This is a genomic window from Burkholderia sp. Bp8986, assembly GCF_003854225.1.
In the GTDB taxonomy this organism is placed as follows: Bacteria; Pseudomonadota; Gammaproteobacteria; order Burkholderiales; family Burkholderiaceae; genus Burkholderia.
Window position 1 is genome coordinate 1 of the sequence record NZ_QTQM01000010.1, and the last position, 56,978, is coordinate 56,978.

Annotated in this window: 53 protein-coding genes and 2 pseudogenes; 43 read left to right on the forward strand and 12 right to left on the reverse strand. The window is 68.9% G+C overall.

Translation table 11 applies throughout. From position 1 onward, the window contains the following. Together DID99_RS11970 and DID99_RS11975 are read right to left on the reverse strand one after the other, a co-directional pair. A partial coding sequence (locus tag DID99_RS11970) for a transposase family protein (RefSeq protein ID WP_148094673.1) occupies positions 1-374 on the reverse strand: 374 nt, incomplete at its 3' end. Between the two features lie 83 nt (positions 375-457). Then, positions 458-718, reverse strand: a pseudogene (locus tag DID99_RS11975) (transposase); the annotation flags it as partial. A 70-nt stretch (positions 719-788) separates the two neighbouring features. Here DID99_RS11975 and DID99_RS11980 point away from each other — a divergent pair. Together DID99_RS11980 and DID99_RS11985 are read left to right on the forward strand one after the other, a co-directional pair. Continuing rightward, positions 789-1,091: pseudogene (locus tag DID99_RS11980) on the forward strand (LysR family transcriptional regulator substrate-binding protein); the annotation flags it as partial. 136 nt (positions 1,092-1,227) lie between these two features. Beyond that, the gene (locus tag DID99_RS11985) at positions 1,228-1,860 is read left to right on the forward strand and encodes a LysE family translocator (protein WP_124666848.1); all 633 of its coding nucleotides are present in this window, start codon (positions 1,228-1,230) and stop codon (positions 1,858-1,860) included. Between the two features lie 204 nt (positions 1,861-2,064). On the opposite strand, the gene DID99_RS11990 is transcribed toward DID99_RS11985, so the two are convergent. Continuing rightward, the gene (locus tag DID99_RS11990; RefSeq protein ID WP_124666770.1) at positions 2,065-3,750 is read right to left on the reverse strand and encodes a metallophosphoesterase family protein; all 1,686 of its coding nucleotides are present in this window, start codon (positions 3,748-3,750) and stop codon (positions 2,065-2,067) included. A 305-nt stretch (positions 3,751-4,055) separates the two neighbouring features. On the opposite strand from DID99_RS11990, the gene DID99_RS11995 reads away from it, so the two are divergent. The 8 genes from DID99_RS11995 to DID99_RS12030 all read left to right on the forward strand — a co-directional run bounded on the left by DID99_RS11995 (position 4,056) and on the right by DID99_RS12030 (position 10,281). Next, positions 4,056-4,355, forward strand: a complete 300-nt coding sequence (locus DID99_RS11995; RefSeq protein ID WP_044845695.1) for a YXWGXW repeat-containing protein — start codon at positions 4,056-4,058, stop codon at positions 4,353-4,355. 217 nt (positions 4,356-4,572) lie between these two features. Continuing rightward, complete coding sequence (locus tag DID99_RS12000; RefSeq protein ID WP_124666771.1) at positions 4,573-5,337, forward strand: RNA polymerase sigma factor; 765 nt, start codon at positions 4,573-4,575, stop codon at positions 5,335-5,337. Then, positions 5,334-5,753 carry a hypothetical protein gene (locus DID99_RS12005; protein WP_124666772.1) on the forward strand — a complete coding sequence of 140 codons (420 nt, stop codon included), beginning with the start codon at positions 5,334-5,336 and terminating at the stop codon, positions 5,751-5,753. Before DID99_RS12000 ends, DID99_RS12005 begins: the two co-directional genes overlap by 4 nt. Then, positions 5,750-6,253: a periplasmic heavy metal sensor gene (locus DID99_RS12010; RefSeq protein WP_124666773.1), complete on the forward strand. Its 504-nt coding sequence runs from the start codon at positions 5,750-5,752 to the stop codon at positions 6,251-6,253. The genes DID99_RS12005 and DID99_RS12010 overlap by 4 nt, the downstream gene beginning before the upstream one ends. A gap of 75 nt (positions 6,254-6,328) precedes the next feature. Then, positions 6,329-7,174: a GNAT family N-acetyltransferase gene (locus DID99_RS12015; RefSeq protein ID WP_124666774.1), complete on the forward strand. Its 846-nt coding sequence runs from the start codon at positions 6,329-6,331 to the stop codon at positions 7,172-7,174. Positions 7,175-7,403: 229 nt separating this feature from the next. Beyond that, complete coding sequence (locus tag DID99_RS12020) at positions 7,404-8,798, forward strand: DUF1800 family protein (protein WP_124666775.1); 1,395 nt, start codon at positions 7,404-7,406, stop codon at positions 8,796-8,798. A 2-nt stretch (positions 8,799-8,800) separates the two neighbouring features. Then, positions 8,801-9,964, forward strand: a complete 1,164-nt coding sequence (locus tag DID99_RS12025; protein ID WP_124666776.1) for a DUF1501 domain-containing protein — start codon at positions 8,801-8,803, stop codon at positions 9,962-9,964. A 98-nt stretch (positions 9,965-10,062) separates the two neighbouring features. Continuing rightward, positions 10,063-10,281, forward strand: coding sequence for a YXWGXW repeat-containing protein (locus DID99_RS12030; protein WP_044845687.1), 219 nt, complete (start codon positions 10,063-10,065; stop codon positions 10,279-10,281). A gap of 21 nt (positions 10,282-10,302) precedes the next feature. On the opposite strand, the gene DID99_RS12035 is transcribed toward DID99_RS12030, so the two are convergent. Next, complete coding sequence (locus DID99_RS12035) at positions 10,303-11,496, reverse strand: tyrosine-type recombinase/integrase (protein WP_124484666.1); 1,194 nt, start codon at positions 11,494-11,496, stop codon at positions 10,303-10,305. Positions 11,497-11,723: 227 nt separating this feature from the next. After that, positions 11,724-12,899: a helix-turn-helix transcriptional regulator gene (locus DID99_RS12040; RefSeq protein WP_124570893.1), complete on the reverse strand. Its 1,176-nt coding sequence runs from the start codon at positions 12,897-12,899 to the stop codon at positions 11,724-11,726. A 241-nt stretch (positions 12,900-13,140) separates the two neighbouring features. On the opposite strand from DID99_RS12040, the gene DID99_RS12045 reads away from it, so the two are divergent. Further along, positions 13,141-13,521, forward strand: a complete 381-nt coding sequence (locus DID99_RS12045; RefSeq protein WP_124666777.1) for a DUF4377 domain-containing protein — start codon at positions 13,141-13,143, stop codon at positions 13,519-13,521. Positions 13,522-13,546: 25 nt separating this feature from the next. On the opposite strand, the gene DID99_RS12050 is transcribed toward DID99_RS12045, so the two are convergent. Both DID99_RS12050 and DID99_RS12060 read right to left on the reverse strand, forming a co-directional pair. After that, positions 13,547-14,935: a DHA2 family efflux MFS transporter permease subunit gene (locus DID99_RS12050; protein ID WP_124666778.1), complete on the reverse strand. Its 1,389-nt coding sequence runs from the start codon at positions 14,933-14,935 to the stop codon at positions 13,547-13,549. 398 nt (positions 14,936-15,333) lie between these two features. Next, entirely contained in the window at positions 15,334-15,684 is a 351-nt protein-coding gene (locus DID99_RS12060) for a VOC family protein (RefSeq protein ID WP_124484670.1), read from the reverse strand. 260 nt (positions 15,685-15,944) lie between these two features. Here DID99_RS12060 and DID99_RS12065 point away from each other — a divergent pair, with 260 nt between their 5' ends. The 32 genes from DID99_RS12065 (at position 15,945) to DID99_RS12230 (ending at position 50,986) form a co-directional block, all read left to right on the forward strand. After that, entirely contained in the window at positions 15,945-17,084 is a 1,140-nt protein-coding gene (locus tag DID99_RS12065; RefSeq protein WP_124666779.1) for an LLM class flavin-dependent oxidoreductase, read from the forward strand. Between the two features lie 176 nt (positions 17,085-17,260). Beyond that, a complete protein-coding gene (locus tag DID99_RS12075; protein ID WP_124522000.1) occupies positions 17,261-18,454 on the forward strand; it encodes an acyl-CoA dehydrogenase family protein in 1,194 nt (397 codons plus the stop codon). Positions 18,455-18,464: 10 nt separating this feature from the next. Continuing rightward, the gene (locus tag DID99_RS12080) at positions 18,465-20,225 is read left to right on the forward strand and encodes an FAD-dependent oxidoreductase (protein WP_124666780.1); all 1,761 of its coding nucleotides are present in this window, start codon (positions 18,465-18,467) and stop codon (positions 20,223-20,225) included. Beyond that, entirely contained in the window at positions 20,222-20,740 is a 519-nt protein-coding gene (locus DID99_RS12085; RefSeq protein WP_044845681.1) for a flavin reductase family protein, read from the forward strand. Before DID99_RS12080 ends, DID99_RS12085 begins: the two co-directional genes overlap by 4 nt. A 39-nt stretch (positions 20,741-20,779) precedes the next feature. Further along, entirely contained in the window at positions 20,780-21,001 is a 222-nt protein-coding gene (locus DID99_RS12090; protein ID WP_124570887.1) for a hypothetical protein, read from the forward strand. A gap of 10 nt (positions 21,002-21,011) precedes the next feature. Beyond that, positions 21,012-22,079 carry a ferredoxin--NADP reductase gene (locus DID99_RS12095; RefSeq protein WP_124666781.1) on the forward strand — a complete coding sequence of 356 codons (1,068 nt, stop codon included), beginning with the start codon at positions 21,012-21,014 and terminating at the stop codon, positions 22,077-22,079. 46 nt (positions 22,080-22,125) lie between these two features. Beyond that, positions 22,126-23,712, forward strand: a complete 1,587-nt coding sequence (locus DID99_RS12100; protein WP_124666782.1) for a FadD3 family acyl-CoA ligase — start codon at positions 22,126-22,128, stop codon at positions 23,710-23,712. Between the two features lie 37 nt (positions 23,713-23,749). Beyond that, positions 23,750-24,523 (forward strand): SDR family NAD(P)-dependent oxidoreductase, encoded by a 774-nt coding sequence (locus DID99_RS12105; RefSeq protein WP_124521994.1) that lies wholly within the window; start codon positions 23,750-23,752, stop codon positions 24,521-24,523. Positions 24,524-25,344: 821 nt separating this feature from the next. Next, positions 25,345-25,992: a hypothetical protein gene (locus tag DID99_RS12110; protein ID WP_409362213.1), complete on the forward strand. Its 648-nt coding sequence runs from the start codon at positions 25,345-25,347 to the stop codon at positions 25,990-25,992. Between the two features lie 509 nt (positions 25,993-26,501). Next, positions 26,502-26,738 carry a FitA-like ribbon-helix-helix domain-containing protein gene (locus tag DID99_RS12120; protein ID WP_014899176.1) on the forward strand — a complete coding sequence of 79 codons (237 nt, stop codon included), beginning with the start codon at positions 26,502-26,504 and terminating at the stop codon, positions 26,736-26,738. Further along, positions 26,725-27,141 (forward strand): type II toxin-antitoxin system VapC family toxin, encoded by a 417-nt coding sequence (locus DID99_RS12125; RefSeq protein WP_185733764.1) that lies wholly within the window; start codon positions 26,725-26,727, stop codon positions 27,139-27,141. The genes DID99_RS12120 and DID99_RS12125 overlap by 14 nt, the downstream gene beginning before the upstream one ends. A 249-nt stretch (positions 27,142-27,390) precedes the next feature. Continuing rightward, positions 27,391-28,287, forward strand: coding sequence for a VOC family protein (locus DID99_RS12130; RefSeq protein ID WP_044845676.1), 897 nt, complete (start codon positions 27,391-27,393; stop codon positions 28,285-28,287). Positions 28,288-28,296: 9 nt separating this feature from the next. Continuing rightward, on the forward strand, positions 28,297-29,190 hold the full coding sequence (locus tag DID99_RS12135; RefSeq protein WP_124666784.1) for a CoA transferase subunit A: 894 nt from the start codon (positions 28,297-28,299) through the stop codon (positions 29,188-29,190). Positions 29,191-29,200: 10 nt separating this feature from the next. Then, a complete protein-coding gene (locus tag DID99_RS12140) occupies positions 29,201-29,998 on the forward strand; it encodes a CoA-transferase subunit beta (RefSeq protein ID WP_124521986.1) in 798 nt (265 codons plus the stop codon). Between the two features lie 8 nt (positions 29,999-30,006). Next, on the forward strand, positions 30,007-30,933 hold the full coding sequence (locus DID99_RS12145) for an enoyl-CoA hydratase (protein ID WP_044845673.1): 927 nt from the start codon (positions 30,007-30,009) through the stop codon (positions 30,931-30,933). Further along, positions 30,930-32,018: a nitronate monooxygenase family protein gene (locus DID99_RS12150; RefSeq protein WP_124666785.1), complete on the forward strand. Its 1,089-nt coding sequence runs from the start codon at positions 30,930-30,932 to the stop codon at positions 32,016-32,018. The genes DID99_RS12145 and DID99_RS12150 overlap by 4 nt, the downstream gene beginning before the upstream one ends. Before the next feature lie 25 nt (positions 32,019-32,043). Beyond that, a complete protein-coding gene (locus DID99_RS12155; protein WP_124645900.1) occupies positions 32,044-32,853 on the forward strand; it encodes an enoyl-CoA hydratase family protein in 810 nt (269 codons plus the stop codon). After that, positions 32,850-34,019 (forward strand): acyl-CoA dehydrogenase family protein, encoded by a 1,170-nt coding sequence (locus tag DID99_RS12160; protein ID WP_124484684.1) that lies wholly within the window; start codon positions 32,850-32,852, stop codon positions 34,017-34,019. Before DID99_RS12155 ends, DID99_RS12160 begins: the two co-directional genes overlap by 4 nt. A gap of 35 nt (positions 34,020-34,054) precedes the next feature. After that, positions 34,055-35,125 (forward strand): acyl-CoA dehydrogenase family protein, encoded by a 1,071-nt coding sequence (locus DID99_RS12165; protein WP_124666786.1) that lies wholly within the window; start codon positions 34,055-34,057, stop codon positions 35,123-35,125. Further along, on the forward strand, positions 35,122-36,273 hold the full coding sequence (locus tag DID99_RS12170) for an acetyl-CoA C-acetyltransferase (protein ID WP_124666787.1): 1,152 nt from the start codon (positions 35,122-35,124) through the stop codon (positions 36,271-36,273). Before DID99_RS12165 ends, DID99_RS12170 begins: the two co-directional genes overlap by 4 nt. Before the next feature lie 41 nt (positions 36,274-36,314). Continuing rightward, entirely contained in the window at positions 36,315-37,193 is an 879-nt protein-coding gene (locus tag DID99_RS12175; protein WP_044845667.1) for an SDR family oxidoreductase, read from the forward strand. A 2-nt stretch (positions 37,194-37,195) separates the two neighbouring features. After that, positions 37,196-38,437, forward strand: a complete 1,242-nt coding sequence (locus tag DID99_RS12180) for an acyl-CoA dehydrogenase family protein (protein ID WP_124570876.1) — start codon at positions 37,196-37,198, stop codon at positions 38,435-38,437. Then, on the forward strand, positions 38,434-39,633 hold the full coding sequence (locus DID99_RS12185) for an acyl-CoA dehydrogenase family protein (protein WP_124666788.1): 1,200 nt from the start codon (positions 38,434-38,436) through the stop codon (positions 39,631-39,633). The genes DID99_RS12180 and DID99_RS12185 overlap by 4 nt, the downstream gene beginning before the upstream one ends. Further along, entirely contained in the window at positions 39,630-40,430 is an 801-nt protein-coding gene (locus tag DID99_RS12190) for an SDR family oxidoreductase (protein WP_124666789.1), read from the forward strand. The genes DID99_RS12185 and DID99_RS12190 overlap by 4 nt, the downstream gene beginning before the upstream one ends. Beyond that, on the forward strand, positions 40,430-40,915 hold the full coding sequence (locus DID99_RS12195) for a MaoC family dehydratase (protein ID WP_124666849.1): 486 nt from the start codon (positions 40,430-40,432) through the stop codon (positions 40,913-40,915). The genes DID99_RS12190 and DID99_RS12195 overlap by 1 nt, the downstream gene beginning before the upstream one ends. 22 nt (positions 40,916-40,937) lie before the next feature. Next, entirely contained in the window at positions 40,938-42,143 is a 1,206-nt protein-coding gene (locus DID99_RS12200) for an acetyl-CoA C-acyltransferase (RefSeq protein WP_124666790.1), read from the forward strand. A gap of 168 nt (positions 42,144-42,311) precedes the next feature. Further along, positions 42,312-43,271 (forward strand): sialidase, encoded by a 960-nt coding sequence (locus tag DID99_RS12205; protein ID WP_124666791.1) that lies wholly within the window; start codon positions 42,312-42,314, stop codon positions 43,269-43,271. 78 nt (positions 43,272-43,349) lie between these two features. After that, a complete protein-coding gene (locus DID99_RS12210) occupies positions 43,350-45,827 on the forward strand; it encodes an RND family transporter (protein WP_124666792.1) in 2,478 nt (825 codons plus the stop codon). 77 nt (positions 45,828-45,904) lie between these two features. Then, on the forward strand, positions 45,905-46,984 hold the full coding sequence (locus DID99_RS12215; protein WP_124484691.1) for a Rieske 2Fe-2S domain-containing protein: 1,080 nt from the start codon (positions 45,905-45,907) through the stop codon (positions 46,982-46,984). Positions 46,985-47,290: 306 nt separating this feature from the next. Then, positions 47,291-47,494, forward strand: coding sequence for a cold-shock protein (locus DID99_RS12220; RefSeq protein ID WP_006751843.1), 204 nt, complete (start codon positions 47,291-47,293; stop codon positions 47,492-47,494). A 463-nt stretch (positions 47,495-47,957) separates the two neighbouring features. After that, positions 47,958-48,221 (forward strand): translation initiation factor IF-1, encoded by a 264-nt coding sequence (gene infA / locus DID99_RS12225; RefSeq protein WP_011355053.1) that lies wholly within the window; start codon positions 47,958-47,960, stop codon positions 48,219-48,221. 692 nt (positions 48,222-48,913) lie between these two features. Beyond that, the gene (locus tag DID99_RS12230; RefSeq protein ID WP_124666793.1) at positions 48,914-50,986 is read left to right on the forward strand and encodes a Na/Pi cotransporter family protein; all 2,073 of its coding nucleotides are present in this window, start codon (positions 48,914-48,916) and stop codon (positions 50,984-50,986) included. Positions 50,987-51,154: 168 nt separating this feature from the next. On the opposite strand, the gene dmpG is transcribed toward DID99_RS12230, so the two are convergent. From dmpG to DID99_RS12255, 5 genes are all read right to left on the reverse strand, one after another. Next, entirely contained in the window at positions 51,155-52,186 is a 1,032-nt protein-coding gene (gene dmpG / locus DID99_RS12235) for a 4-hydroxy-2-oxovalerate aldolase (RefSeq protein WP_124666794.1), read from the reverse strand. Positions 52,187-52,202: 16 nt separating this feature from the next. Next, positions 52,203-53,102 (reverse strand): acetaldehyde dehydrogenase (acetylating), encoded by a 900-nt coding sequence (locus tag DID99_RS12240; RefSeq protein WP_044845651.1) that lies wholly within the window; start codon positions 53,100-53,102, stop codon positions 52,203-52,205. Between the two features lie 19 nt (positions 53,103-53,121). Further along, positions 53,122-53,904 carry a 2-oxopent-4-enoate hydratase gene (gene dmpE / locus DID99_RS12245; RefSeq protein WP_124570869.1) on the reverse strand — a complete coding sequence of 261 codons (783 nt, stop codon included), beginning with the start codon at positions 53,902-53,904 and terminating at the stop codon, positions 53,122-53,124. Between the two features lie 83 nt (positions 53,905-53,987). Further along, entirely contained in the window at positions 53,988-55,370 is a 1,383-nt protein-coding gene (locus DID99_RS12250; protein WP_124484696.1) for a DUF1329 domain-containing protein, read from the reverse strand. Positions 55,371-55,411: 41 nt separating this feature from the next. Then, positions 55,412-56,977, reverse strand: a complete 1,566-nt coding sequence (locus DID99_RS12255; protein ID WP_124570867.1) for a DUF1302 domain-containing protein — start codon at positions 56,975-56,977, stop codon at positions 55,412-55,414. Between the last annotated feature and the right edge of the window lies 1 nt (position 56,978).

The following is a 56,978-nucleotide window of genomic DNA, read 5'->3' on the forward strand; positions in this document are numbered from 1 at the left end:
GCCGCCACCGCCTGCACGCTGGCCGCTTGCAACAACTTCTCGCAGGCCTTGGCGAAGCGCTCCGTCACTCGCTGGTAACGGCCCAGCCACGCCAGCTTCTCCAGTCGCGGGCCGCCGCAGCGTTCGCACCAGACCCGACGACGGGGGACGTGCAGCACCACCCGGTACTCGAACAGCGGCAGGTCACGCACCCGGCGAACCGTTGTCTCGTGGATCTGCTGGCAGCGTGCCCCGCATTGCTCGCAGTACATGACCTTGCTGACCGGCTTCAAATACAGCGACAGCGTGCGGCCTTCGCCTTCCGGCCATTCCACTCGCTCCAACCGATAGCCGGTCCAGCAGCCCAGCGTCTGAAGTGCCTTACGATCGAGCAATTGCCTCTCCTGACGTCCTTAAAGTCAGGCGTCAGGTTACGCAATCGCTCCCAAACCCTCCACGGTTTCCTGCGATGAACCCATTTTTTTCGGCTGAATTCCTTCAGGCCGTCGATGACCAGCAATTGCTCGGCAATCAGGCGCTTGAGCCGCTCGTTCTCCGATTCCAGATCCTTGAGCCGACGGGCGTCGGCCACATCCATGCCGCCGAACTTGTTGCGCCAACGATAGAACGTCTGTTCCGAGATGTTGTGGCGCTTGCACAGGTCCTTCACCGGCTCGTCCCGGCTCTCGACCTCGCGCAAGATCCGGATGATCTGCTCGTCGGTAAATCGCTTCTTCATCGAGTTCTCCTTGCCTCTAGGATAAAAGAGAACTCACTTGCCAGATGGCTACAAGAAACGTCTCAGGTCAATCGCGGATTACTTCGCGCGCAACGGTGCATCGCTTCGCGCCGCGTTCAACGTGGTCGAGATGCGGACCATTCTGTCGATGGCGGAGGCGGGAATGGGCGTGTCGATCGTCCCGCGCATCACGCTCACCTATACCCGGTTCGGCGGCCGGGTGCTGGCGTTGTCGCCCAGGCTGCATCGTTCCGTGCGACTGGCGTGGAATGCGAGCGGCAACGCGGTCGCCGACGCATTCGTGAAACTGGTCGACGCGCAACGCGCGAAGGCCGGTAAGGCGATGCAGGCACGCGCGAAAAAGGACAAGTAGCGGGCCGGCGGAACGACGCGATGACGGGGTGAAGCGCGCTCATGCATGACTTGCAGTTTATTCATGCCGACAGACGCCGACATGCAATACATTGCTGGACACTCGCCCCGACTTCATCGCGCTGAAGGAGACTGCCGTGCCGGCCTTGCCCACCCTGATTGCTTTCGGACTCGTATCGCTCGGCATGGCCCTGACGCCCGGCCCGAACATGCTTTACCTGATCTCCCGCTCGATCTGCCAAGGCCGCCGTGCGGGGCTGGTGTCGCTCGGCGGCGTCGCGCTGGGGTTCGTCTTCTACATGTTCTGCGCGGCATTCGGCATTACCGCACTGGTGCTGACCGTGCCGTACGCGTATGACGCGCTGCGTTTGTCCGGCGCGCTGTACCTGTCGTATCTCGCGTGGCAGGCGCTCAAGCCGGGCGGCCGCTCCGCGTTCCAGGTGCGGCAACTGCCGCACGACAGCGGCGTGCGGCTCTTCACGATGGGCTTCGTCACCAACCTCGCGAACCCGAAGATCGCGGTGATGTACCTGTCGCTGCTGCCGCAGTTCATTGCGCCCGGGCACGGCAGCGTGCTCGCGCAATCGCTGGCACTGGGCTGCGTGCAGATCGCGGTCAGTGTCTGCGTGAATGCGCTGATCGCGAGCATGGCCGGCTCGATCGCGGGGTTTCTTGCCGGTCGGCCCGTCTGGGCGCGGGTGCAGCGCGGGTTGATGGGGACCGTGCTGGCCGGACTGGCCTTGCGTATCGCGCTGGAATCGCGAAGCTAGGGGCACGGTGGCGGCAATGCGGCTTGCGGTGGAAACCGGCGTGCCGATGCGCATGCAAGGTGCGGCGGTCGAATGGACGCAGCCGCTCCGCATGGCGCAGCCGTCACGTATTCGCCGTATCCATCAGCGCGTCGCGCGCGCCGTCCCGCACGCGCCAGCCCCGGCTGCCCGCCGCGCGATCACGCGCCGCGGGCGGCCGTCGCATCAGCGCTCGCGGCGCTTCTTGCTCAGCTCGATCGTCTCGAACAGCTCGTACTGTGCGCTCGGGTGCTGATCCGCGCCCGGCGCATGGTAGTAGCGCATCGTGATCGTCGTGTGGCCGCCCGGCTTGCCCGGATCGTGGTCGAACACCGCGATCCCGTAGCCGGTGCCCGTATCGCGGCGCGCGGACCAGATCGCATCCTCCAGCGCATCGGCCGGCTTGCGCACGAACGTGTTCGGCGCGGTGCCCGGCACCGGCCGGTTCGGCTTCGTGAAGACCTTGGCCTGCGCGAAGCCGGTCGCCGGGTTCTCGCCGTACACGTCGAGCGGCGCACTGGTGCCGCCGCCGCCGAGGATCAGGTGGATCGTGCCGTGGCTCGTGTCGAAGGTCGTGCGCTCGGGATCGGTCGACCCGACCGGACGCGGCTGCAGCGTCTCGACGACTTCGCCGGTCGATGCATCGACGCCCGCGCGGTGATTACAGCCGCGCACCGGGTAGCTGCGCTCGTAATCGTGATCGTGACCGCACAGCACGAGGTCGACGCCGTAACGGTCGAACAGCGGCAGCCACGCCTCGCGGATGCCCTTGTCCGAGCCGTTGCCCGTCTTCGACGAACTCAGCGCGTCCTGGTGCATCTGCACGACGATCCAGTCGATGTCGTCATCGTGCGACGCTTGACGCAGCGTGTGCTCGAGCCAGCGCGTCTGCACGCCGTCGCTGTAGCCGCGCACGTAGAACGACGTGCCCGGTTCGATCGGCGCGCGGCCGGTGCTCGCGGCCGGCACCAGCGGAGCCGGGCCGCCGACGAACGCGGCAGCGTCCTGGTACACGACGTCGTCGGCGTCGAGCGAGATGAACAGCACCGAGCTTACGCGGAAGCTGTACCAGCGGCCCGGAAAGCGCGTGCCGTTCTCCGGCAGCGTGTAGCGCGCGAGGTACGAGTCGAGCCCCTGCGGGCCGTTGTTGAATTCGATCTCGTGATTGCCCGGGCACGGCATCCACGGGCGGTTCGCGGCCGACGTCTGGTTGTTGTTGCCGAAGTCGCGCCACACCTCCGGCTGATGCGCGGGGTTCAGGTTCGCGTAGCAGAGGTCGCCGTTCAGCAGGTGGAACAGCGGCTGGAACTGCTCGACGGCCTGCACCGCGAAGCGGCTTTGCGGCGACGACAGCACCCATGTGCCGTTCGGCGTCGCGAGGTCGCCGTAGCTCGTGAAGCGGAACGGTGCACGCCCGCGCGGCGCGGTCGTGAAGGTTGCGGCAAACGGCTGCGCGGCGTTGCTGTCGTTGTCGGCCGTCAGTTCGTAGCGGTAGCGCGTGTTCGGCTTCAGGCCGTGCACGCGTGCGTGGTACGTGAACACCGTTTCGCCGTTCAGGCCGTCGGTGTAAAGGCGCTGCACGCCGTGCACGGTGCGTGCCGGTTCGCCGTCGGCGACGATCCGCGCCCGCGGATTGACGGCCGGCGCGAGCGATGCCCACGAGATCGCGACTTCCGACGCCGGGTCGCTGCCCCATGTCAGGTGCACCTGTTCGGGGGTGCCGTCCGGGTTCGACCCGGCGGCACGGGCGGCCGCGAGCCCGCCCGCGGCGGTGGCGAGGCCGGAGACGCCGGCCAGTTTCAGGAAGCCGCGACGCGATACGGAAGCGGCCGGCTCGTTCGACTCGGCGGGGAAGTTGTCCTGGTTCGACATGATCGTATTTTCGTTGAGTGACACGCGAAATGCGGAACCGCCCGGCCGTGCGCGAGCGCGTCCGGGGCGTGGGCCGGAAACGAGCGGGATCCCGGTGACACGCATTGTCGAAGCGCAGTTTTGCCGGGTTGTGACAGACGGTCGTCCACGCCCGGGCCCGATGCGTTGCCGGATGAGCGCGGCGTTGCCGGCGCGGCGGAAATTTATTTGCGCGCGTCGCGACGGATTTTTCCGCATGCGTCGTTTAACGAACGAACGGCCACTTCCGGCCATCACGTTCGCTACACGACGCTTCGGAGTCTTGCATGAAACTTTCCATTTCATTACGGGTTGCCGCGGGATGCGTGGCCGCGCTGGCGACCTCCGCCACATTCGCGCAGGCCGTCATCGTCGCGCCGGTCGCGCCGCCGCCGCCGCGCGTCGAAGTGATGCCGGCGCCACGCGCGGGCTACGTGTGGGATCAGGGCCACTGGCACTGGCGGCAGGGCCGCTACGTGTGGATCCCCGGGCATTGGCAAGCGGTGCGCGTCGGCTATCGCTGGGTGCCCGGGCACTGGGCCGCGCGCGGCCCGAACTGGCGCTGGGTGCCGGGTCACTGGGCGTGACGCGCAGGGTGCCGCGCGGCGCGCAGCGCCGGTGCGGCGGGACTTCCACACAACTTCATCCGTCGAGCCATGCCTTTTCGAACCATCGTGATCCTGACAGCCGCGGCCGTCGTGCTGGCCGGCTGCGTCGTGGTGCCGGCGCGTCCGGTGTATTACCGGCCCGCGCCGGTCGTCGTATATTGATCGCGCCGGCCGGCTGGCGATCGACAGGATCGATATGCCGTTCGAACCGGATGTCGACGAAACCGGCCGGGCGGATGCCGGACACGACGTGCGGCGCGCCGTGGACGCGCCGGCATGGCGCCGTGCGGCGCCGGCCCGACGCATGCAAGGAGAGCACGACGATGAGCTTCAGCCGGACGGCGGGCACGCTCGCCGGCAGCATGCGGCGGGCGCGCCGCGCATGGCGGAGCAGCCCGCGTTGAGCGACGCCGATCCGGACGCGGAACTCGTCGCGCGGGTCGGCGCGCGCGACACGTCGGCCGTGCGCGTGCTCGTCGCACGCAAGCTGCCGCGCCTGCTTGCGCTCGCGACGCGCATGCTCGGCGACCGGACCGAAGCCGAAGACGTTGCGCAGGAAACCTTCCTGCGGATCTGGCATCACGCGCCGCGCTGGCGGGATGGCGAAGCGCGCTTCGACACGTGGCTGCATCGCGTGGTGCTGAACCTGTGCTACGACCGGATGCGCGGGCGGCGCGAGGAGCCGGTCGACACGCTGCCCGACGTGCCCGACCCGCAACCCGAGCCGGCCGCGCACGCGGAGTTGCGCGCGCGCGATGCGCGCGTGCGCGAGGCGCTCGCCGCGTTGCCGCCCAGGCAGCGGGAAGCGCTCGTGCTCCAGTACTATCAGGACATGTCGAACGTTGAAGCGGCCAACCTGATGGGCATCACCGTCGATGCGCTGGAAAGCCTGCTCGCGCGCGCGAGGCGCAACCTGCGCGCGCAACTGGCCGGCGACCCACCTAGCGAGGACAAGCGATGACACCCGAACGATTCCGTACCATCGTCGCCGCGTACGGCTCGGATGCGCGGCGCTGGCCGCGCGACGAACGCGCGGCGGCCGAGGCGTGGGCGCAAGCGCATCCGCGCGACGCGCTCGCGGCGCTCGACGATGCCGCCGAGCTCGACGCCTGGCTCGTGCAGGATACGGTCGAGCCGCCCGCGCCGGCGCTCGTCGAACGCATCGTCGCGTCGGCGCCCGCGCCGCAGCGTGCGCGGCGCCGGGGCACGGTGTGGTGGTCGGGCGCGGCGTTCGCGGGCGTCGGGCTCGCCGGCGCGCTGGCGGGCGCGGTGGCCGTGTCGATGCTGATGCTCGGCAGCCCGCCGATCGCGCAACACGAACCGGGCTACCTGACGACGACGTTCGGCGGCCCGGGCATCGACGGAGGCGACGAATGAGCGAACGCGGCTGGAAATTCATGCTCTTGGGGTCGGTCGTGTTGAACGTGTTCATGCTCGGCGCGATCGGCGGCGGCGCGTATCAGTGGTTTTCGACGCATCGTGGCCTGGATGGGGCCGGGATCCCCGGACAGCGCACGGCGTTGCGGTTCGCCGCGGACGAATTGTCCGACGCGCGTCAGCAAGCGTTTGCGGCGGCGCTGAAGGCGGCGCGCAAGGAAGGTCGGGATTTCGCGCGGGAAGGGCGTGACGGGCGGATCACGGTGCTGGATCTGCTGGCAGCGCCGCAGCTCGATCGTACGGCGATCGACGCGGCGCTCGATCGGACGCGGGCGGCCGATAGTGCGTTGCGGGGGCAGGTCGAGCGCAGCGTCGTCGATTTCGCGGCGACGCTGACGCCCGACGAGCGCGTGAAATTCGTCGACGGGTTGCGACGCAGCGGGAACTGGCGGCTGCCGGCGAGGTTTCAGAGGAAGCACGACGCGGCGGGGAGCCAGTAACTGGCGTGGCGTGACGACGCGTCACGCTCGCGAATCGGTTGGCGGCGATCTCGAGTGCCGCGACGGAGGCGAATCATGGATCGAAGCGAAGACTTGATCGTGCGCACCATGTCGGCCGACGAGGTGGCCATGTCGGTCGAATGGGCGGCAGCCGAAGGGTGGAACCCCGGCCTGCATGATCCGCCGTGTTTCAGGGAAGCGGACCCGGCCGGTTTTTTCGTCGGCGTGTGGCGTGGCGAGCCGGTCGCGTGCCTTGCTGCCGTCGCGTATGACGAACGCTTCGGCTTCATCGGTCTGTACATCGTGAAACCCGGGTTTCGCGGCAAAGGCTTCGGCATGCGAATCTGGCAGCACGGCATGCGTTACCTGGGAAACCGCAATGTCGGTCTCGACGGTGTCGTGGCACAACAGGCGAACTACCGGAAGTCGGGGTTCCGGCTCGCGTATCGCAACATCCGTTATCAGGGGCGCGTCGACGGCATCGGATGCGCGCACGCGGCCGCGGCGGCCGATGTCCCGTTCGAGCAGTTGCTGGCGTACGACCGCCAGTGTTTTCCTGCGCCGCGCGCGCGTTTCGTCTCCGCGTGGCTCGCGCAGCCGGATGCCGTTGCGCTCGCAACGGTCGACGCGGGTCGCATCACCGGATACGGCGTCGTGCGCCGCTGCAACGCCGGCTGCAAGATCGGCCCGCTGTTCGCCGATGACGCCGGCGTCGCCACGGGGCTGTTTCGCGCGCTGGCGGCGCGCATGCCCGGCGAGGTTATCGTGCTCGACGTGCCGGAAACGAATCCCGCGGCCGTCGCGCTGGCGGAACGGCACGGCATGTCGAGCGTGTTCGAAACCGCGCGGATGTATACGAAGGAAGCGCCGGCGATCGCGATCGACCGCGTGTTCGGCGTGACGTCGTTCGAGCTGGGGTGACGGTCACGAATAGGCTCGGACGATTGCCGTCCGGCAGCTCGTGATGGAGGGAACACCAGTGCTGTGGAAATCTGACGATCGGGCGCGGCACGCGCGCAGCTCGCCGCTGCTTGAAAGCCGACCGCAAGCTATACATCCCCGCGCCGAACCCGAAATATTTCGCTCATCCCGCGACGGATTTCCCGCCACCCTCCGTTAAACACGGGTACGCATCGCGAGAGCCCCCGTCATGGACCACCCGAACGACATCTCACCGGCCGCCATCGCGCTGAACCGCTTCGGTCTCGGCGCGCGGGCCGACGAAGCGCCGCCTGCCGATCCGAAGGGCGCGCTGGTCGCCCAACTCGACCGCTACGACCCGAGGCCGGCCGCATGGGCCGGCGAACCGGACGCGGTCACGCTCGCCACGCGCTTCGCGACGACCCGCAACGCGATGACGGGCGACGACGCGGCGGCCAGGCGCGCGAGTGCGCAGTCGATCCGTCGCGACGGCCATGACGCCTATCGCAGCGCCGTCACCGCGCGGTTGAACAGCGCGCTCGCCACGTCCACGCCGTTCGTCGAGCGGCTCGTGCATTTCTGGTCGAACCATTTCGCGGTGTCGGTCGACAAGGGGCCGGTTGCCGCGTATGCGGGCGCATTCGAGCGCGATGCGATCCGCCCGCACGTGCTCGGCCGCTTCGAGGACATGCTCGTCGCCGTCGAGCAGCATCCCGCGATGCAGCTGTTCCTCGACCAGGCGCGCTCGGTCGGCCCCGACAGCCCGGCCGCGCTGCGCGCCGAAGCCCGCCAGCCGGCGGCACGGCGCGGCCTCAACGAGAACCTCGCGCGCGAAATCATGGAACTGCACACGCTCGGGGTACGCACCGGTTACACGCAAACGGACGTGACGGAATTCGCGCGTGCGCTGACCGGCTGGAGCATCGCCGGCGGACGCGGGCCGCAGCCCGGCGATGTGGCGCCCGGCGCGTTCGTGTTCCGCCCGAAACTGCACGAACCGGGCGCGCGCACGGTGATGAGCCGCACCTACGATCAGCCGGGCGACGCGCAAGCGCGCGCGATCCTGGGCGATCTGGCGCGTTCGCCGGCGACGGGCCGGCATGTCGCGTTCCAGCTCGCCCGTCATTTCGTCGCCGACGATCCGCCGCCCGCGCTCACCGACCGGCTCGCCCGCGCATTCGATACGAGCGGCGGTGATTTGCCGACCGTTTATCGCGCGCTGGTCGATGCGCCGGACGCATGGTCGCCGGTCAATCGCAAGTTCAAGACGCCGTGGGAGTGGGCCGTGTCGTCGCTGCGCGGGCTCGGCTGGCGCGATACCGGCGACCTGAAGGCCGCGCCGCTGCTCGCGCAGCTCGGCCAGCCGGTATGGCGGCCCGGGTCGCCGGCCGGCTACGACGACGTTGCCGCGAGCTGGGCCGCGCCCGACGCGCTGGTGCGTCGCGTCGAGATCGCGCAGCGGTTTGCCGCACGCACGGGCGACCGGCTCGACCCGCGCACGCTCGGCAAGACGCTGCTGGCCGGCTCGCTGAGCGCACCGACGGCGACGGCACTCTCGCGAGCCGAGAGCGCGACCACGTCGCTTGCACTGCTGCTCGTGTCGCCCGATTTTCAACGGAGATGAACATGGCCCGATCCCTTACCCGTCGACATTTCCTGAGCATCGCCGCCGCCGGTGCGGGCGCGATCCTCGTCGCGCCGCGCATCGTGTTCGCGAACGTCGAAACCGACCGGCGCTTCGTGTTCGTGATCCAGCGCGGCGCGGCCGACGGGCTGAACATCGTCGTCCCGTATGCGGAACCCGCGTATGCGTCGTTGCGCGGCCCGCTGGCGATCGACGCGTCGACGGCGACCCGCATCGACGGCACGTTCGCGCTGCATCCGTCGCTCGTGCAGACCGCGCAGATGGTTCGCGACAGAGAGGCGCTGTTCGTCCACGCGATCGCGTCGCCGTATCGCGACCGCTCGCATTTCGACGGCCAGAACGTGCTCGAGACGGGCGGGCGCGCGCCGTACCAGGTGAAGGACGGCTGGCTGAACCGGCTCGCCGCGATGTTGCCGGCGACGCGGGACAACGCGATCGCGTTCGCGCCGACGGTGCCGCTCGCGTTGCGCGGCAGCGTGCAGGCCGCGTCGTATGCGGCGTCCGGGTTGCCGGCCGCACCGGACGACCTGCTCGCGCGCGTGTCGGCGCTGTACGAGGCCGACGCGCAGCTCGGGCCGCTGTGGCAATCGGCGATGGCCGCGCGCGGTCTCGCCGGCGACGCGCATGCGCGCCAGGATCCGGCGGGCGTCGGCAAGCTCGCGGCGACGTTTCTCGCGCGCGACGACGGCCCGCGGATCGCGATGATCGAGACGGCCGGCTGGGACACGCACAGCGCGCAGAACGCGCGGCTCGCGAATCAGTTGAAGGCGCTCGACACGATGCTCGCCGCGTTGCGCGACGATCTCGGGCCCGTGTGGCAGCGGACCACGGTGCTCGTCGCGACCGAGTTCGGCCGCACGGCCGCCGCGAACGGCACGGGCGGCACCGATCACGGGCAGGCGTCGGTCGCGATGCTGGCGGGCGGGGCGGTCGCGGGCGGACGCGTGATCGCCGACTGGCCGGGCCTGCGGCCGGGCGACCTGTACGAAGGGCGCGACCTGAAGCCGACCGCGTCGCTCGACGCGCTGATCGCGGGCGCCGCCGCCGAAAGCCTGCGGCTCGATCCCGCTCATACCGCGTCGACGCTGTTCGCGGAAAGCGGCGCGACGCGGCCGATGACGGGCCTCGTTCGCGGAACCGCGTGACGCGCGGAGTGATGCGCAGCGCGATGCACGACTCGATGCACGGCGTACGCGGGTTCGCCTCCGCTGACCGATCGATTACACAACAGGGAGAATCGACGATGAAGATCCGATCCGTATCGCTTGCCGTATGGGTGACGACGAGCGCGGCGCTGTTGTCCGCGTGCGTGGTCGAACCCGCGCGGCCGCCGCAGCCTGCGCCGGTCGCCGAAGTGATGCCGCCGCCGCCCGCGCCCGGTTATCGCTGGGCGAAAGGTCATTACCGCTGGGCCGGCAACCACTGGGCGTGGGTGCCCGGGCACTGGGCCGCCGTGTATTGAAGCAGGGGACCGGCGCGCCGTTCACCAGCCGATCCGGTGCTTCTCCTCGGTTTCGCTGTGTCGCCAGTCGTCGTCCGCGTGCAGATACTGGCTCGTCGTCGTCAGCGATACGTGACCGAGGTTGTCGCGCACGAGCCGCAGGTCGACGCGGCCGTCCGCCATGTGCGAACCCGCGCTGTGGCGCAGCCAGTGGGCCGATGCCTGTTCGAGCACGCGCGCCTGTTGTTCGCCTGCATCCCCTTGCGCACGCAACCGCTCGGCCGCGAACCTGAACACCTGCTTTACGATCCGGTGCAGCGCCGCGCGCGTGAGCGGCTTGCGCGTGCGACCGGCGGGCAGCACGAGCGGCGTGGTTTCGCCGTCGGCCGGCAGCGCGGGCAGGCCATGCGCGCGCCGGTAGCGCGCGAGCTCGGCCATCATCTCGGCGGTGGCCGGCACGAGGCGCTGGCGGCCGCCTTTGCCGGTCACGTCGAGCCACCAGCGATCGCGCCCGTTCGCATCGCGCCGTGCAAAGAATTGCCCCATCGTCGTGTCGGCCGCCTCGGTGATGCGCAGCCCGCCGAGATACATCAGCGTGAACACCCAGCGCGCGCGATCCGCATGGAAGGCGGCACGCGCATCGTCGCGCGGCATCGCGGCGATCGCATCCTTGACCGCCTGCCACAGCGGCGGCCCGAGATGGCGCGTGACGCGCGGCGCGGGCCGCCGTTGCCGCTGCCGCGACAGCGCGAGCGGATTGCCTGCCAGATAGCCGGCCTGCACGAGCCACGAGAACATCACGTTCAGGATCACCATCGCCTGCCGCTGGCTGGCCGCCGACAGCGGCCCGTAGAACGGCCGCCAGCGCGGGTCGCCGCGCGGATGCTTGCGGCCGCCGTTCGCGCACCACACGTCGGCGGGCGCGGGCGCGAGCAGGAACTGCCGGTACACGACGAGATCCTCGTGCGTGAGCGACGACAGCGGCTTGCCGCACGCGATCACGGCCCACAGCAGCAGGCGCTCGGCCTCCTTGCGGTAGTTCTGGAACGTAGTGGGCGTATCGACGAAGCGTGCGAGCCATGCGCGCACGGCGTCGAGATCATGGGTCGCGGCGATCTGCGGATGCGCGCTCGTCGAGCGATTGGTGCCAGCGCGTCCGTCGAGCGCGGCCGGCACGGTCAGCGCGTCGATCGGCTGCGGCCGCAGCGCGGTGTCGGACGGAACGGGTGAGGTCATGCGAACAGGGGGCGCGGCTCGCCCGTGGCCGGGCGGGCGCACGCGCCGCGACGAAGCGTACGAGGAAACGCCGATGGTAATACACGATCACGACTTGGCGAAGCGCAACGGGTTTACGGCTGGCGCTCATACCGTCCGCATCGGCCGTTTCGGTGCAGGCCGCTTCCTGCTTTCCGGCGTCGGGAGCAACCCGTCCACGAATCCGGCTTCCCGGCCTGTCGAACACCTCACCCCAGCGACAACACGCTGTTCAGCAACGTCCGCACGAGCGTCGCCTGTCGCGTGACACCCGTCTTGGAAAAGATCGCCCGCAGGTGCGAGCGCGCGGTGTTCTTGCTGATGTCGAGTTCGTCGGCCGCTTCCTCGAGCGTCGATCCGTTGACGAGCGCGAGCGCCAGCGCGGTCTCGGCCGGCGTGAGATCGAACAGCTTGCGCACGATGTCGTGAGACGCCTGCGACTTGCGCTCCGCATCGCGGATGAAGATCGCGCACGCGGGCCGGCGCGGATTGTCCTCCGACCATTCGCTGAGCGGGACCGTGCGGATCAGCACGCCGAGCGGCGGCTTGCCGGACGGGCGCGGCACGGCAATCGCCTGCGCGACCGACGGCGCGCCGCCCGCGCGCTCCGCGAGCACGTGGCGGATGAGCTTTTGCAGCTTGCGGTCCTCCAGCGGATACGATGCCTCGAGCGCACCGGCGCGCACGCGCAGGCCGTCGCATTCGGCGAAGATCTCGTCCGCGACGGAATTGGTCTTCATGATCGTGCCGCGCTCGTCGAGGATCGCGGTCGCGACGAGCATGCGGTCGATCGCGCTCGCATACAGCGTGCGCTCCGATTCGACCATCCCGAACTTCGCATGCAGCCGCACCGCGCGTTTCAGGTGCGGCAGCAGCGCATTGCAGACGGCCTTGTCGGTCGCCGAGAACGCGCGGCCGTGATGCGAGCGGCACACGCGGAAGCGGCATTCGATCCCGTCGGGCGTGCGCAGGTCGGCGCCCATCAGGTAGCCGACGTCGAACGGCTCGAGGAACTCGCGATACATCGCGCTGCGGCGCCACACGCCGACGCCGAGCAGCTCGTCGACGGTGACGACGCGATCGCTCGGCAGGTTCACGAACGGATCGAGCGCGTAATAGTAGTTGTTGTACGACGCGACGCCGGTCAGCGGCGCGCTCGCCGCGGACGCATTGATCATCAGCCCCGCGTGGCCGCTGGCGGGCCAGCGCAGGATCATCGTCACGTAGTTCGCGTCCAGGTGCACGCGGATCTGTTCGAGCGCGCCGCCCCACGGCACGTCTTCCAGCGGGCCTTCGTAGATTGTCGCGAGCAGCGCGTCGTACTGCTCGAGCGTCAGTTTCGATTGGGCAAGGCACGGGGGAAGGGCCGGGGGCGCCGTGGTCATCGGGTTGTCTCCTGTTGCCGCCGCCGGGTCGCGGTGCGCCGGGCGTGCGGGTGCGTGCATGCGCGAATGCGGACCGCCGGCGGCGGCGCGCGGTTGCCTGCACCGGAATACGGTAACGTGCCCGTGCAGACGTGACATCCCACGAATGAGGGGGGCGGCGCGCGCGCTGTAAGCCATTTGTGAACTTTGCCGGCGCAGCATTCGTCTAATCGGCCCGCCAACGCTTCCTGAGGACCATCAGATGATTCGCAAGATCAGAACGCTGCTCGGCGCGGCCGTGATCGCCGGCAGCACGTTACTCGCCGGATGCCAGACTGGCGCGGCCGCGCCGGATGCACGCGCGGACCGCCCGGCCGACGGCCGGCCCGTGACCCGGACCGTTTATGTCGCGCCGCAGGCGGCGCGCTGCACGGGCGTCGCGCCGATGGACTGCCTGCAGGTGCGCAGCGGCCCGGCCGAGCCGTGGAGCCTGTGGTACGCGGGCATCGAGGGCTTTGCGTACCAGCCCGGCTATCAATATGTGCTGGAAGTCGATGAATACCGCGTCGCGCAGCCGCCGGCCGACGGTTCGTCGATCCGCTGGGTGCTCAAGCGGGTCGTCGAGCGCCGCCCGGTGAACTGACGGCCGCGCCTGCCCGCGGCGGCGCTTACGCGGACGGCCGCGGCGCGACCGGCCGCGGCGGCGCGGCGGTATCGATCCGCCGGAACACGACGGACGACAGCAGCGTGACCGCGCCCATGCAGACGAACGACAGCATGAAGCCGTTCGCCATCGAGCCCCAATGCGCGGCGAACAGGTTCACGAGCCCGCCGCCGATCGATACGCCGAGCCCCATCGCCAGCATCTGCATCATCGTGAACAGGCTGTTGCCGCTGCCGGCGTCGGCGTGCGACAGGCCCTTGAGCGTCACGGCGTTCATCGCGGCGAACTGCATCGAGTTCGCGGCGCCGAACACGACCAGCAACGCCATCTCCAGCACCGGCGCGGGCCGGGCCGACACCAGCGCGAACCCGGCGATCGCGCCACCGACGATCCCCGTGTTCACGACCAGGAACGTCGCATAACCGAAGCGTTTCGCGAGGGGCGCGATCCAGCGTTTCGCGATCACGCCGGCGATCGCGGCCGGCAGCAGCATCATCCCCGACTGCAGCGGCGTATAGCCGAGCTGCACCTGCATCAGCAGCGGCAGCATGAATGGCACCGCGCTCGTGCCGATCCGGCACAGCAGGTTGCCGAGCAGCCCCGCGCCGAAGTTCGGCTCGCGGAACAGCCCGAGCCGGAACAGCGGCTGCGCGCGCCGCCGCGCATGGGGCAGGTACGCGAGCGCGCTTGCCACGCCGAGCACGGCCAGCCCGATCGCCCAGCCGGTGCGGTGCGCGCGCATCGGCGGATCGATCGCGAGCGACAGCGCGATCATCGCGACCGACAGCAGCGCGCAGCCGATAAAGTCGAACGGCGGCGGCTGCATCGCCTGGTCGTGCGGCAGGAAGCGCTGCACCGCGATGAAGCCGACCATGCCGACCGGCACGTTGACGATGAACACCCAGTGCCAGGAAATCGCCTGCGTGAGCCAGCCGCCGAGCGTCGGCCCGACGATCGGGCCGAGCTGCGCGGCGATCGACACGAACGCGATCGCCGCGACGTACCGCTCGCCCGGCACGCGGCGCAGCACGGCGAGCCGCCCGATCGGCAGCAGCATCGAGCCGCCGATGCCCTGCACGGCGCGCGCGACGACGAGCTGGCCGAGCGTGTGCGACGCCGCGCAGCCGATCGATGCGAGCGAGAACACCAGGATGGCGAGCGAGAACACGCGGCGCGTGCCGAAGCGGTCGGCGAGCCAGCCGGACGCCGGCGTGAGCATCGCCATCGTCAGCGTATAGACGACCACGACCGGCTGCATCGCGAGCGGCGACGCATGCAGGCTTTGTGCGATCGACGGCAGCGCGGTGTTGACGATCGTGGTGTCGAGCGACTGCATGAAGAACGCGGCGGCGACGATCCACAGCAGCGCGGAGTGTGAGGGTTCGCGGGACATGACGAAACGGGAAGTGCGGCGACCGGCGCGGCGGCGGCGCGACGGGGGCGCGGCCCGGCAGCGGCAGGCGCGCGCCGGCGCACGGCCGGTCTACGAGCACTCGATGGTACCGATTCCGGTGGTCATCGGGAAGATGCCTCGATGCGCTGAACGGCGACCGGCCGCCCGCGCCGCCCGACGTCGAATGCATCGCGCGCGCCGCGAAGCGGCTCGGCCAGCCGGCCGGCACGCTGCTCGAGCTACCGGAAACCAGCGACCTGCGCGCGCCCGGCGCGGTCGATCAAAGCGGGTAGCGCAGGTCGTTACCGGACGGCGACGCGTCGCGCGGCATCCGGCCGGGTCCCCGCCGGCCGGTCCGCGCGCCACGCACCGCGCACCACGCACCACGCACCGCCGTGTCATGCCGCGCGTTTCTGCGAAAGCACCAGCAGCGCGCCGTTCCTGTCCTCCAGCACCGCGCGGTATTCGTGCGGGCCGGCCTGCACCGGCACGCGCACCGACGCACCGGCTTTCACGACCCGCGCCATCGCCGCGTAAAGGTCGTCATCCTCATCGACCCGCAGCGTGAGCGCCGCGCGCTCGACGATCTGCTCGTCGCCGGCGACCAGCGCGATCGTCAGCGGGCCGCCGTCGAGCGCGCAATAGCGGTCGCCGTCGCGGAACTTCACGTTCAGGCCCAGTCCGTCGACGAACAGCGGCAGCGCCGTGTCGATGTCGTCGACCGGGTACAGCAGCATCGATACCTTCATTCCCTCTCTCCCTTGTCGTGATGTGACCGGCGCGCACCGCACCGTCGTTCGATGCTAGCGCGCGGTGCCGGCCGCGACGCAGTCCGATCGGACGACGGTGAAACCCCTCTGTCCCCGCATGCGTGCCGTTACTCCAAACAGACGATGCCCGGGCGGGCCCGCGCGCCGACACTCCCATCCGTGGACCGTCGCTATTCGTCCGTATCGTGCGGGCGGGCTGCGCGACCCCGACTCGTCCAACATACATGGAGACGCACGCAATGAAGTTTTCCCTCATCTACGAAGCCCAGACCACCGACGCATCGCGCGAGGGCGACCACCGGGTGTTCAAGGAGACGGTCGAACAGGCGCTGCTGGCCGAGCAGGTCGGTTTCGACACGATCTGGTGCGTGGAGCACACGTCGCTGACCAACTATGCGCACATGAGCGCGCCGGAAACCTTCCTTGCGTACCTGGCCGGCCGCACGACGCGCATCGGCCTCGGTCACGGCGTCGTGTGCCTGCCGCCGGCGATGAACCATCCGATCAAGGTCGCCGAGCGCGTCGCGCTGCTCGACATCCTGTCGGGCGGCCGCGTGCATTTCGGCGTCGGCAAGGGCGGCAGCCAGCAGGAAGCGGGCGCGTTCGGCTACGACCTCAACGAACTGCAGCCGATGATCGACGAGTCGATGTACCTGGTGCCGAAGATGTTCGTGCAGGACGAGATCGAGCACGACGGCAAGTACATCAAGATTCCGAAGCGTCCGATCCACCCGAAGCCGTTCCAGGATCCGCATCCGCCGATGTACCTCGCCTGCACGAACACCGACGCGCTGCTGCGCGCCGGCCAGCGCGGGATGGGCGCGCTGGTGCTCGGCTTCGGCGGCCCCGATGAGGTCGCGAAGAAGAACACGATCTATCGCGAAGCGTGGGCGAACCGCAAGCCGGAAGACCAGGTCGGCTTCCGCCCGACCCAGCACCTCGCGGCGCTGTGCCCGACGGTCGTGATGGCCGACGGCCAGAAGGCCCGCAAGATCGGCATCCGTGGCCAGCGCTACTTCATGGAATCGCTCGCGTACTGGTACACGGGCGGCGAGCGTCCGGACCCGGCAAAGTGGGGCGACGACCTCGTGCAGGCCGATACCGGCGAGATGGTGATCCGCTCGCGCTTCGCGTCGGAGGAAGTCGTCGTGAACTTCGCCGATCCGGCGCTCGCGATGATGAACCCGAACCATGCGTACGGCACGGTGGACGACTGCATCGGCTACGTGGGCCGCCTGCAGGAAGCGGGCGTCGACGAAGTGCTGTTCCTGTGCCAGATGGGCACGGTGCCGCACGACGCGCAGATGGAGACGATCCGCAACATCGGCGAGCACGTGATCCCGTTCTTCAACAAGGAACAGGAGCGCGCCTGCGCATAAGGCGAGGCGTGTCGCGCCACGCCGCGCCCGTCGTCCCTTCGGACGATGCGGCGCGGCCGCGCGAAGCCGACCATCGTCGGCAGGGACTCTCGCTCGCGGCGCCGCCCGCGACGAATCACTTAAAGAGAGACCGGGGTGGGCGCCGCCGCGCGCGCTCCGTATCACAGGAGACATTCGTGCATCGCGACAACGATTCGAACGCATTGGCCGCCACGCTGATCGCCCGGGCCGAGGCGCTCGCGCCGACGCTGGCCGGCCGCGCCGCGCAGGCGGAAGCGCAGGGCCGCATCCCGGCCGAGACGATCGCCGACATGCAGGCCGCCGGCTTCTTCAAGGTGCTGCAACCGAAACGCTACGGCGGCTACGAGCTCGATCCGCAAACCTTCTTCGACATCCAGATGGCGCTCGCGCGCGGCTGCATGTCGACGGCATGGGTGTACGGCGTCGTCGGCGTGCACAACTGGCAGCTCGCGCTGTTCGACGAGCGCGCGCAGCAGGACGTGTGGGGCAAGGATTCCGCGACGCTGATCGCATCGACCTACATGCCGGTCGGCCGCGTGACGCCGGTCGAAGGCGGCTTCCGGCTGTCCGGCCACTGGAAGTTCTCGAGCGGCAGCGAGCTGTGCGAATGGGTGTTCCTCGGCGCGCTGGTGCCGCCGGCCGAGGCCGGCCAGCCGCCGGAATACCGCACCTTCCTGCTGCCGAAATCCGACTACCGGATCCAGCAGGACTGGGACGTGCTCGGCCTGCGCGCGACCGGCAGCCACGACATCGTCGTCGACGACGTGTTCGTGCCCGCGTACCGCACGCACAAGGCGATCGACGGGATGATGGGCACGAGCCCGGGCCTGGCCGTCAACGACGCGCCGCTGTTCAGGCTGCCGTTCGCGCAGATCTTCGTGCGCGCGGTGTGCACCTCGTGCATCGGCGCGCTGCAGGGCGCGCTTGACGATTTCACCGGCTATGCGGCCACGCGCGTGTCGGCCAACAGCGGCACGAAGACGACCGACGATCCGGGCGCGCAGAACGCGTGCGCGAACGCGGCCGTCGCGATCGACGAGATGAAGGTGCTGCTCAAGCGCAATTTCGCGGAACTGATGGCGTCGGTGACGGGTGGCCCGGCCGTGTCGATCGAGCGTCGCGTGCATTTTCGCTACCAGTCCGCGCAGGTCGCCGAGCGTTGCGCGCAGGCCGCGAACGCGCTGCTGCGCTATGCGGGCGGCAACGGCATCTACCACCGCAATCCGCTGGTGCGCCGCTTCCTCGACCTGCACGCGGCCCGCGCGCACTACGCGAACAACGTGGACCGCTTCGGCCAGAACCTCGGCGCCGTGATGCTCGGCCGCGAGAACACGGACTACTTCATCTGACGAGGCGGCGATGAACGACACGCAAGCGCAGCAATACGTGTTCGACGTCGTGGTCGTCGGCTCGGGCGCAGGCGCGCTGCTCGCGGCGTGCCGCGCGGCCGACCGCGGGCTGTCCGTCGTCGTGATCGAGAAGACGGCGCTGTACGGCGGCACGTCGGCGGTCTCGGGCGGCGGCATCTGGGTGCCGTGCAATCACCATATCGCGGAACTCGGCGCGACCGACACGCGCGAGGCTGCGAGCCGCTATCTCGACGCGTGCACGGCCGGCGCATCGTCGCGCGAGCGGCTTGACGCGTATCTCGACCAGGCGCCCGAGATGCTGCGCTACCTCGAAACGAAGACGCCGGTGCGCTACCAGGCGCTGCCGAAGTACGCGGACTATTTCCAGAAGCTGCCGGGCGCGATGCCGGGCTATCGCGCGCTCGATCCGCTGCCGTTCGACGGCGGGCTGCTCGGCGACGAACTCGACCGGCTGCGTCCGCCGTCGCCCGGCACGCTGATCGGCGGCCGCGTCGCCGTGACGTCGAAGGAGGCGCACACGCTGTTCTCGCGCGGGCCGGGCTTCATGAGGCTCGCGATCGCGCAGTTCGGCCGCTACTGGCTCGATTTCGGCGTGCGCCGCCGCACGCGGCGCGACCGGCGCCTGACGCTCGGCAACGCGTTGATCGGCGGGCTGCGCCGCGCGCTGCTCGAGCGCAACGTGCCCGTGTGGCTCGACACGCCGATGCGCGACCTGCTCGACGTCGACGGCCGCGTGACGGGCGTGCGTGCGCAGCGCTTCGGGCAGCCCGTGACGATCGCCGCGCGGCGCGGCGTGATCCTCGGCGCGGGCGGCTTCGAGCGCAACCAGCCGATGCGCGAACGCTACCTGCCGCAACCGACGCAGATGCAATGGAGCGCGACGCCGCCGGCCAACACCGGCGACGCGATCGCCGAAGGCCACCGGCTCGGCGGCGCGCTCGCGCTGATGGAACACGTATGGGGCGCGCCTACGGTCGGCGTCGCGGGCGAGGAGAAGCAACGCGCGCTGTTCGTCGAGCGCAACCTGCCCGGCTGCGTGATCGTCAACGGTCTCGGCAAGCGCTTCGTCAACGAAGCCGCGCCGTATTCGGAATTCGTGCCGGCGATGTATCGCGACCATGCGCGCACCGGCGCGTGCGTGCCGGCGTGGATGGTGTTCGACGCGCGCTTTCGCCGCAAGTATCCGTGCGGGCCGATCATGCCGGCGTCGATGATGCCCGATTCCCGCATTCCGGACGCATTTCGCGGCGTGCTCGTGAAAGCCGACACGATCGATGCGCTCGCCGTGCGGATCGGCGTCGATGCGGCCGGGCTGCATGACACGCTGCGCGACATGGCGCGTTACGCGGCAACCGGTATCGACGAAGCGTTCGGCAAGGGCGACAACCTGTTCGACACGTACTACGGCGATCCGAAGAACCGGCCGAATCCGTGCCTGGGGCCGGTCGACGAGGCGCCGTTCTACGCGGTGCGGATCGACGCGGGCGACATCGGCACGAAGGGCGGGCTCGTCACCGACGCGCAGGCGCGCGTGCTGCGCGCCGACGGCACGCCGATCGACGGCCTCTATGCAATCGGCAACACCAGTGCATCGGTGATGGGCGCGAGCTACCCCGGCGCGGGCTCGACGCTCGGTCCGGCGATGACCTTCGGGTTCATCGCCGCCGACCACCTGGCCGCGCAAGCGGCCGACGCCGGCGGCCGGTCAGCCCGGCCGTCCACGACAGAACTTGACGGAGTCCAATCATGAGCGATCTCACCACCCATCCGCTGCGCACCGACATGCTGCTCGCGATGCGCCGCCTCGCGCGCTCCGTCACGGTCATCAGCAGCGCGCACGACGGCCGGCGCTACTCGATGTCCGCGACGGCGGTCGATTCGCTGTCGACCGATCCGCCGTCGCTGCTGATCTGCATCAACCGCAATGCGTCGCTGTATCCGCCGCTCGATGCGGGGGCACCGTTCTGCGTGAACGTGCTGTCGGCACGGCATGAAGGCATCGCGATCGATTGCAGCGGCCGCCTGAAGGGCGAGGCGCGCTTCACGACCGGCGAGTGGCACACGTCGCCGCTGGGTGTGCCGTATCTGCACGATTCGCAGGCGAGCCTCGTGTGCGAGCAGGACGGCCGCTTCGAATACGGCACGCATACGGTGTTCATCGGGCGCATTCGCGAGGTGCTGATGAGCGGTGACGTCGATCCGCTCGTCTATCTCGACGGTGCGTACACGACGCCCGGCGCGCCCGCGGCCCGCGCGGCCGCGTGACGGCGGTGCGCGTTTTTCCGCATCGGAACGAGACGATCAATGACACGCAGATTGAACCGCAATATCGAGAATGGTGCGGACACAACGATCGTGCACGAGTTCGTGCAGCTGATCGGCGCGGCGGCAACGCAGGTACTGAACGCGTTCGCCGGTGTTGCGCCAGCGCTGGCGCTGGCGTCGAACGACGCGCGGTGCCGCGCGGGAGAAGCCGGCTGGCATACGGCTTCGGCGGGTGCGGCCGGCGCGGCTCGCACTGCATGAGGAGCCGGCGATGAGCGATCCCCGTTTTCACCGGCTGACCGTGGCCGACGTCATCGCCGAAAGCGACGACGCGTGCTCGTTCGTGTTCGACGTGCCCGCCGCGTTGCGCGATGCGTTCGCGTATCGGCCCGGCCAGTTCCTGACGCTGAACGTGCCATGCACGGACGCGACCGTCGCGCGCTGCTACTCGCTGTCGAGCGCGCCGGGCATCGACGCGGCGCCGAAGATCACCGTCAAGCGCGTGCGCGACGGCCGTGCGTCGAACTGGCTGTGCGACCGCATTCGCGCGGGCGATGCGCTCGACGTGCTGCCGCCGGCCGGCGTCTTCACGCCGCGTACGCTCGACGGCGACCTGCTGCTGTTCGCGGGCGGCAGCGGCATCACGCCGGTGCTGTCGATCCTGAAATCGGCGCTCGTGCACGGCCGCGGGATGCTGACGCTGATCTATGCGAACCGCGACGAGCGCGCGGTGATTTTCCGCGACGAACTGCGGCAGCTCGCGCACCGTCATCCGGGCCGCCTGCGCGTGATCCACTGGCTCGACAGCGTGCAGGGCGTGCCGCAGCAGCGGCATCTCGAGGAACTCGCGCGGCCGTTCAGCCAGCAGGAGACGTTCATCTGCGGGCCGGCGCTGTTCATGGAGAACGCGCTCGCCGCGATGCTCGGCCTCGGGCTGCCGCGTGCGCGCGTGCATGTCGAGCGCTTCGCGTCGCTGCCCGATGCGCCGGCGCAGGGCGATCCGGCGGCACCGGCCGCAACGGCGGCGACGTCCGGCGATGACGATCGCGACGGCGACGGTGAAGGCGCGGCGATCGAGACGGTGCTCGACGGCGAGGCGTTCGCGTTCGACAGCGCGCCCGGCGAAACGCTGCTCGACGCGATGCTGCGCGCCGGCCTGCCTGCGCCGAATTCCTGCCGGATGGGGCAGTGCGGCGCGTGCATGTGCCGCGTCGAACGCGGCGCGGTGACGCTCGACAGCAACCACGTGCTCGACGACGACGAGATCGCGGCGGGCTGGACGCTCGCCTGCTGCGCGCGGCCCGCGAGCGACGCGCTGCGCGTGGTGTTCCCCGATTGAGCCGCGACGTGTCGATGGCACCGACGGCAACCCTGTTTCGACGCATATGACGATGGACAACGAAATCCTCACCACGCCCGCGCTGATCGCGCGGGCTGCCGCGCGCCACGGCGCGCATCCGGCGATCGAGTCGGAGCACGGCCGGCTGACCTACGCGGAACTCGACGCGGCGCGTCTCGAGGCGGCGCGCGCGCTCCTCGCGAGCGGCATCGACGCCGGCGACCGGGTCGCCGTATGGGCGCCGAACCTGCCGCAATGGATCGTCGCGGCGCTGGCGATCCACACCGTCGGCGCGATCCTCGTGCCGGTCAACACGCGGATGAAGGGCATGGAGGTGGGCGGCATCCTGCACGACGGCGGTGCGCGGCTGCTGTTCTGCTGCGGCACCTTCCTCGGCGAATCCTATCCGGCGCTGCTCGCGCCGCACCGGCCCGCGACGCTCGAACGCGTCGTCGTGTTCGACGGCGAGCCGCCGTCCGGCGCGCACGATGAAAGCTGGAATGCATTCCTCGCGCGCGGCGCGGCGGTGCCGCTCGCCGCCGTGCGCGAGCGGGAGGCGCAGGTGACGCCGGATACCGTGATGGACCTGATGTTCACGTCCGGCACGACGGGCCGCCCGAAGGGCGTGATGACCGCGCACGGACAGAACCTGCGCGCCGCGCAGGCGTGGGCGACGATCGCCGGCGTGCGCCGGGACGACCGCTACCTGATCGTCAATCCGTTCTTCCATACGTTCGGCTACAAGGCCGGCTGGCTCGCCGCGCTGTCGAGCGGCGCGACCGTGCTGCCGCATCTCGTGTTCCAGCCGGCCGACGTCTTGCGCCGCATCGCCGACGAACGCGTGTCGGTGCTGCCCGGGCCGCCGACGCTGTACTACGCGCTGCTCGATGCGCCCGATCGCGCGACGCGCGACCTGTCGTCGCTGCGGATCGCGGTGACGGGCGCGGCCGCGATCGCGCCGAGCCTGATCGAGCGGATGCGCGCGGAGCTCGGCTTCGAGACCGTGCTGACCGGCTACGGACTGACCGAATCGTGCGGGTTCGCGACGCTGTGCCGCCACGGCGACGACGCGGAGACGGTCGCCTCTACGTCGGGCCGCCCGATGCCGGGTGTCGAGCTGCGCATCGCGGGGCCGGACGGCGCGGCGCTCGGGCCGGACGAGACCGGCGAGATCTGGGTGCGCGGCTACAACGTGATGCGCGGCTACTTCGACCAGCCGGATGCGACGCGCGAAGCCGTCGACGCCGACGGCTGGCTGCATACCGGCGACCTCGGCTGTGTCGACGCGAACGGCAACCTGAAGATCACCGACCGGATCAAGGACATGTTCATCGTCGGCGGCTTCAACTGCTATCCGGCCGAGATCGAGCGGCTGCTGGCCGCGCATCCGGCGATCGCGCAGGTCGCGCTGGTCGGCGTGCCCGATACGCGGCTCGGCGAGGTCGGACATGCGTATGTCGTGTTGCGTCCCGGCGCGCACATCGATGCCGACGCACTGAACGACTGGGCGCGCAGCAACATGGCGAACTACAAGGTGCCGCGGCATTTCACGTTCGTCGAGCAACTGCCGACGAGCGCGGCCGGCAAGGTGCTGAAGTACCGGCTGCGCGCGGGCACCGAAGCGGCGGCCTGAACGCCGGCGCACGGCACGAAATCAACGGGACGAACGGATGAACGACAACGGATTTCCGCAGGGCGCGGTACTCGTGTTCGGCGGCAGCGGCGGAATCGGGCAGGGCGTCGCGCTCGAATTCGCGCGCGCCGGCGTGCCGGTCGCGCTCGGTTACCGCAGCAAGGCCGAGGTGGCCGAGCGCGTCGCGCGCGAGGTGTGCGCCGCAGGCGTCGCGGCCACCACGCATTGCGCGGACGTGACCGCTCCCGCGCAGATCGATGCCGCGCTCGCGGCCGCGATCGGCGCGCACGGCCGCGTGCACACGATCGTGTGGGCGGCCGGCCCGTTCGTGAACCAGCGTCGCATCGGCGACATGACGCACGACGACTGGCGCCGTGCGATCGAGGTCGAGACGGTCGGCTTCTTCAATGCGGCGAAGGCCGCGTTGCCGCATTTCCGTGCGTCGGGCGGCGGGTCGTTCGTCACGCTCGGCTCCGCCGGACATCTGCGCTGGCCGGATCGCGACGGCTTGTCGGTCGCGCCGAAGGCGGCGAACGAGGCGCTGGTGAAGGGGCTCGCGCGCGAGGAGGGCCGTCACGAGATTCGCGCCAACTCGATCCTGGTCGGCGTGATCGAGGCCGGGATGTTTCCGGTGCTGCTCGAACAGGGGCAGTTCGACCAGGCGTGGATCGACGACACGCAGAAGATGCTCGCGCTCAAGCGCTGGGGGAAGGCGCACGATATCGGGCGTGCGGCGGTGTTCCTCGCGTCGGATCGCGCGAACTACATCACGGGGCAGCAGTTGAACGTCTCGGGCGGGTACGGGTTGTAGCGGATGCGCGGAGCCCGCTCGGGAGAGCGGGCCCGGCAGACGAACGTTCGGTTGCTTTCGGCGCCGAATCCGCTGTATCGATCCCGGATCTTCGCGCCGCAGGCGCCCGGGAGCGACTGCCCGCATGCATGCGTCGAAGCGCATGAACGGCCGTCTCGGCGGCAACTGGTTGCGCGCGCACCGTCCTCGGTATTCACCCTGATCCGCGCTGCGCGCTTCTCGCATCCTGACCACGCGCGACTCGCGCGAGGTCACGTCGATGAAACATTTCCTGCCATGCGTGACGTCACACGTGCTTGCACGCCGTTGCGATGTCGCGCGTGCCGACAGCCGCGCGTGCTTGCCCGGCGCGCGTCGCGGCACCCGATGCATCGCTCCGCTGCATCGGGCACGGTGCTGACGTGCCGAAAACAGATGCGTTCCTGAAACATTTCCATCGATTCTCCCCCGCATCACCGCGGACGTTTGGCCGCGACGCTTGTCCCGTGCCGGTTCGCGCCGCATGGCACATGCCTTGCGGTTAGGTCGGGGCCGCTCGACACAATCGCGACTGATGGCAACGACAAATCGCGGGAGCGGCACGTAACGACATCGAAATCGAAATATCGGGGATCGGATCGAGCCGCGGGATAGCGGCCCGTCGTGCCGGACACGCTGCGTCGTATCGGCGGCACGCACGGGCATCGTACGCTCGATCCGTCAAACAGCAAGCTTGCTTGCAAGATGTCGTGCCGGGGGACCCGCCGCGCGTGGCGACATGCGCTGCACGTGGCGGGTCGGCGCGCCCGGCACATGTCGGGGGGACGCCCGTGAAAATGACAATGAACCAATGGGCAGCGCTGGCGATGGTAGTCACGGCCGGCGCGCACGCACAGGAAATCTACCTGCAGGGCGGCACGCAGGGCGTCGGCATCGGCGCGGCCGTCAGCTTCAATTCGGTGCTGGGCGCGCACGCGGATTTCAACGCGATCAATCTGACGCATGACTTCACGGTGGCCGGCAACCGCTACCAGGACGACATCAAGTTGCGGCAAGGCGGCCTGTATGCGGACATCTTTCCGTGGCGCGGCAGCGGCTTTCGCGCGACGATCGGATTGCGCTTCAACGACGACGATATCCGCGGCGTGTCGGTGCCCACCGACGGGACCTACGTGTTCGCCGGCAAGCGTTATCCGGCGCTCCCCGGGATGTACGCGGTCGCGGAGGCACGCTATCCGACCGTGATGCCGTATGTCGGGATCGGCTACGGGCACCGGCCGGCGTCGAAGGGCCTCGGTTTCGTCGCCGACCTGGGCGTCGCGTACGGCATCCCGCGCTGCTCGTACACGCTGTCGCCGCAACTCGCCGCGGCGGCCGGACCGCAGAAGAGCCAGATTCTGACCGCCAGCGGCCTCGACGAACTGAACCGGGTGATGTCGCGGTATCGGTGGTACCCGGTGCTGCAGATCGGGATCTCGTACCGGTTCTGAGCGGGACGCGCGTTATGGCACGGCCGCGCTCCGGCCGTTCGACGCTTTCGTGCCGTGGCCGTATCCGCAGACCTTCCCGTTGCCCGTTGCTCGACTGCCGGAACGTCCGGCCGAACCGGCTCGAATCGATTGTCCTGGCACTCACCTGGACCGTGCCGGCCCAGGCGTTCGTCGCAGTCGTTACCGGCACGATGTCGCCGATCGCGTCCGTGATTCTGGTCGCGGTGCTGGTGATGGTCGTGCGGCGCGCGTCGGACATCCCCCACCGGCGCAGACTATCCGTCGGTGAATGGCCATTCGGCCGTCTTTTTTCGTCGCCGCGGCTGGATTACCTTGGTCAAAAGCAGTTCGACGCGTCGGGCCGACGGCGGAACGTGGGTGGCTTCATGCCGTCTGCTGCCGCTGGCCAACGCCGACCACCGGCTCCCGTCCGATCACGACGATGATAGCAATGCTTGCAAATCACCGCGTTGGCGCTATCATTGATAGCAATCTGGATGGAGGGACTCATGGCAAATCTTCTGGTGCGTAACGTGGATGACAGTATCGTTCAGAGCCTTCGAGAGCAGGCTGCGGCGAACGGCAGGAGTGCCGAGGCCGAACATCGGGCCATTCTGGCCGATGCGCTCGGCCGGCCGAAGCGAAGGACATTCGCGCAAGTGCTGATGAGCATGCCGGACGTCGGCGAAGACGCGGATTTCCAACGTGTTCAGGATTCCGGCGAGGTCAGGCGTGTTTTTGATTGATACGAACGTCATCAGCGAGATCAGGAAGGGCAAGCGAACCAACCGCGGCGTGCGCGCGTTCTTCAGGCAGGCCGAGGCCGACGCGAGCCCGCTTTACCTGTCGATCGTCACGGTGGCCGAACTTCGGCGCGGCGTCGATCTGATCCGCCATCGCGGCGATCATCCGCAGGCGTCGGCGCTCGAGGCATGGATGGCGACGATTCTGTCCGGCTATGCGTCGAACATCCTACCGGTCGATCTCGAGACCAGCCAGATGTGGGGCCATTTGCGTGTGCCCGACCCGGCCCACGCACTCGACAAGCTGATCGCGGCTACCGCGCTGATCAACGATCTCACGGTCGTCACGCGCAATGTCGACTATTTCGCCCGCACCGGCGTCCGGCTGCTGAACCCGTTCGAGTGAGCCGGGTTGCCGCGTCGCGGCAATCCGCCATCGCTTCCCGCCTTCTTCCCTTGCGCGTTCTCCGTCGCGCATCGCCCGCTTGCAACCCGTATCGCCGGGCTTTAGCGCGCGTCCGATTCCCGGTCCTCTCCCGGCCGGCGTCGTCCTGAAAGACCCGCCCGCTCTCGTCCCAACAGACGATGTGACGCCATCCCCGACCGGCCAGAATCCTTTCACGAACAACGGATTCTGAACCTGGAGGAGGCCGACATGATCGATGTCCGTGCGCTCGGCTACGTCGTCGTCGAGGCGACCCGCGTCGATGCGTGGCGCCGCTACGCGGAAGACGTGCTGGGCATGCAGGTGCTCGACGCGCCCGACGGCGCGCTGTACCTGAAGATGGACGAGCGCGATTTCCGCTACGTGATCGTCCCCGGCGCGACCGACCGCTATTTCGCGTCGGGCTGGGAATTGCCCGACGGCGCCGCGTTCGACGCCGCGCTGACGGCACTGCGGCAGGCGGGTGTCGAGGCCGTGCGCGCCACGCGCGACGAAGCCGCGCTGCGCCGCGTGCAGGCGATGGCGTGGTGCACCGACCCGTCCGGCAACCGCCACGAGTTGTACTGGGGCGCGCGCTGCGACTTCCGCCGTTTCGTGTCGCCGCTGGGCGTCGCGCGCTTCGTCACCGGCGACATGGGGCTCGGCCACGCGGTGCTGCCCGCGCCGCAGTTCGACGCGACCGACGCGTTCGTGCGCGGCGTGCTCGGCTTCGAGCTGTCCGACATCTACCGCGTGAAGTTCACGCCGGACCCCGCCGAACCCGAGAAGCGCATTCACTTCATGCACTGCCGCAACGCGCGCCATCACAGCCTCGCGCTGTTCGAGATGGCGGTGCCGTCGGGCTGTGTGCACGTGATGGCCGAAGTCGACTCGATGGACGAAGTCGGCCGCGCGCTCGATCGGGTCGCCGCGCACGACGTGAAGATGTCGGCGACGCTCGGCCGCCACTGCAACGACCAGATGATCTCGTTCTACATGAAGACCCCCGGCGGCTTCGATCTCGAATACGGCTTCGGCGGCCTCACGGTCGACTGGTCGAAGCATGCGGTGTTCGAGGCCACGAAGGTGAGCCAGTGGGGCCACGATTTCAGCATCGGATACCGGTAAGCCAGCACGATGACGATGAAACCTCTCGACAAGACGATGTCCGCGCGCGACGTGGTCGCGCAACTCGCCGACGGCATGACGATCGGCATCGGCGGATGGGGGCCGCGGCGCAAGCCGATGGCACTGGTGCGCGAGATCGCGCGCTCGAACCTGAAGGACCTGACGATCGTCGCGTACGGCGGCGCCGACATCGGCCTGCTGTGCGCGGCCGGCAAGGTGCGCAAGGCGGTGTTCGGCTTCGTGTCGCTCGACGTGATTCCGCTCGAGCCGCATTTCCGCCGGGCCCGCGAACAGGGCCGCGTCGACGTGCTGGAACTCGACGAAGGGATGCTGCAGCTCGGCCTGCGCGCGGCCGCCGCGCGCCTGCCGTTCCTGCCGACGCGCGCCGGGCTCGGCACCGCGCTGCTCGATCACGCGCCGCAGCTGCGCACGGTGCAATCGCCGTACGACGACGGCGAAACGCTGCTCGCGATGCCGGCGATCGAACTCGACGTCGCGCTGCTGCACGTGAACGCGGCCGACCGGATGGGCAACACGCGCATCGACGGTCCCGATCCGTTCTTCGATGCGTGGATGGCGCGCGCCGCGCGGCGCTGCTACGTGTCGGCGGAAACGGTCGACGTGTCGCTCGCGAGCGACGACCTCGACGCCGCGCGCCGCAATCCGTTCGAGCGCTCGCTCGTCACCGGCGTCGTGCATGCGCCGGGCGGCGCGCACCCGACGTCGTGCGGGCCGGACTACGGCTGGGACCTGCCGCACCTGCGCGCGTACTGCGCCAGCGCGGAAGACGACGCGAAAACGGCGGCTTACCTGCGCGACGTGGTCGGCCAGGACGAGCGCCAGTATCTCGAAGGCGTCGGCGGGCTGTCGCACGTGACGACGCTGCCGTTGCCGATTCTGTAAAGGAGCGCCTGTGAGCGAATCTCTCGACCATTCCCTCGCGGAACTGATGATCGTCGCGTCCGCGCGACTCTGGCGCGACGACGGCGAAGTGCTGGCGACCGGCATCGGCACGGGCCCGCGGCTCGCGGCCGGCCTCGCGCGGCTCGCGTACAACAGCGGGCTGATGCTGACCGACGGCGAAGCGTATCTCGTCGAGGCGCCGATCCCTCTCGGGCCGCGTCCCGACGGCTATCGCGTGCAGGCGAGCGGCTGGATGACCTACGAGCGCGTGTTCGACTGCCTGTGGCACGGCCGCCGTCATGCGCTGGTGATGCCGACGCAGATCGACCGCTTCGGCCAGGCGAACATCTCGTGGCTCGGCGACGACTACACGCGTCCGAAGACGCAGCTGCTCGGCGCGCGCGGCTTCCCCGGCAACTCGACGAACCACGCGAACTCGTTTTTCGTGAGCGGCCACGGCAAGCGCACGTTCGTCGCAGGCGAAGTCGACATGGTGTGCACGGTCGGCTACAACCCGGCGCGCCGGCTGCCCGGCATGAAGACCTTCGTCGACCTGCGCAGCATCGTCACCGACCTGTGCGTGATGGATTTCGGCGGGCCCGACCACGCGATCCGCGTGCGTTCGCTGCATCCGGGCGTGAGCTTCGACGAAGTGCAGGACGCGACCGGCTTCCCGCTGATCGCGGCGCCCGACCTCGGCACGACGGCCGCGCCGAATGCGGAAGACCTGCGCATCGTGCGTGCGCTCGACCCTCACAACCTGCGCGCGACGATCGTGCGCAACAATCCGGCGCCGCGCCGCGGATGAGGTCCGACATGGAAGCGACCCAGATGACGTTCGGCGACGGTGTCGTCGACTACGCGGTCGAGGACGGCATCGCGACGATCACGATGAACCGTCCCGAGTATCACAACGCGCAGAACTCGAAGATGACGTATGCGCTCGACGCGGCGTTCCGGCGCGCGGCGCACGACGACGCGGTGAAGGCGATCGTGCTCGCGGGCGCCGGCAAGCATTTCTCGGCGGGCCACGACATCGGCACGCCGGGCCGCGACATCCACGAGTCGTTCGACCGCGCGTCGCTGTGGTACGACCACGTCGACAAGGAAGGCGGCGAATTCCTCTATGCGCGCGAACAGGAGGTGTACCTCGGGATGTGCCGGCGCTGGCGCGACCTGCCGAAGCCGACCATCGCGATGGTGCAGGGCGCGTGCATCGCGGGCGGGCTGATGCTCGCATGGGTGTGCGACCTGATCGTCGCGTCGGAGGATGCGTTCTTCGCGGATCCGGTCGTGCGGATGGGGATTCCGGGCGTCGAGTATTTCGCGCATGCGTACGAGCTGAACCCGCGCATCGCGAAGGAGTTCCTGTTCCTCGGCGAGCGGATGCCGGCCGAGCGCGCGTATCAGATGGGCATGGTCAATCGCGTGGTGCCGCGCGAGCGGCTGCGCGATGCAACCTACGCGATCGCCGCGAAGATCGCGACGATGCCGCGCCTCGGCCTCACGCTGACCAAGCAGGCGCTGAACCACGTCGAGGAACTCCAGGGCAAGCGCGCGGCGATGGATGCGGCATTCGCATGGCATCACTTCGCGCATGCGCACAACGAGCTCGTCAGTGGCGACCGCCTCGGCGGCTACGACGCCCGCAAGATGGCCAGCTCGCAGCGCAAGCCGGAACCGGCGGACGACGAAGCGCAGGCCGATGCGGCACCGGCCGCCGTCAACGGAGCCGCCGCATGAGCACGACGTTGCATACGCCGCTGTGCGACCTGCTCGGCTGCCGCTACCCGATCGTGCAGACCGCGATGGGCTGGGTGGCCGACGCGCGGCTTGTCGCGGCGACCGCCAACGCGGGCGGCTTCGGCTTCCTCGCCGGCGCGACGCTCGAACCCGGGCAGGTCGAGGCCGAGATCCTGAAGGTGAAGTCGCTGACCGACAAGCCGTTCGGCATCAATTTCCACATGTTCCAGAAGAACGCCGCACAGGTGGTCGATCTCGCGATCAAGCACCAGCTGCGTGCGGTCAGTTACGGCCGCGGGCCGGACGCGAAGACGATTCGCCGCTTCAAGGACGCCGGCATCGTCTGCATGCCGACCGTCGGCGCGCCGAAGCACGCGTCGAAGGCGGTCGAGCTCGGCGCGGACATCGTGACGGTGCAGGGCGCGGAAGGCGGCGGCCACACGGGCTCGGTGCCGACCACGCTGCTGCTGCCGAAGGTGCTCGACGCGGTGCGGGTGCCGGTCGTCGCGGCCGGCGGATTCTTCGACGGCCGCGGGCTGGCGGCCGCGCTCGCGTATGGCGCAGCCGGCATCGCGATGGGCACGCGTTTCCTGATGAGCGCCGAATCGCCGGTGCCGCGCGAAACGCTCGACCGCTACGTCGCGGTCGGCGACCCGGCGCGGATCCGCGTGTCGGACGCGCTCGACGGGCTGCCGCAACGGATGATCGACAACCCGTATCTGCTGAAGCTCGAACGCTTCGGCTCGCTGCGCCGCACGTGGTTCGCGCTGAAGACGGCCGAAGCGTGGCGGCGCCAGAACGGGCTGAGCACGGGCGACATGCTCCGCCTCGCGATCAAGGCGCTGCGCTCGCACGACTACACGGCGAGCCAGACGCTGATGGCCGCGAACGCGCCGTTCCTGATCCAGCGCGCGATCGTCGAGGGGCGGCCGGACGAAGGCGTGCTGCCTAGCGGCCAGGCGGCCGCGATGATCGGCGCGATCGAATCGTGCGATGCGCTGATCGCGCGGATCGTCGCGGAAGCCGGCGAGCGGCTCGACGCGCTGGCCGCATTGCGCGGCGCGACCGCGGCACAGGCTGCGTAAAAAACATCACAGGGAGGCTTTGGAGATGACTGCATCCAATCAACCGGGCGGCGCGACGCCGTTCCGGATCGAGCGCGCCGACGGCATCGCCGAACTGGTGATCGCCCATCCGCCCGTGAACGCGCTCGATGCGCAGGGCTGGCATGCGCTCGCGCGCGCGCTCGACGCGCTCGGCGAGGACGACGACGTGCGCGTGATCGTCGTGCGCGGCGAAGGCCGCGGCTTCTGCGCGGGCGTCGACATCAAGGAACTCGCCGCGCATCCGGAGCGGATCGTGTCGGTCAACGCCGGCAACTACGAGACGTTCCGCGCGGTGCACCGCAACCCGAAGCCGGTGATCGCGGCCGTGCACGGTTTCGTGCTCGGCGGCGGGATCGGCATCTGCGGCGCGGCGGACATCGTCGTCGCGGCCGACTGCGCGCGCTTCGGCGTGCCGGAGATCGACCGTGGCGCGATGGGCGGCGGCGCGCATCTGCAACGACTGTTCGGCGTGCAGAAGGTGCGCGCGATGTACTTCACCGGTGACATGATCGACGCAGCCGAAGCGTATCGGCTCGGCGCGCTCGAGCAGGTGGTGACGCGCGATGCGTTGCGCGACGCGGCGCTCGCGATTGCGCGCAAGATCGCGGAGAAAAGCCCGGCGATGGTGCGGCTCGCGAAGGAGGCGCTGAACGGCGTCGAGGACGGCGATCTCGAGGACAAATACCGCTGGGAGCAGGGCTTCACGCTGCAGGCGTACATGACGAACGACTCGACGGAGGCGCGCGCCGCATTCGTCGAGAAGCGCGACGCGCGGTTCGACGCGCAGGCAGGCGTCGAGGAGGCACGCGCATGAACCTGACCTATACGCCGCAACAGCAGGCGTTCCGCGCGGAAATCCGCGCATGGCTCGCCGCGCACGTGCCGCGCGAGCGGCTGCCGAGCTTCGATACCGAGGAAGGCTTCGCCGCGCACCGCGAATGGGAGCGCACGCTGCACTCGGGCCGCTGGAGCATGGTCACGTGGCCGCGCGAACTCGGCGGGCGCGGCTGCGACCTGATCGAGTGGCTGATTTTCGAGGAAGAGTACTGGCGCGCCGACGCACCGATGCGCGTGAACCAGAACGGCATCTTCCTGCTCGGCCCGACGCTGATGGATTTCGGCACGGACGCGCAGAAGGCGCGCTTCCTGCCCGCGATGGCGGCCGGCGAGCACGTGTGGGCGCAGGGCTGGTCGGAGCCGAACGCGGGTTCGGACATGGCCGCGATCCGCACGACGGCGATCCGCATCGGCGACGAATACGTGCTCAACGGCCAGAAGATCTGGTCGACCCGCGCGGTGTGGGCCGACTGGCTGTTCGGGCTGTTCCGCAGCGATCCCGAATCGTCGCGTCACCACGGGCTCACGTTCCTGATGGTGCCGCTGTCCGCGCCGGGCATCACGGTGCGTCCGATCCGCCAGCTCAACGGGCAGACGGGCTTCGCGGAAATCTTCTTCGACGACGTGCGCGTGCCGGTCGAGAACCGCCTCGCGGCCGAAGGCGCGGGCTGGCAGGTCGCGATGGCGACGGCCGGCTTCGAGCGCGGGCTGATGCTGCGTTCGCCCGCGCGGTTCCAGCGCACCGCGCAGGCGTTGCGCGACCTGTATCTCGCGCACCGCGACAGCGCGGATCGCGACCCGACGCTGCGCGAACGCGTGGTGTCCGCGTGGATGGACGCGCAGGCGTACGCGCTGTCGACCTATGCGACCGCAAGCCGGCTGCTGAAGGGCGGCCATATCGGCGCGGAATCGAGCACCAACAAGGTGTTCTGGTCGGAGCTGGACCTGCGGATGCACCAGACCGCGCTCGACATTCTCGGCGCGCACGGCGAGGTCGTCCCGCAGACGGCCGCGCAGCACGCGACGCTCGGCCACTGGCTCGACGGCTTCCTGTTCGCGCAGGCCGGCCCGATCTACGCGGGCACCAACGAGATCCAGCGCAACATCGTCGCCGAACGGATGCTCGGCATGCCGCGCGCGTGAGCGCGCCGGCGATTCCCTCACTGAACGGACATCGTATGGATTTCGTATTCGATGAAGACCAGGAAGCGCTCGCGGACAGCGTGAAGCGCCTGCTGATGACCGAGATGACCCCGGAGCTGATCCGCGAGCTGTGGGCCACGCCGACCGGCCGCTCCGACGCGCTGTGGTCGCTGTTCGCGTCGCAGGGGCTGACCGCCGTGTCGGTGCCCGAAGCGCACGGCGGCCTCGGCCTGACCGAAGCGGAATGGGCGCTGCTCGCGCAGACCTACGGCTATTTCGGCAGCCCGGAGCCGCTGCTCGACACGGCGCTGGTATCGGCCGGCGTGCTCGCGCGGCTGCCCGCCAGCGGCTGGCGCGACGTGCTGCTGCGCGACATCGCCGAAGGGCGCGCGCGTGTCGCGTTCGTGCATCCGGTGAACCCGTATGCGGCCGACGTGCACGTCGCGCAGGCGCTGCTCTGCGAGCACCGCGGCGAGCTGCACCGCGTCGATCCCGCGCAGTGCGCGTGGCGCGCGGTCGACAGCGTCGACCCGTCGCGGCGCCTGTTCACGCTCGACTGGGAACCGTCGGCGGCCACGCGCATCGCGGGCGCCGACGAAGCCGCGCCGCTGCTCGATCGCGCGCTCGATCACGGCGCGTTCGCGGTGGCCGCGCAGTTGCTCGGCCTCACGCAGCGCGTGCTCGACGTCGCGATCGACTACAGCGCGCAGCGCAAGCAGTTCGGCAAGGCGATCGGTTCGTACCAGGCGCTCAAGCACCTGCTCGCCGACGTCGCGATCCGCTACGAGTTCGCGCGGCCGGTGGTCGCGCGCGCGGCTCAAGCGATCGCCGACGATCACCCGCAGCGCGCGGTGCTGGTGTCGCACGCGAAGCTCGCGGCGAGCGCCGCCGCGCAGCTGGCCGCGCGCCACACGATGCAGGTTCACGGTGCGATCGGCTACACGTGGGAGCTCGACCTGCAGATCTTCATGAAGCGGATCTGGGCGCTCTCCGGCAGCTGGGGCGACACCGCGTTCCACAAGGCCCGCGTGGCCGACGCGATCCTCGGCGACGCATTGCCGATCGGCCCCGCGCAGACCTTCGACTTCGAGGAAACCAATCAATGAAACAAGCCTATATCGTCGACGCGCTGCGCACGCCGACCGGCCGCCGCAAGGGCGGGCTCGCGCACGTGCACGCGGCGGACCTCGGCGGCTTCGTGCTGAAGACGCTCGTCGAACGCAACGCGATTCCGGCCGACGAATACGACGACGTGGTGTTCGGCTGCGTCGACACGATCGGCCCGCTCGCGGGCAACATCGCGCGCACCTGCTGGCTCGCGGCCGGGTTGCCGCTGCAGGTGCCGGGCGTGACGGTCGACCGCCAGTGCGGCTCGTCGCAGCAGGCCGTGCACTTCGCCGCGCAGGCCGTGATGAGCGGTGTGCAGGACGTGGTGGTTGCGGGCGGCGTGCAGACGATGACGCAGATCCCGATCTCGTCCGCGATGACGAGCGCGGTGTCGCTGGGTTTCAACGACCCGTTCTCGGGCAGCACCGGCTGGCGCGCGCGTTTCGGCGACGCGCCGGTATCGCAGTTCGTCGCCGCGCAACGGATCGCCGATCACTGGAACCTGTCGCGCGACGCGATGGAACGCTATGCGCTGGAGAGCCATCGCCGTGCGGTGGCGGCGATCGAGGCCGGCCATTTCAAGCGGGAAATCGTGCCGCTCGAAGGCGTGCAACACGATGAAACGCCGCGCCCCGACACGTCGCTCGACAAGATGGCGACGCTCGAACCGCTGATGCCGGGCGGCTCGCTGACGGCCGCGGTCGCGAGCCAGACCTGCGATGCGGCCGCGGCGCTCTTGATCGTGTCGGAAGATGCCTTGAAGCGCTACGGCCTCACACCGCGCGCGCGCATTCATCACTTGAGCGTGCTCGGCGACGATCCGCTGTGGATGCTCACCGCGCCGATCCCGGCGACCAAGGCCGCGCTGAAGAAGAGCGGGCTCGACTCGGCGCAGATCGACGTCGTCGAGATGAACGAGGCGTTCGCGTCGGTCGCGCAGGCCTGGCTTGCCGACACGCGCTTCCCGCACGAAAAGACCAACCCGAACGGCGGCGGCATCGCGCTCGGCCATCCGCTCGGCGCGACCGGCGCGCGGCTGATGACGACGCTGCTGCACGAACTGGAACGCACCGGCGGACGTTACGGGATGCAGACGATGTGTGAAGGCGGTGGTCTCGCGAACGTCACGATCATCGAGCGCCTGTGAGCGCGTCACTTTCACGATTTCTCGATCCAGGAGGCATCAGCATGGGAATCTGTAACGGACGCACCGTCATCATCACCGGCGCCGGCGGCGGGCTCGGGCGCGAATACGCGCTCGCGTTCGCGGCCGAGGGCGCGGCGGTCGTCGTCAACGACATCCGGCACGAGGCAGCGCAGGCCGTGTGCGACGAGATCGCACGACGCGGCGGCCGCGCGCTCGCGAATTCGGACGACATCACCAGGATCGACACCGCGCAGCGGATCGTCGACGCCGCACGTGAAGCATTCGGCGACGTGCACGTGCTGGTCAACAACGCAGGCATCTGCCGCGACAAGATGTTCACCAGCATGACCGAAACCGACTGGGACGACGTGATGCGCGTACACCTGCGCGGCCACTTCTGCCTGTCGAGCGTGCTGGCGCGTGTATGGCGCGACGCCGCGAAGGCCGGCCATCCGGTCGACGCGCGCATCGTCAACACGAGCTCCGGCGCCGGGTTGCAAGGCTCGATCGGCCAGTCGAACTACGGCGCGGCGAAGGCCGGCATCGCGGCGCTCACGCTGATGCAGGCGGTCGAACTGCAGCGCTACGGCGTGCGCGTGAACGCGCTCGCGCCGGCCGCGCGCACGTCGATGACCGAAGGCGTGTTCGCCGACATGATGAAGAAGCCCGAGGACGGCGGCTTCGACTATTTCGATCCGGCCAACGTCGCGCCGCTCGTCGTGTGGCTCGGCAGCGCGCTGTCGGCCGACGTGACGGGCCAGGTGTTCGAGGTCGCGGGCGGGATGATCGCGGTGGCCGAAGGCTGGCGCACCGGCCCGAGCGTCGACCGCGGCGCGCGCTGGGCGCCGGCCGAGGTCGGCCCGGCGGTCGCGCGACTGCTGGCCGATGCGCGGCCCGCGCAGCGCGTGTACGGGAGCTGACGATGGATCTGGCGCTCACCGACGAACAGGCGATGATCCGCGACGCGGCAGCCGACGTGCTCGCCGAGCGCAGCGCGTCGGCCGACGTGCGTCGCGCGATCGAGCAAGCGGCCGGCCGCGACGACGCGCTGTGGGCCGCGCTCGCGGGCGAACTCGGCTGGAACGCGCTGGCGCTGCCGGAGGCGGCGGGCGGGATGGGGCTCGGCGCGGTCGAACAGACGCTGTTGATGGAGCAGCTTGGGCGGCGCGTCGCGTGCGTGCCGTATTTTTCGACCGCGTGCGTGGCGGGCACCGCGCTGGCCGGCTGCGATACGCCGGGCGCGACCGGCTGGCTCGCGAAGCTGGCCGAAGGCGCGTGCAGCGCGACGCTGGCATTGCCGCTCGAGCTTCCGGCCGGCGCGGGTCAACTGCCGGTCGTCGCGGAAGAAGCGGCGGGCGGTTACGCGCTGTCCGGAACGATCGAGCAGGTGATCGACGGTGCGCGCGCCGACCTGCTGATGATCCCGGCACGGATCGCGAACGAAGGGCAGGCGATCGGGGTGTTCGCGATCGACGTCGCGACGGTGTCGGGCCTGAGCGTCACGCCGCTCGACACGCTCGACGCGACGCGGCCGATCGCGCGCGTCGTGCTCGACGAGGCCCGCGTGAGCCGCGACGCGTTGTTCGCGAGCGGCGGCGCTGCCGCGAAGTTGCTCGAACGCACCGCATGGTTCGCAGCGCTCGCGCTGGCCGCCGAACAACTCGGTGGCGCACAGCAATGCCTCGATCTCACGCTCGACTACACCGGCCAGCGCGTGCAGTTCGGCCGCGCGATCGCATCGTTCCAGGCGGTCAAGCACCGCTGCGCGCAGATGATGGTGCTGATCGAATCCGCGCGCTCGGCCGTGCTCGGCGCCGCCCACGCGTGGGACGCGGAAGCCGGCAGCGGCACGCCCGGCGCTGCGCTGCGCGCCGACGTCGCGGCCGCAAAAGCCGCCGCCAACGATGCGTATGCGTTCTGCGCACAGGAGGCGATCCAGCTGCACGGCGGCGTCGGCTTCACGTGGGAATACGACCCGCATCTCTATTTCAAGCGCGCGCAGGCGTCGGGCGCGCAGTTCGGCAGCACGCCGCAACTGCTCGAATGGATCGCCAGCCAGGCGATCGACGGCGGCGCGTCGCGGCACGACGCGGTGCTCGCGTCGTCGCCGTCGGCTTCGATCGCCACGCGTTCGTCCGCCGCGCGCACCGGAGCCCTCCAATGAACAGCGAATCGCGCGAACAGCAATTGCGGCACGAAGTCGCCGACTGGGTGCAGTCGCACCTGACCGGCGAATTCGCGTGCCTGAAGTACCGCGGCGGCCCCGGCGACGAGGAAGCGTTTCCCGAACTGCGCAAGGCGTGGGAACGGGAACTCGCGCAGGGCGGCTGGACCGGCCTCGGCTGGCCGACCGACACGGGCGGCCGCGGCTTTTCGGTCGCCGAGCAGGTGATCTTCCACGAGGAATACGCGCGCGCCGGCGGCCCCGGGCGGATGGGGCACATCGGCGAAGGGCTGCTCGGCCCGACGCTCGTCGCGTGCGGCACCGACGACCAGCGCGCGCGCTTCCTGCCCGGAATTCTCGCCGGCACGCAGTTCTGGTGCCAGGGTTACTCGGAGCCGGGCGCGGGTTCGGACCTCGCGAACGTGCGCACGCGCGCCGAGCAGGACGCCGACGGTACCTGGCGCGTGCACGGCCAGAAGGTGTGGACGTCGCTCGCGCACGACTCCGACTGGATCTTCGTGCTCGCGCGCACCGATCCGGCGTCGAAGGGCAACAAGGGGCTGTCGTTCCTGCTGATGCCGCTCGACCAGCCGGGCATCGAGATTCGCCCGATCAAACAGCTCAACGGCGGCGCCGAATTCAACGAAGTGTTCTTCGACGGTGCGCGCGCGGAAGCTCGCGATCTCGTCGGCGCGCCGGGCGACGGCTGGCGGGTCGCGATGACGCTGCTCGGCTTCGAGCGCGGCATGTCGACGCTCGGCCAGCAGATGCAGTTCGTCCGCGAACTCGACTGGGTGATCGACGCCGCGCGCGAATCGGGCGCCGATCGCGACCCGGTGCTGCGCCAGCGGATCGGCCGCGCGTGGGCCGGCCTGCGCGTGATGCGCTACAACGCGCTGCGGATGCTGTCGGGCGCGGACGACGCGAACGGCGCCACCGCGCCGCTGCGCCGCGAGGCGTTGATCTACAAGTATTTCTGGTCGAACTGGCACCGCGACCTCGGCCAGCTCGCGATGGATGCGCTTGGGTCCCGCGCGAACGTGATCGACCCGGCCGACGAGAAGCTCACCCATCTGCAGCGCGTGTTCCTGTTCTCCCGTGCGGACACGATCTACGCCGGCACCAACGAAATCCAGCTGAACATCATGGCCGAGCGCGGGCTCGGCATGCCCAGGGAACCGCGAGGAAACGCATGACCGAACCCCAGATCCAGAAAGCGCCGGCGTACGTGCCGGGCCACCAGCTGCTCGCCGGCAAATCGGTGCTGATCACGGCCGCCGCCGGCGCCGGCATCGGCTTCGCGGCGGCGCGCCGCTGCGCGGAGGAAGGCTGTCGCGCGCTGTTCATCTCCGACATCCACGAGAAACGCCTCGAACAGGCCATGGAGACGCTGCGCGCCGAAACGGGGCTGCAGCAGATCTACGGCCGCCTGTGCAACGTCGCGGTCGAGGACGACGTGCAGGCGCTCGTCGCGGAAGCCCAGGACAAGCTCGACGGCGTCGACGTACTGATCAACAACGCCGGGCTCGGCGGAGCGAAACGCATCGTCGAAATGGACGATGCCGAATGGTCGCGGGTGATCGACATTAGCCTGACCGGGACGTTCCGGATGACGCGCGCGATGCTGCCGCACATGCAGGCCCGCGGCCGCGGCGCGATCGTCAACAACGCATCGGTGCTCGGCTGGCGTGCGCAGGCGGAACAGGCGCACTACGCGGCGGCGAAGGCGGGCGTGATGGCGCTCACGCGCTGCGCGGCGCTCGAGGCGTCGCCTTACGGGGTGCGCATCAACGCGGTCGCGCCGAGCATCGCGATGCACGATTTTCTGAAGAAGTCGGCCCCGGCCGACCTGCTGAATCAACTGGCGTCGCGCGAAGCCTTCGGGCGCGCCGCCGAAGTCTGGGAGGTCGCGAACGTGATGGTGTTCCTTGCAAGCGATTACGCGTCGTACATGACGGGCGAAGTGCTGTCGGTCAGCAGCCAGCACGCATGATGAGCGCGACCCTCGACTCCGTGCGCGCGACGCCCCGCGTGTTCGCGCATCCCGGCGAACTCGCGGCGGCCGTCGGCGACACGCTCGGCGCGAGCGCGTGGCTCGCGATCGACCAGATCCGCATCGACGGCTTCGCCGACGCGACGGGCGACCACCAGTGGGTACACGTCGACCCGGTGCGCGCGAAGGACGGCCCGTTCGGCGCGTGCATCGCGCACGGCTACCTGACGCTGTCGCTCGTCAATTATTTCCTGCCGCAGATCGTGCGCATCGACGGCGCGCAGCTCGGCGTCAACTACGGCTGCGACAAGATCCGCTTCCCGGCGCCGGTGAAGGTCGGCGCGCGCGTGCGCGGCGTCGGCGAGCTGCTGCGCGTCGAGGCGCTCGACGGCGGCGTGCAGGCGTGGGTTCGCGTGACCGTCGAGATCGAAGGCGAGGCCAGGCCCGGCTGCGTCGCCGACACGATCAGCCGCTACTACTTCTAGTTTCGATTCAGAGAGCCAGCTCATGGAAGACGCAGTCATCGTTTCCGTCGCACGCACGCCGATCGGCAAGGCGTTTCGCGGCATGTTCAACGACACCGAGGCGCCCGCGCTGGGCGGCCACGTCGTGCGCGCGGCGCTCGAACGCGCGGGCGTTGCGCCGGCCGACGTCGACGACGTGCTGATCGGCTGCGCCGCGCAGCAGGGCACGCAGGGCTACAACATCGGCCGTCTGTCGGCCGCGGCGGCCGGCTTGCCGGCGTCGGTGCCCGGGATGTCGATCGACCGCATGTGCTCGTCGGGCCTGATGTCGATCGCGAGCGCCGCGCGCAGCATCGGCGCGGGCGACGCGCGGATCGTCGTCGCGGGCGGCGTCGAATCGATCTCGCTCACGCAGAACAAGCACAAGAACGGCTACCGCGCGCGTTCGCAGGCCGTGCTCGACCATCAGCCGGCCGCGTACATGGCGATGATGGAAACGGCCGAGATCGTGTCGCGCCGTTACGGCATCTCGCGTGCCGCGCAGGACGAATTCGCGCTGCAGAGCCACCAGCGCACGGCCGACGCGCAGGCGGCCGGCCGCTTCGACGCGGAAATCGCGCCGCTCGACGTGCGGCGCGCGCTGTTCGACAAGGAAGGCAACCCGACCGGCCACGAAGCCGTCCACGCGGCGCGCGACGAGGGCGTGCGCGCCGACACGACGGCCGAACGGCTCGCGGGGCTCAAGCCGTCGTGGAGCGGCGGCAAGGTCGTCGAGCAGGGCGAGTTCGTGACGGCCGGCAACGCGTCGCAGCTGTCGGACGGCGCGGCGGCGGTCGTCGTGATGTCGCGGGCCGAGGCGGAGCGTCGCGGACTGACGCCGCTCGGCACGTTCCGCGGGCTGGCCGTGGCCGGCTGCGAGCCGGACGAGATGGGCATCGGCCCGGTGTTCGCGATTCCGAAGCTGCTGGAACGTTTCGGGATGACCGCGCGCGACGTCGGGCTGTGGGAGCTGAACGAGGCGTTCGCGTGCCAGGCGCTGTATTGCCGCGACACCCTCGGCATCCCCGACGAGCGGCTGAACGTCGACGGCGGCGCGATCGCGCTCGGCCACCCGTTCGGGATGTCGGGCACGCGGATGACGATGCACGCGCTGCTCGAAGGCGCGCGCCGCGGCGTGCGGCATGCGGTCGTGACGATGTGCATCGGCGGCGGGATGGGTGCCGCCGCGCTGTTCGAGGTCGGCGCGTAACGACGCTCGAGCAAGGCTCAACGGCAGCCGAGCCGGCAGCCCGGTTCGGCTGCCATCCATTCGGGACCATTCGAGGCCGCGGCAACGACCGACGGCCCGGAGACTTGCAGCGGCAGGGCGAGCGCGTCGGCGCGGGCCCGGGCCGCTCGCAGAGAAGGAGACAAACCGATGAAACGTACTTTGCCAGGACTCGCGATGTCGGCGCTCGTGCTCGGCGCCGCGCTGTTCGCGTTCTCGCCGCGCCCGCTGCCGGCGTTCCCGGTCACCGCGATCCATGCGGACCGCCTGCAGATCAACGGGCTCGCCCGCGCCGGCACGCGCATCGTCGCGGTCGGCGAGCGCGGCGTGATCCTGTTGAGCGACGATGCGGGCGGCCGCTGGCGGCCGGCGTCGGTCACGCCGGACCAGGGATCGACGCTCACGCAGGTGAGCTTCGTCACGCCGACGCTCGGCATCGCGGTCGGTCACGACGGCCGGATCCTGCGCAGCGACGACGCGGGCGTGCACTGGCGCGAAGCTCATGGCGACAACGCACATTCCGATCCGCTGCTGTCCGTGTGGGGAACCGCGAACGGCCCGCTGTTCGCGGCCGGCAGTTTCGGCCAGCTGCTGCGCTCGGACGATGCCGGGCTCACGTGGCAGCCGCTCAAGACACCGGCGGGCGACCGCCACCTGAACGCGATCGTCGGCGACGGCCACGGCGACCTGCTGATCGCCGGCGAGAGCGGCACGCTGCTGCGCTCGACCGACAACGGCGCGAGCTGGGACAAGGTGCCGTCGCCGTACCAAGGCTCGCTGTTCGGCGCGCTGATGCTCGCGAACGGCGACTGGGTCGCGTACGGCATGCGCGGCAACGTGCTGCGCAGCACCGATCGCGGCGCGACCTGGACGCACGTCGACAGCCACGTGCCGGTGTCGTATTTCGGCGCGACCCAGCTTGCCGACGGCGAACTCGTGCTGGTCGGGCAGGGCGGCGCGATCGTCGGGTCGCGCGACGGCGGCCTGACCTTCGACGTGCGCAAGCTCGGCGGCGTGCAGAGCCTCGCGGCCGTGCTCGACATGGGCCGCGGCGCGCTGCTGCTCGGGGGCGAGGCCGGCGTCGCGCCGCTCGCTGCGTCGCCGTCCTGATGCGCGGCGGCGGTCGCGTTGCCGCGCCGCCCGCATCGTCCGCATCGCCTGTTTCGTCCGTTCCGACACGAGAAATCCATGAACGACCTGTCACGCTCCACCGAAGCCGTTCCCGCGTCGCGCCTCGCCGCGTTCGTCGAGCGCTGCGCCGATACCATCATCCGGCAGCGCCGGCTGCTGATGTTGCTGTGCGTCGCGCTGACGGTCGCGCTCGGCCTGTCCGCGACGCGCCTGAAGCTCGATCCGGGCTTCAACAAGATGATCCCGATGCAGCACCCGTACATGCAGGTGTTCGAGCGCTACGCGGGCGCGTTCCCCGGCGCGAACACGATCCTCGTCAGCCTGCGCTGGAAGGGCGACGGCGACATCTACAACCAGACGTTCATGGACGCGCTGCGCCACGCGACCGACGACGTGTTCTTCATCCCCGGCGTGAACCGCTCGCGCGTGTTCTCGCTGTTTACGCCGAACGTCCACTACACCGAGGTGACGGAAGCCGGTTTTCGCGGCGACGTGGTCGTGCCCGGCCAGTTCTCGAGCGCGAACCCGGACGACCTCGCGAAGGTGCGCCGCAACGTCGCGCGCTCCGGGCAGATCGGCCGCCTGGTCGGCAACGACCTGAAGTCGGCGCTGATCCGCGCGGAGTTGCGCGAGACCGATCCGGCCACCGGCAAGCGGCTCGACTACAGCGCGGTCGCGCGCCAGCTCGAGGAAATCCGCGCGCGCTACGCGAAGCAGGGCATCGACGTGAACATCATCGGCTTCGCGAAGCTGGTGGGCGACGTCGAGGCCGGGATCGCCGGCGTGATGGCGTTCTTCGCGCTCGCGTTCCTCGTGACGGCCGCGCTGCTGTTCGCCTATACGCGCTCGCTGAAGACGACCGTGCTCGCGCTCGTCGTCGCGCTGCTGCCGGTCGTCTGGCTGCTCGGCGCGCTGCCGCTGCTCGGGCTCGGCATCGATCCGATGTCGATCCTCGTGCCGTTCCTGATCTTCTCGATCGGCGTGTCGCACGCGGTGCAGATGACCAATGCGTGGAAGCAGGCGCTGGTGCGCGGCGCATCGTCGGCGGAGGCCGCGCGCGACGCGTTCCGCAAGCTGTTCGTGCCGGGCACGGTCGCGCTGCTGACCAACGCGCTCGGCTTCATGGTGATCATGCGGATCAGGATCGACATCGTGCGCGAGCTCGGCATCACCGCGTGCCTCGGCGTGCTGCTGATGATCGTCACCAACAAGGTGTTCCTGCCGATCCTGCTGTCGTACACGCGCCTCGAACGCGGCACGCTCGCGCGGGCGCAGCGCACCGCGGCGGCCGGCGGAAGCCCGATGTGGTCGCGCTTCGCGCTGTTCGCGCGCCCGGCGCCCGCGCTCGGCGTGTTCGCCGTCGCGCTCGCGCTGCTCGCGTACGGCACGCTCGAGTCGCGCAGGCTCGAGATCGGCGACATCGGCACCGGCGCGCCGGAGCTGCGCGCGAACTCGCGCTACAACGTCGACAACGCGGCGATCACGCACCAGTACAACATCGGCGTCGACGTGCTGTCGGTGATCGTCGAGACGACCGGTTTCGACGACGCCTGCCTGCATTACCCGGTGATGAGCGCGATCGAGAAGTTCGAGATGAACATGCGCGGCGTGGCGGGCGTGCAGTCGGTGACGAGCGTCGCGTCGCAGGGCAAGGTGTTCATCGCCGCGTTCAACGAAGGCAATCCGCGCTGGGCCGCGTTGCCGCGTTCCAGCGATGGGCTCACGCAGGGTTCCAACGCGTTCGACCCCGACAACGGGATGAACACCGCGAACTGCAAGGCGATCCAGGTGCTGATCTACACGAAGAACCACGAAGGCACGACCATCGCGCACATCGTCGACGAGATCAAGCGCTACGCGGCCGAGAACCCGACGCCGAACGTCGCGTTCCGGCTCGCGGGCGGCAACGTCGGCGTGATGGCCGCGACCAACGAGGCGGTCGGCGACGCGGAGGTCGCGATGCTGCTGTCGATCTTCGGTGCGATCGCGCTGCTGTGCGCGGTCACGTTCCGCTCGTGGCGCGCGGTGCTGTGCATCATCGTGCCGCTCACGCTGGTGTCGATCCTGTGCAACGCGGTGATGGCGCGACTAGGCATCGGGCTGAAGGTCGCGACGCTGCCGGTGATCACGCTCGGTGTCGGCGTAGGCGTCGACTACGGGATCTACCTGTACGAACGCCTGCAGCACGACCTGCGCCACGGCGCGACGCTGCCCGACGCATTCGCCGACGCGATGCGCCAGCGCGGCACCGCGGCGCTGTTCACGGCCGTCACGATGTTCATCGGCGTCGGCACGTGGGCGTTCTCCGCGCTGAAGTTCCAGGTCGACATGGGCGTGCTGCTCGCGTTCATGTTCCTCGTGAACCTGTTCGGCGCGGTGTTCCTGCTCCCCGCGCTGGCCGCGTGGCTCGGCGTCGAGCGTGCCGAGCGCCGCGTGGCGCAACTGCCGCAGCCGTCCGCGTCGTCTGCGTCGTCTGCGCCGGCACCAGCGCGCGAACCGACGCGCGCGCTCGAACCCGGCAATCCGGCGCGCTGAACGACGCAACCCCCGAACCCCCATTACCCCGGTGCGCGGCGGGCCGCCGCGCGTCCCCCAAAGAGGAGTCAACCCACATGTCCGCACGCCCTTACAAGATCGAAGCCCAGCCGCTCGCGCAGCGCTATGCGCGCGGCTGGCACTGCCTCGGCCTCGCCCGCGACTACAAGGACGGCAAGCCGCACACGCTGAACATCTTCGGTCGCAAACTCGCCGCGTTCGCCGATTCGACCGGCAGGATCAACATCGTCGACGCGTACTGCCCGCACATGGGCGCCGACCTGAGCCTCGGCACGGTCGAAGGCGACAACCTCGTCTGCCCGTTCCACGGCTGGGCATGGAACGGCGCAGGGCAGTGCGCGTCGATTCCGTATTGCAAGCGGATTCCGCCGAAGGCGCGCATCGGCGCGTGGCCGACCTGCGAGGAAAACAACCTGCTGTTCGTGTGGAACGACCCGGAAGGCAATGCGCCGCCGCCGGAAGTCGCGATTCCGAGGCTCGACGTGTGCTTCTCCGACGAATGGTCGGACTGGGTCGTCGACAAGATGGTGATCAACGCGAACTGCCGCGAGCTGGTCGACAACATCTCGGACGTCGCGCACTTCGCGACCGTGCACCATGCGCCGATCGACTATTTCGCGAACCTGTTCGAGGATCACAAGGCGACGCAGCTGATGGTCGGCCGCAGCGAGAAGCTCGGCGGCGACAGCCTGACCGCGCTGTCGACGTATTTCGGGCCGGCCGTGCACATCACGCAGATGACGGGGCAGAGCGGCGGGCAGCCGATCCATTCGGTGCTGCTGAACTGCCACGTGCCGATCGACATGAACAGCTTCGAGCTGCGCTACGGCGTGATCGTGAAGAAGGTGGCCGGCCTGAGCGACGCGCAGAACCTGGAGATCGCGAACGCGTACGTGAAGGAAGCGCAGCGCGCGTTCTACGAGGACGTCGACATCTGGCACAGCAAGACGCGCATCGACAACCCGCTGCTGTGCGAAGGCGACGGGCCGCTGTACCAGATGCGCGACTGGTATTCGCAGTTCTATCTGGACGCGGCCGACGTGCGGCCGTCGAGCGTCGCGCGCAAGTCGTTCGAGATGAAGATCCGAGACGGCGAGACGCCGCCGGCGCTGCATCACGTGTTCGAACCGCAGTAACGCAATAGCGCAGTCACGGCGCGGCGTGGCGAGTGGCGGGAAAAATGGGGGGCGTATCGCTGCGCCTCCCGATTGCCGCAAACGCCCGCCGGACAAGGCGGCGCGTGCTGCCGCGCGCACGCGTCGCATCGAAAGGACTTGACGGATCGGCTTGCACCGCGTAGTGTCCGAGACCGAAGTCTTCAAGAAGCTCGATTGCTCATCATTGGCCGCACGACGTGCGGCAGTCGTTGGTCTCTCCCTCTTTGATTCTTTCTGTGCCCGTCACGGGCGCATGTTCATTTCATTCGTATTAAGGAAGTATTTGTGGATACCGGTACCGTCAAGTGGTTCAACGAAACCAAGGGCTTTGGTTTCATCTCCCCGGACAACGGCGGCGACGATCTGTTCGCCCATTTCTCTGAAATCCGCGGCACGGGTTTCAAGACCCTGGCCGAAGGCCAGAAGGTCAGCTACGAAGTGAAGCGCGGCCCGAAGGGTCTGCAAGCGTCGAACATCACGCCGCAGTAAGCCGTATCGGCACCGGTCGCCAAGCGGCGGCCGCTGCCGGACGGATCTCGCGCGGAGGCCGGCCCGAGCCGGCGTCCAGCGCGTTCCGACGCACACGACCGATGCATCGCGGCATTCACGATGCATCGGTCGTGTGCTTCCCTCATCCATCGCACGTCCGTACGACGTGCGATCCAACGCCCTCGCGACGCGTTCGCCGTGTCGCCAGCGGCCCATGCTGCAACCCGAGTAGACCGTCGCCATGCCGCACGCGGCGCGGTCCCGACTTTGCGCGGTGCTGATCGCATCGCCGCCACTGACCGCCCGACCGCCGCAACGCGCCGGGCTCCGATTGCAAGGCGGGCCCGTCGCCCGTCTGAACGAATTGATACCCGGCATCCTGCCGGCCGCCGTCCCGTTGCCGGGCACTGCGCTGGTCAGTTCGCCGCGGCCGCGGTCATTCACCTTGTCTGGAGGAATTGGTTTGGCAAAAGAAGAACTGCTGGAACTGGACGGAATCGTCGACGAAGTGCTGCCGGACAGCAAATACCGTGTCACGCTTGAAAACGGCGTCGTGGTCGGCGCGTATGCGTCGGGCCGCATGCGCAAGAACCACATCCGCATTCTCGCGGGTGACCGTGTGACGCTGGAACTGTCGGTGTACGACCTGACGAAGGGGCGCATCAACTTCCGCCACAAGGACGCGAATTCGCCGCGTCCGCCGCGCACCGGGCAACCGCGTCGCTAAGCAGTAGCGATCGGGCGGCGCAACGCCGTACCGATCGAAACCCGTCCGGCCCGGTCATGCGGCCGGGCACACCGGATGGACGGCGCAGGTCGCGCCGTTCGCCGGTCTGGTTCGCGGATTCGACATCGGCGAGCCATCTCCGACGAGCGCCGGCCCAAAGCGCGCGCTCCGCTCCCATCCAGTTGTACGCATCCACGTATCGCACCGCGCGTTTCAATATCGAAACATGCCGACGTGTCGGCACAGCGGCGTGCTCGGCCCGCTCGTGATGGTGACGCCACCACGTGGTCGCCGGGCGCGCGTGTTGGCGGCAATCAACATGGGCCGATGCATGAGAGACGCAGGCCTGTATCAACGCTGCAACACATCCATTCGCCCAACGGGCCCATTTCCGTATTTTTCGGTTTCAACACGCCTTGCGCACCCGACCCGCATTGGTGGCACGCCACTTGCAGCGGGGATGTGGCTGCGGGCGCGTGATTTCATGGAAACCGCCGTGGGCGACCGTAACGTGGCGCACGGCGTCTTCGGGGGAAGGCTCGTCGCATGATCTACGGTTCGGTCGTGCGTTTCTCCGTCGCGACAAGACGTATTCGAGTTCGCCTTTCCTCGCCGGCCGACGACGGGCGTGATCGAACTTCACGACGGGAAACGGTACAAGAACAACCGGTCGGCGTCTGGGGCCCAGAGTCATGACATTCACGTTCACGCTGGTCGATCTCGCCGGCTCGATTGCGCTGGTGCTGCTCGGGACGCAGATGCTTCAGACCGGCATGCAGCGCGCGTTCGGCGCTGGCCTGCGGTCGCTGCTGGAACGGGCGCTTTTCGGGCGACTCCCTGCCTTCTTCGGCGGCATGGGCGTAACAGCGGTGCTGCAGAGCAGTACGACGACCGCGGTCATGACGAGCGAGCTCGCCGCGCAGGGGCGCGTCGGCCTTGTCCCGGCACTGGCCGTCGTGCTCGGCGCGAACGTGGGTACGACGTTGCTCGTGCAGGTGCTTTCGTTCGAAGTCGGCGCCGTGTCGCCCGCCCTGATCCTCGTTGGCGTACTGATGTTCCGCAAGGTATCGAACACTTGCGCTCATGAACTGGGGCGCACGCTCATTGGCCTGGGCCTGTTGCTGCTCGCACTGCATCATCTGCAGGAGTTGATGACGGACTACGAGGATGCGCCGAATCTTCGGATGCTGCTGAGCGACGCATCCACGATACCGCTGATCGACGTCCTGCTGGCGGCCGGCCTGGCCTGGGCCGCCGATTCGAACGTCGCGATCGTGCTCCTGATCATGTCGCTGTGCGCGCAAAACGTCATTCCCCCCGATACGGCTTTCGCGCTGGTGCTGGGTGCCAACCTGGGCGCGGCCATTCGCCCGGTGCTGGAGGAGACCGCGACACACGATCCTGCCTCCCGATGCGTGCCGGTCGGCATGCTGCTCATTCTGTCGGCCGGCGTGGTGATTGCGCTTGTCGCACTGACGCCGATCGGTTGCGTCATGGTCAGGATCGAACCGGACAATGGGCGGGTGGTGGCCGATTTCCATACGCTGTTCAACCTGTCGCTGGCCGGGCTGTTCCTGCCGCTGCTGGTCCCGTACGCCGACCTGCTGACCCGACTGCTTCCTTCGCTCGTGAAGGTCTCGGCCGCGTCCCGATCGCAGTACGCCGATCCGCTCGCGGAACAGGCGCCCGGGATCACGCTCGGCATGGAGGCCCGTGATGTGCTTCCCGTCGTCGACACGCGATACGGGATACGTTCACGAGCCCGTGCCGCATCGATCGCCCGTGCCGGAGCGTCGGTCACGGAAGTCCGTACCCACGACGACGTTCTCGACAATGTCAGGATTGCACCCCGGACACCGCTGACGCGCCCCGATGCCGGACAACTTGCCGGCTACGATGGTCAGCACCGGAATGCAGGCGAGGACCGGCTACAGGAGGACGCGCGGCATTGCATCGAAATCAGGAAATGCGCCGGCCATACGATCGAGCACCTTGGCGCCGACGGCAACGTGCAGACGTACTACCCGGCGAAGTCGCTGTGGCTCACCCTGCAGGACATCCAGGTCGTCAGGCGACTGGAGCCTGCCGGAGGGACAACGCATTCGACGCTTTCGACCTATGTCCAGGGGACGGCGAGTCTGGACGACTGCTGTCTGTCGATCATGGGTGACGTGCAGAACAGCACGCGCACGATACACATCACCTTCGCGGCTCGCGAGATCGGCCAGCCTGAACGGCACGGCCTTCGCGAATTGCAGGACGAACTGGGCATCACCCATTCGGACGATCCGCTTGGCACGGCACGGCTCGGCTACAACGAGTCCGATGACGAGATGCAGGAACCGGCTCAGTGGTGGGCATGGTGCGACGTGCCGGCGAGCAGCATGCAGGCACTTGCCGACGGCGTCGAGGCGGGGCAGGTCACAGCCGTCAAGGCCGGGCTGTGCCTGCGGGACGTCTATACGTCGATCCCGCCCGGTGCCGTGCTGACGGGGGGATTGCGCGTGTTCCTGAGGCCCGGCGAGGATGGCAACGCATTGAAGGCGGCGCCGATCGCCAGCGGATACGTCGTGTATCTCGCCATCGATCTCCCGAAGGTCAGTCTGCCGGGAGATGGCCGGACAGCGCGGATGCCGCTGCGCACGGACGACGGGAATCCCGTCGTGGCGCTGACGGAGAGGCTCGACAAGGTGTTCACCGGCTTGAAGTGGCTCGCTGCGCTGGTCGCGATCCTGGTTGTCGTGCTTCTGAGCAAGGGGCGGTGACAACCAGGAAGCCGGGGGCTGCCGATCGCGTTGCGGCCGATTCGGCTACCGGCTCCGAATCACTGCATCAAGCGTGCGCAATGCTCGAGCGGCCGCGTCTCGCAGGAAATCTTCGACGAACGGCTCGCATCATGTCGATTGCCGCGCGTGCTGTACGCTGACTGCCGTTCAGGCCGCCACCGCCCGTGCCCGCGCCATCGTCAGCGCCGCATCCTCGATCATGTCCTCCTGCCCGCCGACGAGCCGCTGCCGGCCGAGTTCGACGAGGATGTCGCGCGCCGGAATCCCGTACTTCGCTTCCGCGCGCTTCGCGAACAGCAGGAACGACGAGTAGACGCCCGCATAGCCGAGCGTCAGCGCATCGCGGTCGAGGCGGATCGGCGCGTCCATGATCGGCACGACGAGATCCTCGGCGACGTCGGAAATCGCGAACACGTCGACGCCGGTCTCGATTCCCATCCGGTCGCACACCGCGACGAACACTTCCATCGGCGTATTGCCCGCACCGGCACCGAGGCCGGCGGCAGCCGCGTCGATCCGGTTCGCGCCGGCGGCGACCGCCGCGACCGAGTTCGCGACGCCCATCGCGAGGTTGTGGTGGCCATGGAAGCCGAGTTCCGTCTCCGGCTTCAGCGCGGCGCGCACCTGGCCGATCCGCGTGGTCACGTCGTCGGGCAGCATGTGGCCGGCCGAATCGGTGATGTAGATGCAGTTCGCGCCGTACGACTCCATCAGCTTCGCCTGCACGACGAGCTGCTCGGGCGACGACATGTGCGCCATCATCAGGAATCCGACGGTATCGAGGCCGAGCGTGCGCGCGAGGCCGATATGCTGTTCCGACACGTCGGCTTCGGTGCAGTGCGTCGCGACGCGGATCGTGCCGACGCCGAGCTCGTGCGCCATGCGCAGGTGCTCGACGGTGCCGATGCCGGGCAGCAGCAGCGCCGACACCTTCGCCTGCTTCAGCTCCGGAATCACGGCGCTCAGGTACGCCTCGTCGGTATGCGCGGGAAAACCGTAGTTAACCGAAGCGCCGCCGAGCCCGTCGCCGTGCGTGACCTCGATCAGCGGCACGCCGGCCGCATCGAGCCCGCGCGCGATGTTGCGCATCTGGTCGAGCGTGATCTGGTGACGCTTCGGGTGCATCCCGTCGCGCAACGACATGTCGTGGACGGTGATCTTCTTGCCTGCAAGTGACATCGTGTGACTCCTCGACTCAAGCGGTGGCGGCCGTCGCGGCCAGCATCTGTTCGGCGAAACGCTCGGCCGTGGCGGCCGCGGCGGCGGTCATGATGTCGAGATTGCCCGCGTATTTCGGCAGGTAATCGCCGAGCCCCTCGACTTCCATGAACACCGACACGCGGTTGCCGTCGAACACCGGGCCGTTCTTCAGCGTGTAGCCGGGCACGTAGCGCTGCACTTCCTTGACCATCGCATGCACCGACGCGGTGATCGCGTCGACGTCGGGCGGGCCGTCGGTGAGGCAGTGGATCGTGTCGCGCATGATCAGCGGCGGCTCGGCCGGGTTGATCACGATGATCGCCTTGCCCTTGCGGGCGCCGCCGACCTGTTCGATCGCGCCGGACGTCGTGCGCGTGAATTCGTCGATGTTCTTGCGCGTGCCGGGGCCGACCGAGCGCGACGACACCGTCGCGACGATCTCGCCGTACGCGACCGGCTGCACGCGCGACACCGCGTACACCATCGGGATCGTCGCCTGGCCGCCGCAGGTCACCATGTTCACGTTCATCTGCGCGCTGCCGAGATGCGCGTCGAGGTTGACCGGCGGCACGCAGTACGGCCCGATCGCGGCTGGCGTCAGGTCGATCATCTTCACGCCGAGCGCGGTGAGCTTGTCGGAGTTGTCGCGGTGCACGTAGGCCGACGTCGCGTCGAACGCGATGCGGATCTCGTCGTCGGCGACGTGCGGCAGCAGCCCGTCGACACCTTTGTCGGTGGTCTTCAGCCCGAATTCGCGGGCCCGCGCGAGGCCGTCGGACGCAGGGTCGACGCCGACCATCCACACCGGTTCGAGCACCGGCGAGCGGCGCAGCTTGTAAAGCAGGTCGGTGCCGATGTTGCCGGGCCCGATCAGTGCGCATTTGATTTTCTTCATCAGGATTCTTCCTCTTCCTTTAGATAAAGCGGACGTCGCAACCGCCGATGCCGGAGATGTGCATCGACAGCGCGTCGCCGGCCGTGACCGGAATCAGTTTCGCGAGCGAGCCGGACAGCACGATCTCGCCGGCGAGCAGCGGCACGTCGTATTCAGCGAGCGTGTTCGCGAGCCACGCGACCGCGTCGGCGGGATGGCCGAGCGCCGCATCGCCGCGGCCTTGCGCGACGATCTCGCCGTTCTTCTCGATGGTCATCTCGCACGCGGCGAGATCGAGCGTGCGCGGATCGACGCGCGCATCGCCGAGCACGTACACGCCGCACGACGCGTTGTCGGCGACGGTGTCCTCGATGCGGATCGCCCAGTCGCGAATGCGCGAATCGACGATCTCGAAGCAGGGCGCAACCGCGGCCGTCGCGGCGATCACGTCGGTGCGGTCGATGCCGGGGCCGCGCAGGTCGCGCGCGAGGATGAACGCGATCTCGCCTTCGGCGCGCGGCGCGATCAGCGACTCGGTTGCGATCGCCTCGCCGGCCGCGTAGTGCATGCCGGACAGCAGGATGCCGAAATCGGGCTGGCGCACGTTCAGCATGTCCTGCACGGCCTGGCTCGTCACGCCGATCTTCTTGCCGACCACCGATTCGCCGCATTCGACGCGGCGTTCGATGAAGCGTTGCTGGATCCGGTACGCATCGTCGAGGGACAGCCGGCGCGGCCGCCCCGACAGCGGCGCGACCGGCGCGCGGGAGTGCCACGCGGCATACAGCTCGTCGCCGAGCGTCGCATGCAAGCGGTTGGACATGGTAGGGCCCTCGAATGGAAAAGGCCGCCGTCCCGGGCGGCGTCGGGCGCCGGAGCGAGGCTCCGGCGCGGGCGGCGATTTGCTTAGTTACCCGAACTGCGGATCGCGTCCGGCGAGAAGTACGCTTCGCTGAACTGCGGGCTGCTGTCGAGCTTCGGCATCGGCCCTTCGTTGGTCAGGCGGTCGGCCATGTAGGCGCCGGAGATCAGGTCGTGGAAGAACACGACACCCGGGTAGAACGTCTTCGCGTCATATGCGTACAGCGTCGTCGCGACGTTGGTGCGCCACAGCTGGCCGCGTGCGTCGTAGTTGTCGGCGAGCAGCGTCATCCACGAATCCTCGTCGATGTACAGCACGCGTTTCGCGTACTGGTGACGATAGCCGCTCTTCAGCGTCGCTTGCAGCACCCACACACGATGCAGCTCGTAGCGGATGTACGAAGGGTTTTCGTGACCCTTGGTCAGCAGGTCCGCATACTTGACCGAGCTGTCCATCGCCTTGTAGTTGTCGTACGGCACGTAGACTTCGCGCTTGCCGACGATCTTCCAGTCGTAGCGGTCGCCGGGGCCGTTGTACAGGCGGTCGTCGTCGACGGTGCGGAAGCCGCCCGGGCCCTGCGGCTGGTCATAGCCGTATTCGGGCGCCTGGCGCACGCGCCGCGTGCCCGGGTTGTACATCCACGTGCGCGACGAGTTGTCCGCGCCGGCCTTGTCCCAGTTCGTGAAGCCGACGATCAGCGAGCCGCGGTCGGACAGCGGCAGCTCCGTCGCGTTGCGATAGAACGTGCGGTTGTTCAGGTCGCTCTTCACGTCGTACTTGCCGACGTTGCGCGGCGAGTAGATGTCGTAGCGCACCTTGCCCCACGCGATGTTGCCGTCGGAGTACACGACCGCCTGGTCGTAGGTTGCCTGCTCGGTGCCGATCGCCGACGAGAAGCGCTGGTTCCACAGCAGCTCGGCGGCCGTCTTCGGGATCGGGTACGGCACCTGCGGCGGCGCGTTGGTCAGCCCGTTCGCGTCGGACGTCATCGTCGAATCGGGCGCATACGTGCGGATGTCCTTGTAGACGGAATCCGCGTAGCGGAAGTCGCGATGGCTCGGATAGACGTTGATCTTGAACGTGGCCGGATAGCGCTTGAACATCGCCTTCTGGCCGTCGGTCAGGTGCTCCGCGTACTGCGCCATGTTCTCGGCGGTGATCGTCGCGACCGGCTTCTCGTTCGCGAACGGATCGGGGTAGCGGCTGCCGCGCTTGTACTGGACGTCGGGCGGCGTGCCGAGCCACTTGCCCGACCACTCCGGCACGCTGTTGTCCTTGCTCGCGGCGCGCACCGCGCCCATCGGCGTGAGCGGGCCGTCGAGCGCCTTCAGGTCGTCCGGCGTGACCTTCGGGAACGAGGCCGTCGCGACGAGCGCGCACGCGGCCATCACCGATGCGCGCAGGAGGGGGAGACGAGTTCGTTTCATGACAAATCCTCTTCTTGCTGAGTGACGAGCGGCCGGGCCGCTCAGAAGTGGTAGGTCGCCGTGGCGAGCACGTAGTCGCGATCCGCGAGCGGACGCGTGACCGGGTTGGGCGAGCCGAGGAACTTGGCGTAGACGAGCGCCAGCTGCAGGTTGCTCAGGCGCGTGAACGTCACGCCGGCGGTCACGCGGTGATCGCCCTGGCCCGTCAGCGAGCCGAGCGCGCCGGCGAGCGGCGACGTGCCGGTCAGGTCGTGCGAGTAGGTCAGCGGCACGTCGAGATCCCAGCCGTTGAACACGTTCTTGTAGCTGAGCGTCCACGCGATCTCCATCGCGAGCGCGTTGCGCGAGTTGGCGAGCGTGGTCGAGCCGTCGAGCGCGGAGATGCCGCCGGCATGCACGTACGTCAGTTCGCCGACCAGCGACTGCGAGTTTGCGAGGAAGCTCGGCCCGATCGAGTAGATGCCCGACAGGTTGGTCTGCAGCACGTTCGCGCGCGTCGACTGCGGGCCGGTCGGCGTGTTGACCAGCACGGCCGCGCCCTGGCGGTACGACACTTCGCCCGCGACGTTCACCGGGCCGACCTGCGTCGAGAAGCTCGCGCCGGTCAGCTTGATGTTGCTGAAATATTTCTGCTGGTACTGGAGCGTCGGGAAGTACGTCGTGACGACGCTCGGGTTCATGTCGTTGTAATGCAGGTGGTACACGCCGAGCTCGGTGTCGCCCAGCACGCGCACGCGTGCGCCGATACCCCACTGGTTGCGGGCGCTCGGCTTGTCGTCGGCCCCGCGCGGAATGATCATCCCGCCCGGGCCGATGATGAACTGCGCGCCCGGGCCGACCACGTCCGAATAGCTCCAGTACGTGCCGGGCGCGGTCAGGCGGTTCTGCTGGAACGAGAACTGGTAGTAGCCGAGCAGGCTGAAGTTCGGCGTGATCTGCCACTGCGTCGAGATCTGCGGCACCGGCAGCAGGATGTCCTTCACCTGAGCGCCCGCGACATAGGACTTGGTGGCATCGGCCGGGCCTTGCGCGCCCGCGATGTTCGGGAAGAACAGGCTTTCGCCCCACGCGACCACCTGGTCGCCGACCTTCACGTTCAGGCTCGTCGGGCCGATCTTGAAGGTGTTGTAGGCGTAGGCGGCGAGCAGCGTCGTGTGGCCGCCCGACCAGTAGCGGGCGTCGCCGGTGAAGTTGTTGTACTGGCCCGTGTGGTTGACCGTGCCGGGCGCGTCGTTGTAGTTCGGGTGGCGGTACGCCTGATCGTAGAACGTGCTCGCGCGGACGAACACGCCCCAGTCGTCGTGCTTCAGGTTCACTTCGCCGAGCAGGCTGACCTGGTTCTCGATCAGCTTGTTCTTCGCGAAGTTGCGATCGCCGTCGTCGCCGTTGATGTTCGCCGGCGTCAGCAGATTGCCGCTCGGCGCACGCGTGCGCATGCCGAGGCCGTAACTCAGCGTGAACGTGTAGTCCAGCGTCGTGTCGGCGCCGAGCTCGATCGTGCTGCCGGCGTGCGCGTCGGGAACGGCGCAAGTCAGCAGCGCGGCGGCCAGCGTCGACAGCGCGGCGGTGGCCCGCTTGTCGGTACGGCGCGAAATCCGTTGATGCATG

Bases quoted from the DNA above. Each gene is read 5' to 3' on its own strand.
- DID99_RS11990 (WP_124666770.1), bottom strand. From the start codon at position 3,750: ATGTCGAACCAGGACAACTTCCCCGCCGAGTCGAACGAGCCGGCCGCT.
- DID99_RS11995 (WP_044845695.1), top strand. From the start codon at position 4,056: ATGAAACTTTCCATTTCATTACGGGTTGCCGCGGGATGCGTGGCCGCG.
- DID99_RS12000 (WP_124666771.1), top strand. From the start codon at position 4,573: ATGCCGTTCGAACCGGATGTCGACGAAACCGGCCGGGCGGATGCCGGA.
- DID99_RS12005 (WP_124666772.1), top strand. From the start codon at position 5,334: ATGACACCCGAACGATTCCGTACCATCGTCGCCGCGTACGGCTCGGAT.
- DID99_RS12010 (WP_124666773.1), top strand. From the start codon at position 5,750: ATGAGCGAACGCGGCTGGAAATTCATGCTCTTGGGGTCGGTCGTGTTG.
- DID99_RS12015 (WP_124666774.1), top strand. From the start codon at position 6,329: ATGGATCGAAGCGAAGACTTGATCGTGCGCACCATGTCGGCCGACGAG.
- DID99_RS12020 (WP_124666775.1), top strand. From the start codon at position 7,404: ATGGACCACCCGAACGACATCTCACCGGCCGCCATCGCGCTGAACCGC.
- DID99_RS12025 (WP_124666776.1), top strand. From the start codon at position 8,801: ATGGCCCGATCCCTTACCCGTCGACATTTCCTGAGCATCGCCGCCGCC.
- DID99_RS12030 (WP_044845687.1), top strand. From the start codon at position 10,063: ATGAAGATCCGATCCGTATCGCTTGCCGTATGGGTGACGACGAGCGCG.
- DID99_RS12035 (WP_124484666.1), bottom strand. From the start codon at position 11,496: ATGACCTCACCCGTTCCGTCCGACACCGCGCTGCGGCCGCAGCCGATC.
- DID99_RS12040 (WP_124570893.1), bottom strand. From the start codon at position 12,899: ATGACCACGGCGCCCCCGGCCCTTCCCCCGTGCCTTGCCCAATCGAAA.
- DID99_RS12045 (WP_124666777.1), top strand. From the start codon at position 13,141: ATGATTCGCAAGATCAGAACGCTGCTCGGCGCGGCCGTGATCGCCGGC.
- DID99_RS12050 (WP_124666778.1), bottom strand. From the start codon at position 14,935: ATGTCCCGCGAACCCTCACACTCCGCGCTGCTGTGGATCGTCGCCGCC.
- DID99_RS12060 (WP_124484670.1), bottom strand. From the start codon at position 15,684: ATGAAGGTATCGATGCTGCTGTACCCGGTCGACGACATCGACACGGCG.
- DID99_RS12065 (WP_124666779.1), top strand. From the start codon at position 15,945: ATGAAGTTTTCCCTCATCTACGAAGCCCAGACCACCGACGCATCGCGC.
- DID99_RS12080 (WP_124666780.1), top strand. From the start codon at position 18,465: ATGAACGACACGCAAGCGCAGCAATACGTGTTCGACGTCGTGGTCGTC.
- DID99_RS12085 (WP_044845681.1), top strand. From the start codon at position 20,222: ATGAGCGATCTCACCACCCATCCGCTGCGCACCGACATGCTGCTCGCG.
- DID99_RS12090 (WP_124570887.1), top strand. From the start codon at position 20,780: ATGACACGCAGATTGAACCGCAATATCGAGAATGGTGCGGACACAACG.
- DID99_RS12095 (WP_124666781.1), top strand. From the start codon at position 21,012: ATGAGCGATCCCCGTTTTCACCGGCTGACCGTGGCCGACGTCATCGCC.
- DID99_RS12100 (WP_124666782.1), top strand. From the start codon at position 22,126: ATGACGATGGACAACGAAATCCTCACCACGCCCGCGCTGATCGCGCGG.
- DID99_RS12105 (WP_124521994.1), top strand. From the start codon at position 23,750: ATGAACGACAACGGATTTCCGCAGGGCGCGGTACTCGTGTTCGGCGGC.
- DID99_RS12110 (WP_409362213.1), top strand. From the start codon at position 25,345: ATGAACCAATGGGCAGCGCTGGCGATGGTAGTCACGGCCGGCGCGCAC.
- DID99_RS12120 (WP_014899176.1), top strand. From the start codon at position 26,502: ATGGCAAATCTTCTGGTGCGTAACGTGGATGACAGTATCGTTCAGAGC.
- DID99_RS12130 (WP_044845676.1), top strand. From the start codon at position 27,391: ATGATCGATGTCCGTGCGCTCGGCTACGTCGTCGTCGAGGCGACCCGC.
- DID99_RS12135 (WP_124666784.1), top strand. From the start codon at position 28,297: ATGACGATGAAACCTCTCGACAAGACGATGTCCGCGCGCGACGTGGTC.
- DID99_RS12145 (WP_044845673.1), top strand. From the start codon at position 30,007: ATGGAAGCGACCCAGATGACGTTCGGCGACGGTGTCGTCGACTACGCG.
- DID99_RS12150 (WP_124666785.1), top strand. From the start codon at position 30,930: ATGAGCACGACGTTGCATACGCCGCTGTGCGACCTGCTCGGCTGCCGC.
- DID99_RS12155 (WP_124645900.1), top strand. From the start codon at position 32,044: ATGACTGCATCCAATCAACCGGGCGGCGCGACGCCGTTCCGGATCGAG.
- DID99_RS12160 (WP_124484684.1), top strand. From the start codon at position 32,850: ATGAACCTGACCTATACGCCGCAACAGCAGGCGTTCCGCGCGGAAATC.
- DID99_RS12165 (WP_124666786.1), top strand. From the start codon at position 34,055: ATGGATTTCGTATTCGATGAAGACCAGGAAGCGCTCGCGGACAGCGTG.
- DID99_RS12170 (WP_124666787.1), top strand. From the start codon at position 35,122: ATGAAACAAGCCTATATCGTCGACGCGCTGCGCACGCCGACCGGCCGC.
- DID99_RS12175 (WP_044845667.1), top strand. From the start codon at position 36,315: ATGGGAATCTGTAACGGACGCACCGTCATCATCACCGGCGCCGGCGGC.
- DID99_RS12180 (WP_124570876.1), top strand. From the start codon at position 37,196: ATGGATCTGGCGCTCACCGACGAACAGGCGATGATCCGCGACGCGGCA.
- DID99_RS12185 (WP_124666788.1), top strand. From the start codon at position 38,434: ATGAACAGCGAATCGCGCGAACAGCAATTGCGGCACGAAGTCGCCGAC.
- DID99_RS12190 (WP_124666789.1), top strand. From the start codon at position 39,630: ATGACCGAACCCCAGATCCAGAAAGCGCCGGCGTACGTGCCGGGCCAC.
- DID99_RS12195 (WP_124666849.1), top strand. From the start codon at position 40,430: ATGAGCGCGACCCTCGACTCCGTGCGCGCGACGCCCCGCGTGTTCGCG.
- DID99_RS12200 (WP_124666790.1), top strand. From the start codon at position 40,938: ATGGAAGACGCAGTCATCGTTTCCGTCGCACGCACGCCGATCGGCAAG.
- DID99_RS12205 (WP_124666791.1), top strand. From the start codon at position 42,312: ATGAAACGTACTTTGCCAGGACTCGCGATGTCGGCGCTCGTGCTCGGC.
- DID99_RS12210 (WP_124666792.1), top strand. From the start codon at position 43,350: ATGAACGACCTGTCACGCTCCACCGAAGCCGTTCCCGCGTCGCGCCTC.
- DID99_RS12215 (WP_124484691.1), top strand. From the start codon at position 45,905: ATGTCCGCACGCCCTTACAAGATCGAAGCCCAGCCGCTCGCGCAGCGC.
- DID99_RS12230 (WP_124666793.1), top strand. From the start codon at position 48,914: ATGACATTCACGTTCACGCTGGTCGATCTCGCCGGCTCGATTGCGCTG.
- dmpG (WP_124666794.1), bottom strand. From the start codon at position 52,186: ATGTCACTTGCAGGCAAGAAGATCACCGTCCACGACATGTCGTTGCGC.
- DID99_RS12240 (WP_044845651.1), bottom strand. From the start codon at position 53,102: ATGAAGAAAATCAAATGCGCACTGATCGGGCCCGGCAACATCGGCACC.
- dmpE (WP_124570869.1), bottom strand. From the start codon at position 53,904: ATGTCCAACCGCTTGCATGCGACGCTCGGCGACGAGCTGTATGCCGCG.
- DID99_RS12250 (WP_124484696.1), bottom strand. From the start codon at position 55,370: ATGAAACGAACTCGTCTCCCCCTCCTGCGCGCATCGGTGATGGCCGCG.
- DID99_RS12255 (WP_124570867.1), bottom strand. From the start codon at position 56,977: ATGCATCAACGGATTTCGCGCCGTACCGACAAGCGGGCCACCGCCGCG.